51 protein-coding genes and 1 tRNA gene (1 of these 52 running past the window's edge) are annotated in these 57,671 nt (G+C 72.8%); 14 read left to right on the forward strand and 38 right to left on the reverse strand.

Translation table 11 applies throughout. From position 1 onward, the window contains the following. Positions 1–130 precede the first annotated feature (130 nt). Both HGK34_RS08245 and HGK34_RS08250 read right to left on the reverse strand, forming a co-directional pair. Positions 131–204, reverse strand: a tRNA-Pro gene (locus tag HGK34_RS08245). A gap of 212 nt (positions 205–416) precedes the next feature. Next, positions 417–779, reverse strand: coding sequence for a DoxX family protein (locus HGK34_RS08250; protein ID WP_201846107.1), 363 nt, complete (start codon positions 777–779; stop codon positions 417–419). A 65-nt stretch (positions 780–844) separates the two neighbouring features. Here HGK34_RS08250 and HGK34_RS08255 point away from each other — a divergent pair, with 65 nt between their 5' ends. Continuing rightward, the gene (locus tag HGK34_RS08255; RefSeq protein WP_201846108.1) at positions 845–1,075 is read left to right on the forward strand and encodes a hypothetical protein; all 231 of its coding nucleotides are present in this window, start codon (positions 845–847) and stop codon (positions 1,073–1,075) included. 80 nt (positions 1,076–1,155) lie between these two features. On the opposite strand, the gene HGK34_RS08260 is transcribed toward HGK34_RS08255, so the two are convergent. The 11 genes from HGK34_RS08260 to HGK34_RS08310 form a co-directional block, all read right to left on the reverse strand. Then, complete coding sequence (locus HGK34_RS08260) at positions 1,156–1,689, reverse strand: GNAT family N-acetyltransferase (RefSeq protein WP_307815861.1); 534 nt, start codon at positions 1,687–1,689, stop codon at positions 1,156–1,158. 158 nt (positions 1,690–1,847) lie between these two features. Further along, on the reverse strand, positions 1,848–2,009 hold the full coding sequence (locus HGK34_RS08265; protein ID WP_201846110.1) for a DUF8730 family Cys-rich protein: 162 nt from the start codon (positions 2,007–2,009) through the stop codon (positions 1,848–1,850). Between the two features lie 44 nt (positions 2,010–2,053). Next, positions 2,054–2,329, reverse strand: a complete 276-nt coding sequence (locus tag HGK34_RS22600; RefSeq protein ID WP_201846111.1) for a metal-sensitive transcriptional regulator — start codon at positions 2,327–2,329, stop codon at positions 2,054–2,056. 165 nt (positions 2,330–2,494) lie between these two features. After that, positions 2,495–2,869 (reverse strand): thioredoxin, encoded by a 375-nt coding sequence (gene trxA / locus HGK34_RS08275; RefSeq protein WP_201846112.1) that lies wholly within the window; start codon positions 2,867–2,869, stop codon positions 2,495–2,497. A 461-nt stretch (positions 2,870–3,330) separates the two neighbouring features. Continuing rightward, on the reverse strand, positions 3,331–4,755 hold the full coding sequence (locus HGK34_RS08280) for an RICIN domain-containing protein (protein WP_201846113.1): 1,425 nt from the start codon (positions 4,753–4,755) through the stop codon (positions 3,331–3,333). 224 nt (positions 4,756–4,979) lie between these two features. Beyond that, a complete protein-coding gene (locus tag HGK34_RS08285) occupies positions 4,980–5,501 on the reverse strand; it encodes a COG4315 family predicted lipoprotein (RefSeq protein ID WP_244666545.1) in 522 nt (173 codons plus the stop codon). Between the two features lie 68 nt (positions 5,502–5,569). Next, positions 5,570–6,310, reverse strand: a complete 741-nt coding sequence (locus HGK34_RS08290) for an anti-sigma factor family protein (RefSeq protein ID WP_201846114.1) — start codon at positions 6,308–6,310, stop codon at positions 5,570–5,572. After that, positions 6,307–6,822 carry a sigma-70 family RNA polymerase sigma factor gene (locus HGK34_RS08295; RefSeq protein ID WP_201846115.1) on the reverse strand — a complete coding sequence of 172 codons (516 nt, stop codon included), beginning with the start codon at positions 6,820–6,822 and terminating at the stop codon, positions 6,307–6,309. Before HGK34_RS08295 ends, HGK34_RS08290 begins: the two co-directional genes overlap by 4 nt. A 172-nt stretch (positions 6,823–6,994) precedes the next feature. Further along, positions 6,995–8,083, reverse strand: coding sequence for an NADH:flavin oxidoreductase/NADH oxidase (locus tag HGK34_RS08300; protein ID WP_201846116.1), 1,089 nt, complete (start codon positions 8,081–8,083; stop codon positions 6,995–6,997). Between the two features lie 69 nt (positions 8,084–8,152). Then, entirely contained in the window at positions 8,153–9,373 is a 1,221-nt protein-coding gene (locus HGK34_RS08305; protein WP_201846117.1) for an RNA polymerase sigma factor, read from the reverse strand. Next, positions 9,370–9,777, reverse strand: coding sequence for a YciI family protein (locus HGK34_RS08310; RefSeq protein WP_201846118.1), 408 nt, complete (start codon positions 9,775–9,777; stop codon positions 9,370–9,372). Before HGK34_RS08310 ends, HGK34_RS08305 begins: the two co-directional genes overlap by 4 nt. A gap of 185 nt (positions 9,778–9,962) precedes the next feature. Here HGK34_RS08310 and HGK34_RS08315 point away from each other — a divergent pair, with 185 nt between their 5' ends. Beyond that, a complete protein-coding gene (locus HGK34_RS08315) occupies positions 9,963–11,003 on the forward strand; it encodes an N-acetylglucosamine kinase (protein ID WP_201846119.1) in 1,041 nt (346 codons plus the stop codon). A 19-nt stretch (positions 11,004–11,022) separates the two neighbouring features. On the opposite strand, the gene HGK34_RS08320 is transcribed toward HGK34_RS08315, so the two are convergent. Further along, a complete protein-coding gene (locus HGK34_RS08320; protein ID WP_201846120.1) occupies positions 11,023–11,490 on the reverse strand; it encodes a hotdog fold domain-containing protein in 468 nt (155 codons plus the stop codon). Between the two features lie 135 nt (positions 11,491–11,625). Between HGK34_RS08320 and HGK34_RS08325 the strand changes: the two genes are divergently transcribed. Continuing rightward, a complete protein-coding gene (locus HGK34_RS08325) occupies positions 11,626–12,249 on the forward strand; it encodes a class I SAM-dependent methyltransferase (protein WP_201846121.1) in 624 nt (207 codons plus the stop codon). A 98-nt stretch (positions 12,250–12,347) separates the two neighbouring features. Here HGK34_RS08325 and HGK34_RS08330 read toward each other — a convergent pair whose 3' ends face one another. Beyond that, positions 12,348–13,802, reverse strand: coding sequence for an MFS transporter (locus tag HGK34_RS08330; RefSeq protein ID WP_201846122.1), 1,455 nt, complete (start codon positions 13,800–13,802; stop codon positions 12,348–12,350). 102 nt (positions 13,803–13,904) lie between these two features. On the opposite strand from HGK34_RS08330, the gene HGK34_RS08335 reads away from it, so the two are divergent. After that, on the forward strand, positions 13,905–14,801 hold the full coding sequence (locus HGK34_RS08335) for a helix-turn-helix transcriptional regulator (RefSeq protein ID WP_201846123.1): 897 nt from the start codon (positions 13,905–13,907) through the stop codon (positions 14,799–14,801). Between the two features lie 32 nt (positions 14,802–14,833). On the opposite strand, the gene recQ is transcribed toward HGK34_RS08335, so the two are convergent. Further along, positions 14,834–16,723 carry a DNA helicase RecQ gene (recQ, locus tag HGK34_RS08340; protein ID WP_201846124.1) on the reverse strand — a complete coding sequence of 630 codons (1,890 nt, stop codon included), beginning with the start codon at positions 16,721–16,723 and terminating at the stop codon, positions 14,834–14,836. Positions 16,724–16,970: 247 nt separating this feature from the next. On the opposite strand from recQ, the gene HGK34_RS08345 reads away from it, so the two are divergent. From HGK34_RS08345 to HGK34_RS08355, 3 genes are read left to right on the forward strand one after another with little or no spacing between them, the layout of a single operon-like run. Then, the gene (locus HGK34_RS08345; RefSeq protein WP_201846125.1) at positions 16,971–17,921 is read left to right on the forward strand and encodes a class I fructose-bisphosphate aldolase; all 951 of its coding nucleotides are present in this window, start codon (positions 16,971–16,973) and stop codon (positions 17,919–17,921) included. Then, the gene (locus HGK34_RS08350; protein ID WP_201846126.1) at positions 17,918–20,827 is read left to right on the forward strand and encodes a cation-translocating P-type ATPase; all 2,910 of its coding nucleotides are present in this window, start codon (positions 17,918–17,920) and stop codon (positions 20,825–20,827) included. The genes HGK34_RS08345 and HGK34_RS08350 overlap by 4 nt, the downstream gene beginning before the upstream one ends. A gap of 32 nt (positions 20,828–20,859) precedes the next feature. Then, positions 20,860–21,309, forward strand: a complete 450-nt coding sequence (locus tag HGK34_RS08355; protein ID WP_201846127.1) for a hypothetical protein — start codon at positions 20,860–20,862, stop codon at positions 21,307–21,309. A 62-nt stretch (positions 21,310–21,371) separates the two neighbouring features. On the opposite strand, the gene HGK34_RS23185 is transcribed toward HGK34_RS08355, so the two are convergent. From HGK34_RS23185 to HGK34_RS08370, 3 genes are all read right to left on the reverse strand, one after another. After that, positions 21,372–24,254 (reverse strand): cation-translocating P-type ATPase, encoded by a 2,883-nt coding sequence (locus HGK34_RS23185; protein ID WP_201846128.1) that lies wholly within the window; start codon positions 24,252–24,254, stop codon positions 21,372–21,374. A gap of 202 nt (positions 24,255–24,456) precedes the next feature. Further along, positions 24,457–26,670 carry a YhgE/Pip family protein gene (locus tag HGK34_RS08365; protein ID WP_201846129.1) on the reverse strand — a complete coding sequence of 738 codons (2,214 nt, stop codon included), beginning with the start codon at positions 26,668–26,670 and terminating at the stop codon, positions 24,457–24,459. Beyond that, on the reverse strand, positions 26,670–29,378 hold the full coding sequence (locus HGK34_RS08370) for an MMPL family transporter (protein WP_201846130.1): 2,709 nt from the start codon (positions 29,376–29,378) through the stop codon (positions 26,670–26,672). The genes HGK34_RS08365 and HGK34_RS08370 overlap by 1 nt, the downstream gene beginning before the upstream one ends. A gap of 176 nt (positions 29,379–29,554) precedes the next feature. On the opposite strand from HGK34_RS08370, the gene HGK34_RS08375 reads away from it, so the two are divergent. Further along, positions 29,555–30,103 (forward strand): GNAT family N-acetyltransferase, encoded by a 549-nt coding sequence (locus tag HGK34_RS08375; protein WP_307815862.1) that lies wholly within the window; start codon positions 29,555–29,557, stop codon positions 30,101–30,103. A 12-nt stretch (positions 30,104–30,115) separates the two neighbouring features. Here HGK34_RS08375 and der read toward each other — a convergent pair whose 3' ends face one another. The 9 genes from der to HGK34_RS08420 all read right to left on the reverse strand — a co-directional run bounded on the left by der (position 30,116) and on the right by HGK34_RS08420 (position 39,415). Continuing rightward, positions 30,116–31,648, reverse strand: a complete 1,533-nt coding sequence (gene der / locus HGK34_RS08380; RefSeq protein WP_201846131.1) for a ribosome biogenesis GTPase Der — start codon at positions 31,646–31,648, stop codon at positions 30,116–30,118. 24 nt (positions 31,649–31,672) lie between these two features. Then, complete coding sequence (cmk, locus tag HGK34_RS08385; protein WP_201846199.1) at positions 31,673–32,443, reverse strand: (d)CMP kinase; 771 nt, start codon at positions 32,441–32,443, stop codon at positions 31,673–31,675. A gap of 32 nt (positions 32,444–32,475) precedes the next feature. Beyond that, positions 32,476–33,372, reverse strand: coding sequence for a pseudouridine synthase (locus HGK34_RS08390; RefSeq protein ID WP_201846132.1), 897 nt, complete (start codon positions 33,370–33,372; stop codon positions 32,476–32,478). A gap of 161 nt (positions 33,373–33,533) precedes the next feature. Then, positions 33,534–34,184, reverse strand: coding sequence for an SMC-Scp complex subunit ScpB (gene scpB, locus HGK34_RS08395; protein WP_201846133.1), 651 nt, complete (start codon positions 34,182–34,184; stop codon positions 33,534–33,536). Next, positions 34,181–35,221 (reverse strand): segregation and condensation protein A, encoded by a 1,041-nt coding sequence (locus tag HGK34_RS08400; RefSeq protein WP_201846134.1) that lies wholly within the window; start codon positions 35,219–35,221, stop codon positions 34,181–34,183. Before HGK34_RS08400 ends, scpB begins: the two co-directional genes overlap by 4 nt. Then, positions 35,205–36,020, reverse strand: a complete 816-nt coding sequence (locus HGK34_RS08405) for a ParA family protein (protein WP_201846200.1) — start codon at positions 36,018–36,020, stop codon at positions 35,205–35,207. The genes HGK34_RS08400 and HGK34_RS08405 overlap by 17 nt, the downstream gene beginning before the upstream one ends. A gap of 430 nt (positions 36,021–36,450) precedes the next feature. Next, positions 36,451–37,383 (reverse strand): site-specific tyrosine recombinase XerD, encoded by a 933-nt coding sequence (xerD, locus tag HGK34_RS08410; RefSeq protein ID WP_201846201.1) that lies wholly within the window; start codon positions 37,381–37,383, stop codon positions 36,451–36,453. 82 nt (positions 37,384–37,465) lie between these two features. After that, on the reverse strand, positions 37,466–38,335 hold the full coding sequence (locus HGK34_RS08415) for an HpcH/HpaI aldolase/citrate lyase family protein (protein ID WP_201846135.1): 870 nt from the start codon (positions 38,333–38,335) through the stop codon (positions 37,466–37,468). 162 nt (positions 38,336–38,497) lie between these two features. Next, positions 38,498–39,415 carry a heme o synthase gene (locus HGK34_RS08420; RefSeq protein WP_207193316.1) on the reverse strand — a complete coding sequence of 306 codons (918 nt, stop codon included), beginning with the start codon at positions 39,413–39,415 and terminating at the stop codon, positions 38,498–38,500. Between the two features lie 371 nt (positions 39,416–39,786). Between HGK34_RS08420 and tkt the strand changes: the two genes are divergently transcribed. From tkt to pgl, 5 genes are all read left to right on the forward strand, one after another. Beyond that, on the forward strand, positions 39,787–41,895 hold the full coding sequence (gene tkt / locus HGK34_RS08425) for a transketolase (RefSeq protein WP_201846136.1): 2,109 nt from the start codon (positions 39,787–39,789) through the stop codon (positions 41,893–41,895). Positions 41,896–41,952: 57 nt separating this feature from the next. Then, positions 41,953–43,065 carry a transaldolase gene (gene tal, locus HGK34_RS08430; RefSeq protein WP_201846137.1) on the forward strand — a complete coding sequence of 371 codons (1,113 nt, stop codon included), beginning with the start codon at positions 41,953–41,955 and terminating at the stop codon, positions 43,063–43,065. A 126-nt stretch (positions 43,066–43,191) separates the two neighbouring features. Next, positions 43,192–44,748, forward strand: coding sequence for a glucose-6-phosphate dehydrogenase (zwf, locus tag HGK34_RS08435; RefSeq protein WP_201846138.1), 1,557 nt, complete (start codon positions 43,192–43,194; stop codon positions 44,746–44,748). Positions 44,749–44,835: 87 nt separating this feature from the next. Beyond that, positions 44,836–45,765, forward strand: coding sequence for a glucose-6-phosphate dehydrogenase assembly protein OpcA (locus tag HGK34_RS08440; RefSeq protein ID WP_201846139.1), 930 nt, complete (start codon positions 44,836–44,838; stop codon positions 45,763–45,765). Beyond that, complete coding sequence (gene pgl / locus HGK34_RS08445; RefSeq protein WP_201846140.1) at positions 45,762–46,625, forward strand: 6-phosphogluconolactonase; 864 nt, start codon at positions 45,762–45,764, stop codon at positions 46,623–46,625. Before HGK34_RS08440 ends, pgl begins: the two co-directional genes overlap by 4 nt. 73 nt (positions 46,626–46,698) lie before the next feature. Here pgl and HGK34_RS08450 read toward each other — a convergent pair whose 3' ends face one another. From HGK34_RS08450 to HGK34_RS08475, 6 genes are all read right to left on the reverse strand, one after another. Then, positions 46,699–47,058: an RNA polymerase-binding protein RbpA gene (locus HGK34_RS08450; protein WP_201846141.1), complete on the reverse strand. Its 360-nt coding sequence runs from the start codon at positions 47,056–47,058 to the stop codon at positions 46,699–46,701. 60 nt (positions 47,059–47,118) lie between these two features. Next, on the reverse strand, positions 47,119–47,361 hold the full coding sequence (gene secG, locus HGK34_RS08455; protein ID WP_201846142.1) for a preprotein translocase subunit SecG: 243 nt from the start codon (positions 47,359–47,361) through the stop codon (positions 47,119–47,121). Positions 47,362–47,556: 195 nt separating this feature from the next. After that, the gene (tpiA, locus tag HGK34_RS08460) at positions 47,557–48,351 is read right to left on the reverse strand and encodes a triose-phosphate isomerase (RefSeq protein WP_201846143.1); all 795 of its coding nucleotides are present in this window, start codon (positions 48,349–48,351) and stop codon (positions 47,557–47,559) included. 96 nt (positions 48,352–48,447) lie between these two features. Next, the gene (locus HGK34_RS08465) at positions 48,448–49,644 is read right to left on the reverse strand and encodes a phosphoglycerate kinase (protein WP_201846144.1); all 1,197 of its coding nucleotides are present in this window, start codon (positions 49,642–49,644) and stop codon (positions 48,448–48,450) included. A 155-nt stretch (positions 49,645–49,799) separates the two neighbouring features. Next, complete coding sequence (gene gap, locus HGK34_RS08470; protein ID WP_201846145.1) at positions 49,800–50,804, reverse strand: type I glyceraldehyde-3-phosphate dehydrogenase; 1,005 nt, start codon at positions 50,802–50,804, stop codon at positions 49,800–49,802. A gap of 369 nt (positions 50,805–51,173) precedes the next feature. Then, positions 51,174–52,673, reverse strand: a complete 1,500-nt coding sequence (locus tag HGK34_RS08475) for a cryptochrome/photolyase family protein (RefSeq protein ID WP_201846146.1) — start codon at positions 52,671–52,673, stop codon at positions 51,174–51,176. A 198-nt stretch (positions 52,674–52,871) separates the two neighbouring features. On the opposite strand from HGK34_RS08475, the gene HGK34_RS08480 reads away from it, so the two are divergent. Beyond that, positions 52,872–54,392, forward strand: a complete 1,521-nt coding sequence (locus HGK34_RS08480) for an SDR family oxidoreductase (RefSeq protein WP_201846147.1) — start codon at positions 52,872–52,874, stop codon at positions 54,390–54,392. 24 nt (positions 54,393–54,416) lie between these two features. Here the strand turns inward: HGK34_RS08480 and whiA are convergent, their stop codons facing one another. The 4 genes from whiA to uvrC form a co-directional block, all read right to left on the reverse strand. Continuing rightward, positions 54,417–55,397, reverse strand: coding sequence for a DNA-binding protein WhiA (gene whiA / locus HGK34_RS08485; RefSeq protein ID WP_201846148.1), 981 nt, complete (start codon positions 55,395–55,397; stop codon positions 54,417–54,419). A 107-nt stretch (positions 55,398–55,504) separates the two neighbouring features. After that, positions 55,505–56,485 carry a gluconeogenesis factor YvcK family protein gene (locus HGK34_RS08490; RefSeq protein WP_201846149.1) on the reverse strand — a complete coding sequence of 327 codons (981 nt, stop codon included), beginning with the start codon at positions 56,483–56,485 and terminating at the stop codon, positions 55,505–55,507. An 18-nt stretch (positions 56,486–56,503) separates the two neighbouring features. After that, positions 56,504–57,439 (reverse strand): RNase adapter RapZ, encoded by a 936-nt coding sequence (rapZ, locus tag HGK34_RS08495; RefSeq protein ID WP_201846150.1) that lies wholly within the window; start codon positions 57,437–57,439, stop codon positions 56,504–56,506. Between the two features lie 27 nt (positions 57,440–57,466). Continuing rightward, positions 57,467–57,671, reverse strand: the 3' portion of a protein-coding gene (gene uvrC / locus HGK34_RS08500; RefSeq protein WP_201846151.1) for an excinuclease ABC subunit UvrC. 1,784 nt of this gene lie beyond the right edge of the window; the window shows 205 of its 1,989 coding nt (coding positions 1,785–1,989); its start codon lies off the right edge, out of view; it ends in the stop codon at positions 57,467–57,469.

Genomic DNA, 57,671 nt, shown 5'->3' on the forward strand with positions numbered 1-57,671 from the left:
TCCTCCGAGAACTCACCATCGACCTCACCCGCGACTACCAGCCACGCGGCAACCCACCCCGCACATGACAAATGGCCTGAACCCACAAACGTGGGTTCAGGCCATTCCGATGTCCTGCGACATCACACCGTCGGGATGACAGGATTTGAACCTGCGACCCCTTGACCCCCAGTCAAGTGCGCTACCAAGCTGCGCCACATCCCGTTTGGCCCGTCGGGCCATGTCCGAGAGTACCTGTTCCGGTCTCTCGGGGACGACCGAAATACTACCCCACGTCACACGGTGTTCCGCACTCGGGCCAGTGGTGACGAGGGACACGCTGCCATGCGACGCGTGCACGATGCCCTTCACCGCGTCGTGCTGCGGCGAGGGCGGGGAGCGATCATGCCGGCTCGTGCCCTCGCCGCCCGTGGCGCTCAGACGAGCATGAACCCCAGTACGGCCGCCGAGCCTGCGAGGACCAGCAGCACGAGCGCGGGGATCGCCGGCTCCTTGCGGCGGATGTGCACCACGACGGCGCCGATCATGGTGAGAGCCAGGGCGATCGCGGCGACCGGGCCCAGGGCCGGCACGACGCCGATGAGCATCGGGACGATCAGTCCGATGCCACCCGCGATCTCGGCGACGCCGATCAGTCTGACGCCGGGTCCGGCGAAGTCCTCGACCCACCCCATCCCGGACGCTGCGAGCGCCTCCTTCGAGCGCGAGGCCTTCATCGTGCCTGCGGCGAGGAAGGCCAGCGCGGTGATTCCGGCGACGATCCAGTAGGCGATGGTCATGGTCTGCTCCTTGAGTGAGCGATTACTTTCCTGGGCAAGTGCCAGCATGGAGTGCTTCACTTGCCATGTCAAGTAAATCTGCCCGGCGCGGCCGCATGGACGACGGGCGCGCGGCCCGCGCCGTGCTCGCCACGGAAGGTCTGCGCAAGGTCGCGGCGGCAACCCCGGCGCACATCGCCCTCGCTCGTGAGCTCGTGCTCGATCAGCTCACGTCCGAACAGATCGATCAACTCACGGCGATCGCCACCACGACCTCCCGGGCATCAGGGCCGGAGGGGCATGCGCCTCACGCATGACGTGACCGCTCGACGGGACTCGGGGCGCACCAGGCCGCCAGGGTGAGGCAGCGCGGCCACAGGCCACCGCGGCACCGCGATCACACGACGGCGCCGTCCAGCTCCAGCCGGTAGGCGACGAGCAGGAGGTCGAGCTTGTCGTCGGGACTCCAGTCCCGTTCCGGCTCGCGCCGAAACCCCAGGCGCTCGTAAAGGCGGTGTGCGGCGCGCATCCGCGCCTGGCTGCTGAGCACGACGGCGGCCCTGCCGGCGATGCGGGCGCGGTCCAGGCAGGCGCGGGTCAGCGCCTCCCCCACGCCTCGCCGGCGGGCGTCCGGCGTGACGGCGAGCATGCGGATCTCCGCCTCGCCCTCGCCGGCGAGGTCTGACATCTCCCCCGGCCCGGAGACGAAGGTGACGCCTCCGAGGAGGCGATCGCCGGCCGCGCGGCGGTCGCGGTCCACGGCGACGAGCACGTCGGCCACGGCTGCCCGGCCGGCGACGTCGCGCAGCCTGGCCAGGTACGGGTCCTGGTCGCCGTAGTCGAGGAAGCCCTCGCGGAGGTAGGCCTGCGCGGTCAGCTCGCCGAGCGCCTCGTGCTCGCCGGGTGCCGCGGGTCGGATCGTGAAGTCCACGCCCGCAGTGTCACGCATGCGGCACGCGGCCGCCAGAACATTCCCGGTCTGCCGGCCCGCGCACAGCGAAGCCGGCGTCGTCCGTGGCCCGGAGCCCGTGCGGGCCGGGGGGCTGGACGGCGCCGGCCGTCGTTCGGCGAGCGACGCTCGCCGGGCGCTCAGTTGCCGAAGAGGCGGGCGAAGAACCCGGTGCGCGGCTCCTCCTCGTGACCCTTGCAGCGCTGCGCGGCGGGGACGCCTCGCATGACGTCGTCCACATGCTGGCCGCAACCGGCCCAGGTGGTCTTGCCGCAGGTCTTGCAGTTGACGGGTCGGCACATTTCAGGGATTCCTTGTCTGTCGGTGAGGAGGCAGGGGGCAGAGGTCAGGCGAGGGCGAGGAAGAGCTTCTCGAGTTCGTCGGTGGTCAGGCCGTCCCGGCTCTTCCCAGTCTCCGGCTCGGTGACGCACTCCTCCATCGCGGTGGCGACGATGACGAAGCCGGCGCGGTTGAGGGCGTGCGTGACCGCCGCGAGCTGGGTGACGACGTCTCGGCAGGACGCGTCGGACTCGACCGCGTCGATCACTGCGTCGAGCTGGCCGCGAGCGCGGCGCAGTCGGTTGACGACGCGGCGTCGGCTTGCTTCGTCGGAGGAGCTCACGAGTTGTTCCTTTCGGTGACGACCGCGGGGGTCGCCGGCGTTGCGGGTCGGTGCGTACCGTGACGTTCGGTCCGTTGCGAGCAGGCCGTCCGTGCGGCAGCTGCCGCGGCCGTCGATCGGTCGGGCGGCAGGCGGTGGTGCCGCCCGCCGCCACGGCCGGCCTGTTCAGGCCTTCGCGGGCTGGTCCTGCTTGGCCAGCTCGGCGCGGACCTCGTCCATGTCGAGTCCTTCGACGGCGCCGATGACCTGGCTCAGCTGAGCGGAGCCGAGGGCGCCGGGTTGCGCGAACACGACGACGCCGTCCCGGAACGCGGCGAGCGTCGGGATCGAGGTGATGCCGAACGCCGCGGACAGCTCGCGCTGCGCCTCGGTGTCGATCTTCCCGAACACGATCTTCGGATGTTCCTCCGAGGCCTTCTCGAAGACGGGGGCGAAGGCGCGGCACGGAGGGCACCAGTCCGCCCAGAAGTCGAGCAGAACGATCTCGTTGTCGGCGACCGTCCGCTCCAGGTTGTCCTTGGTGATTTCGCGGGTAGCCATGCCACGATGATATACCCATGGGGGTATCCGGGGTCAATGGCTCGTGCGTCACAGGAGCACCCGGGAAGGTGCCGCCCGACGCCGCGGCCCCGGTACGGCACCGGCGTTCCGTCCGGACCTGGGCGAACGGGCGCCGCCCGACGCCGCGGACGGCGGCCCGCGCGGCCTGGTGGCCGCCCGCCACCTGTCCGACGACGAAGGGCCGCTCGACCTGTTCGCCCTGCCCGGTGACCCTGCCGCCGCCGACACGCTGCTCGGCGCGGCCTCCGCATGGGCACGCTCGCAGGGCGGCGAGGTCGAGGCGTCGTTCGGCGCACCGCTCGCCGACCAGCCGCCCGCCCGAGCGGGACCCCGGTCGTACGGCCGACGGGCCCGGCCCCGCCGGAGCGCGGCGGCCGCCCGGCATCGGCGTGCGCGGCGCTCCGGCGGGCCGGGATCCCTGCCCGCGATGACGGGACCGGTCAGAGCGTCCAGTGCTGGTTGGCGCCACCCCAGCAGGAGTACTGGTCCAGCCGCGCGCTGTTCGCGGTCGACTGTCCGAGCACGTCGAGGCACTTGCCCGAGTGACGGGCCACGAGCTCCACGACCCCGCCTCCGGCGTCGCGCACCTCCCACTGCTGGTTGGTGCCGCCGTTGCAGGTCCACTGGATGGCCTGGGCGCCGTTGGCGGTCGAGGCACCGTCCACGTCGAGGCAGAGCCGAGAGCCCTGGTTCACGATCTGGTGGTAGCCGTTGCCCAGGTCGTTCAGCACCCACTGCTGGTTGGCGCCGCCGTGACAGGTGTACTGGATGATCTCGGCCCCGGCAGAGGTGGAGCCGCTGACGACGTCGGCGCACTTGCCCGAGCCCTCACCCACGATCGCGACCGTGCCGGGGCTGCCGCCGTCGGGGTCCACCGCGTCGCCCCACCCCCAGCGCAGGCGGTTCGCGCCCGACCCGTTGCGGACCGTGAGCGACAGGTTGGTCCCGCTACCGCTCAGGGAGAACATCGAGTACCCGTCATAGCCGATGCTTCCGGGCTTGCCGCCGATCGCCGGCCAGTACGTACCGCCCATGGAGTTGTCGCGCATGACGTCGGTGACCGCGCGGATGTGGCGCACGAAGTTGTCGGTGCTGTTCGGGTCGCCGTAGTCGCGGCCGTCGTGCATCGCGGCGCCGAACTCGGTGATGACGGCGCGGTCCGCGCAGGCGCCGAGGCGCGTGGTCGCGTGGTCGTACCACTGCTGGTAGGTCTTCTCGCCGTAGAAGAAGGCGTAGTGGTGGTAGGAGAACAGCGTGCCGTCGAAGCGGGAGTCGGTGCACAGGTCGCGCAGGTCCTGGCTGTAGCCGGTACCGCCGATCAGGACCCGGTTGTCCGGTGCGGAGGAGTGGTCACCCAGCCAGGTCGCAGCCACGTCCCGCCATTCGGCGGACGTGTAGCCGTGCGGCTCGTTCATCGGCTCGAAGTAGACGCTCGAGTTGCCGCCGTACTGGGAGATGACGGTGGACCACATGCCGTTCCAGGCGGCGTAGTCCGTGACGCGGCCGCCCGAGGCGGCGCCGTCCTCCCAGTACGCCAGGATCACCTTGAAGCCGCGTCCGGTGGCGGCGTCGATCGCGCCGCGGTAGCGGTTCCACCAGTCCGTGCCGACGGTGTGGGTGTTGACCGGCAGCCGCACGGTGTTGATGCCGAGCAGCGACTCCATGTCGTCGTAGATGGCGTTCGCCTTGGCCTGCACGGTGGCATAGCTGTCGGAGCCGTCGAGCCCGTCGATGACGAGCGGGCCGGTGCTGAAGTTGTCGCCCAGCACCGCCCAGTTCGCGCCCCGGAACTGGCTGGTGTCGGCGGCTGCCGGCGTCGCGGTGGCCAGCGCGACGGCCGGCAGGAGCGCGCATGCGGCGAGCATGCTGAGGATCCGGCGGAGCGGCCGCCGGGTGGACGGGCGCCGGGAGGGCGCGCGGAGGGTGCGGAGGATTCTCATGACGTCGACCGATCTCGTGCGGCTCTGCACGGTAGGGGCTCGAGCAATGCTGAACATCACGCCATATCGTGATGTTAACGTCAACATCGAGATCAAGGATGGCGAGTCCGGCGTCGTGAGTCAACCGTCAGCGCTGTCCGCGCTGCCTCCTACTCGCGGACCGGCTCGCCCTGCGGGGTCACGACCCACCACACGCCCTTCACGCCCTGGCCCATGGTGTCTCCCGGCTGCGTGTCGGACGCGAAGTAGTACAGGGGCCAGCCGTCGAGCGTCAGCTGCGGCTCACCGTCGGACCCGGTGATGGTGCCGATCTCACCGGTCACCCCGTCTGCCTGCACGTCGTCCCCGCCGTGGACCGGAGGCCACGCGGCAAGGCATTCACCGGCGCAGGTGGACTCTCCCGAACCCTGGGTGTCGCTGTCGAACTGGTAGACGGTCATGCCGTCGCCGTCGGTCACGATCGTCCCGAGGTCCGTGTCGGCGACGCCGAGGGACGCCGCGGCCATGCCGCCGTCGTCCATGCCGGCATCGCCGGAGTCCGACTCCTCGGCGGGCGCGCCGTAGCCGCCCGTGTCGCCACCCGTGTCCGAGCCTCCGGAGCATCCCGCCAGGACGAACATCAGGGCAAGTGCGGGCGCGGCCGCACGGGTCATCAGAGTCGTGGTGCGCATGGGTCTCTTCCTCTCGGTTTCCGGATGGATCCTGGTGTGTGCGGGGGATCCGGAAGTCCCGCCGCGTCTCATCCCGCGTCGCCCGCGCCGTCCTCCAGATCGGCGCTGAGCAAGGGGTCAGTTGCATCGTCCGCGGAATACACGCTGATCGCGGCGATGTCGTCTCGGGTCAGGGCGGTCGCCGCGTCCAGCCGCACGGTGCTGCCGGGCGCCGCGGTCCACGTCGAGACCTGGCTGGTGGCTCCGTCGCCGGACGTGACCACGAGCGCGTAGGCGCGCTTCGCCGGGGAACCCGCGCCGGGAACGTACGTGGCCGGGTCGGGGGCGTACGTGCACACCATGGTGAGCTGCGTGCCCCACTTCTTGTCCGTCAGCTCGACGTTCGCCGACAGCCGCGACTGCCCGGACGCCACCAGCCCGACCGTCTCCGCCGGGAGCACGGCGGGCGCCGAGCCACCGGGCGGCAGGTTGAGGACGACGACGGTCACGGCCGCGGCCGCCGCCGCGCTGATCGCGCCACCCCACAGGAGCGACCGCCCGCGCCGCCGAGCCCGGCGGCGCACGACCAGGTCCACCAGGTCGGTCGCCGGGCCGTCCGTGTCCACCGCACGAGGACCGAGCCCGTCCCCGCCCGCCGCCCGCAGGAGGCCCGGCACCGGCGCCAGCTCGGCGACCTGCGTGCGGCAGCGTGCGCATTCGTCCAGGTGCTCGGCGAACGCCCGCCGGTCGGCCGCCGTGAGCGCCCCCAGCACGTAGGCCGCGTCCCAGTCGGCGAACTCCTCGTGACGAGGTCCGGTCTCGTCGGTCATCGCACGACTCCCCTCTCCTGCAGCGCGAGGCGCAGTGCCCGCAGCCCGTAGTGCAGCCGCGACTTCACCGTTCCCTCCGGGACGTCGAGCAGCTCGGCCAGCTCGGCGGTGCTCCGCCCACCGAAGTACGCGTGTGCGATCACCGCCCGGTGGTCCTCCGTGAGGTCCCCGAGGGCCTCCGCCACGAGGATCGCGTCGAACAGCTCGTCCGTGCGGTCGCCCGCCCCGCCGCCGTCATGGTCGGGCAGCGACTCCACGACGGTCTCGTGCCGCCGCCGCGCGCTGCGGGCGTCGTCGATGACCAGGTTCCGCGCCACGGTGAGCATCCACGCCCGCGCGGCATCCGGGTCCTTGCGTGCCAGGCGGGGGCTGCGCCACGCGCGCAGCAGGGTCTCCTGCACGATGTCGTCCGCGCCCGTCGTGGTCCCCGTCAGCCGCACGACGTACCGCCACACCGCCGCGGCGTGGCGGTCGTGCAGATCACGCAGCACCGCCTGATCACCAGCCCGCACATGCCCTCCCTCCCGAGCGACGGATCCCGTACCCGGCGGCCCGCGAAGCGGCGCCCGGCACTCCTACCAGCCTGCCCTGGACACGAGAGGGACGCCGTTTCGGTTCAACGCATCGCCCAACACGATGCGAGACCGAGCATTCGCGGCGGACGGTCCGGCCGTCCCGGGGCCGTCAGCGCCACGGCGCGCGTTCGTACTGCGGCTGGACGCCCACCCCGCTCTCCGCGACCCGTCCGACCAGTTCCCGCAGCGCCCGCGCCGCGCGCAGCGGCCAGTGCGGGTCCCGCAGCGCCTCGCGGCCGATCATCACGGCATCGGCCGCCCCGTCCACGAGCACCTGCTCGGCCTGGGCCGGTTCCGTGATCAGCCCGACGGCGCTGACCGGAAGCCCGGACACCTCGCGCACCCGCCGCGCGTGCGCCACCTGGTAACCCGGTCCCACCGGGATCCGCGCGGGTGCCACGCCCCCGGTGGACACGTCGACGACGTCGGCGCCGTCCGTCCTGAGGTCCGCGGCGACGGCCGCCACGTCCTCCACCCCGAGCCCGTCCGGCCGCCAGTCCGTCGCCGACAGCCGCACCATCACCGGCAGCTCCTGGGGCCACACCTCCCGCACCGCCCGGACGGACTCCCGCACCAGGCGGGCCCGCCGTTCGGGCGAGCCGCCGTACTCGTCGGTGCGCCGGTTGGCCAGCGGCGACAGGAACTGGTGCAGCAGGTAGCCGTGCGCCGCGTGGATCTCGGCGACGTCGAACCCCGCGGCGAGCGCCCGCCGCGCCGCGTCGGCGAACCGCTCGGGGATGCCCGCCACCTGGTCGGCCGGCATCTCGGCGGGAACGGCCAGCCCGGGGAACGGGTCAGCCGTCGGGCCGGCGGTGACCCATCCGCCGTCGGGAACGGGCACGCTGCCGTCGAGCTCGTGGAACGGCGGGTAGGTCGACGCCTTGCGGCCGGCGTGCGCGAGCTGGATGCCGGCTCGTGCGCCGCGCGCGTGCACGAAGCGGGTGATCCGCCGCCAGGCGGCGGTCTGGTCGTCGTTCCAGATGCCGGTGTCCTGCGGGGAGATCCGGCCTTCGGGGACGACGGCGGTCGCCTCGGTCATGACGAGACCGAACCCGCCCGCGGCTCGTGCGCCGAGGTGGGCGAGGTGCCAGTCGCCGGGGAGGCCGTCCGTCGCCGAGTACTGACACATCGGTGCCAGCCAGGCCCGGTTCGGGACGGTGAGTTCGCGCAGCTCGACGGGCTGGAACAAGAGGCTCATGCGGCGCACAACCGGCGCCGGGGCGCCGGGATTCCTCGGCTGTGCGGACGGTCCGGGTGTGGGACGGGGTCAGGACCCCGCGGAGTTCTCGTTGAGCCGGGCTGCCTGCTTGAGCAGGTGGGTCCGCTCGGCGACGCTGTCCGCGGCCTGCGCGGCGGCCGCGTACCGGCGCGCGGCCTCGGCCCGCTCGCCGGCCAGTTCCCGCAGGTAGGCGGTCGCGGCGTCGTACCGCGGCAGCCCGGCGTCCAGCGTCTCGAGCGCCCGCAGCCCGGCATGCGCGCCGTCCACGTGCCCGACGGCGATCGCCCGGTTCAGTTCCGCGACCCGGTTCCCGGGCGCGAGCGCGAGCAGTTCGTCGTACCACTCCAGGATCTGCGGCCAGTCGGTCTCGGCGGCGGTGGCGGCGTCGTCGTGCAGGGCGGCGACCGCGGCCTGCGCCTGGTACTCCCCCAGCAGCTCACGGGCGAGTGCCTGCTGCAGGATCCCGACGCCCTCGGCGATCGTCGTCGTGTCCCACAGCGACCGGTCCTGCCGGTCCAGCGGGACGAGCCCACCGGCGGCGTCGAACCGTGCCGCCCGCCGCGCGTGGTGCAGCAGCATGAGGGCGAGCAGCCCTGCGGCCTCGGGATCGTCGGGGACGGCCGCGGTCAGCTGGCGGGTCAGGCGGATCGCCTCCTCTGCCAGGTCGACGCCGGGCGCACCGGTGAACCCCTCGTTGAACATCAGGTAGAGCACGCGCAGCACGGCCGTCACGTCGCCCGGCGTCCCGAACCGCTCACCCGCGACGGTGCGCTTCGCGCGGGAGATCCGTTGCGCCATCGTCGCCTCGGGCACCAGGAACGCCCGCGCGATCTGCGCCGTCGTCAGCCCGCCCACGGCCCGCAGCGTGAGCGCGATCGCCGACGCGGGCGTCAGTGCGGGGTGACAGCAGCGGCTGAGGATCAGGAGGGTGTCGTCGGCCTGTTCGGCCTGGCCCGGTGGGGGCCGCAGGCTGACCTTCACCTCGCGCAGGGCCCGGGCCGACGCCGATCGCCGGGCGTCCAGGAACTTGCGCCAGGCGACGGTGACGAGCCATGCCTTCAGGTCGGCGGGGAGGCCGGCCGGGGAGGCCCCGGGATCCTCGCCCTCGGGCGAGGGGTTCGCACCGGGCGAGTCGTCGCCGACGACCGCGCTCCCCCAGTGGCGGACCGCCTCGACGAGGGCGTCCTGGACGGCGTCCTCGGCCGCCGCGAAGTCTGCTCCGCGGCGGACGAGGACACCCAGGACCTGCCCGGGCAGTTCCCGGTTCACTCGACCACCGGCGGCTCGGCGAGGAAGGGGCGCACCTCGATCCACTCGTACAGAGGCTTGCCGTCCTTGCCCGGCGCCGACGACAGGTAGGCCGCCGCCTCATGGGCCCGCTGCTCGGAGTCGACGTCGATGACCATCCACCCCGCGATGAGGTCCTTCGTCTCGGCGAACGGACCGTCGGTGACCGGCGGGCGGCCCTCGCCGTCGTAGCGGACGAAGGTGCCCTCCGGGGAGAGCGCCTGGCCGTCCACGTACTCGCCACGCTCGCGCAGGTCGTCGGCGACCTTGTCCATGAACGCGATGTGGGCCGAGATCTCCTCGGGGGTCCACCGGTCCATGGGGGCGGAGAACTCGGGGTGCGCCTCGGGGCCACCGCGGTAGTGCTTCAGCATCAGATACTTCATGGGTCCATCCTCCGGTCTCGGGCGGCGCGTGTCGCCGCCGACACCCCTGGGACGGAGCCGGGTGCGGGTTCTCGACATCGGCGACGGACGGTAATTCCCTGCCGCCGCGACACCCGTTGCGGACAACTGTCGCCTTTTCGTCGTTTCGTGTCGCGGTGTCCGGTTCTCCGTGCCACGATCGTCAGATGCGCGCTGGGGAGACTCTGGGAAGCGCGTCCGGCACGAGCCAACACCGCGATCCGACGCCGCTGACCTGGGAGGTCGGTATCGACGTCGGCGGAACCGGCTCACGGTTGCGCGGTGCGCCGACGACACCGGACGCCGGATCCGTCGAGCCCGTCGACCTCACCGGGGATCCGGTGCGGTTCGTCTCCGGACGGTCCAACGCACCCACCGTCGTCGGCGACCTGTGCCGGCGGTTCGCCGAGAAGGCCGGGACGAACTCGACCGCCGCGGCGGTCGTGGGTATGCGAGGCCTGCGCTCCATGGTCGTCTCCCGCACGCTGAACCCGTACGCCGTGCACGACACCCTGTCCGGCGAGCTGGGCACGGCCCGCACCGCCGTCGCGAGCGACACGATCATCGCCCACCTGGGGGCCCTGCAGGGACGCAGCGGCGCGACGCTCGCCGTCGGCTCGGGCGCGGTGGCCATCGGCGACGACGACACGGGCCGCCTGCACATCGCCGACGGGCTCGGACCGCTGATCGGGGACAACGGCGGCGGGTCGTGGATCGGCGAGGAAGGGCTGCGGGCCGCCGCCCGCGCCAGCTACCACGACGCGCGCGGCTCGGAGCGTCTCCTGACCGCCGCGATCGAGCGGCTCGGACAGCCGGAGACCTGGGAGTCCAGGCTGCGCGACGCCCCCGACCGCGTGCGGGTCCTGGCGGACTTCGCACCCGTCGTGGTGCGCGCCGCCGCGGAGGACGACGTCGTCTGCCAGAAGATCCTGCGGGAGTCCGCCGAGCTCCTCACCGACTGCCTCGCGAGCGTCCTGAGCCGGCCCGGTGTCCGGCAGGTCGCCGCCACGACCGGCCGGCTCATGGCCGTGGGTTCACCGCTGCGGGCGGCCGTGCACGGCCTGATGCCGGTCAAGCGGGTCGGGGTCGAGCTCGTCGACGCGGCCGCGACCCCGCTCGACGGCGCCCTGCTGCTCGCGCGGCGCCTCGTGGAGGACCCGGAGTTCCCGTCCTACCGGCCGCTGCTGACGGTGCGCACCACCGGGTAGCCGAGGCGCGCGGCCGGCTTCAGCGCGCCGGCTTGTCCGTGACCCACAGCCGGATCGTGCCCTGCGCGACGACGGTGCCGTCGTCCCGGCGGGCGGTGACCGCGACGGGCACGTCCGGGTCGTCCTCCAGCCAGCGCTCCGGATCGGACTCGGCGGTGCAGGTGATGTCCGACGTCGACTTCGCCGTGTAGGCGATGTCCATGCCCTTGGGCAGCCACCGCTTGGAGTCCGGCACGGTGGCCTCCGCCATCGCGCCCATCGCGGCCTCGAGCCCGTTGCACACCGCGATCGCGTGCACGGTGCCGATGTGGTTGAGCACGGCCCGCCGCTTCCTGATCACGAGTTCGCCGAACCCGGGCCTCACCTCGGTGAACCGGGGCCTGATCGAGCGGAAGTAGGGGACGCGCCATCCGTACCCCAGGCCGAAGGCGCGCTTGCCCAGCGGCTTGCCGGCGAGCTTCTGCCACATCGCGTACGTCTCTGTCACGACGCGGACTCTACCGGGCCGGGCTCCGCCCGCCCGCGCGGCCGGCGGGACGGCGCCGCGCTCGACCGCCACGACGGCGCCGCGCTCGGCCGCCACGACCTGGACAGTCCGCGAGGGGCGTGCCAGCCTGCAGACATGGAATCCCGCGCCACGGCGAAGCAGCGCCGGCTCTGGGACCGGGCCGCCGGCGACTACGACCGCAGCATGGTCTGGTTCGAGCACAACCTCCTGAAGGACGGCCGCGACTGGATCGGCGCGCGCACCCGCGGGCGCGTGCTGCTGGTCGCCGTGGGCACCGGGCGCGACCTGCCGTTCCTGCACGAGGACGTGAGCGCCGTGACGGGCATCGACCTCAGCTCCTCCATGCTGGGCCAAGCGCGGCGCCGCGCGTCGGACCTCGGCCGCGACGCCGACCTTCGCGAGGGCGACGCCGAGCACCTCCCCTTCGACGACGCCACCTTCGACACCGTGACCTGCGTGCTTTCCCTGTGCAACATCCCGCGCCCGGAGGCCGCCCTGGCCGAGGCCCGGCGGGTGCTCAGGCCCGGCGGGCGGCTCCTGCTCCTGGACCACATCGGCAGCACCTGGCCCCCGATCCGGCTGGTGCAGTGGTTCGTGGAGGCGTTCACCGTGCCGAGCGCCGGCGAGCACTTCACCCGCAGGCAGCTGCGCCGGGTCCACGATCTGGGCTTCGAGGTCGTGGAGCGGGACCGCTACGGGTTCGGGATGGTGGAACGGGTGCACGCGGTCAAGCGGTGACGCGCACCGCCCACGGGTTCCGCGAGACACGCCCCGCACCGGGGCCCCACACCCGGCCCTCACACCCGGCCCTCACACCCGGCCCTCACACCGGAGCCTCACACCGGAGCGTCCTCGCGGGCGGTTCGCGTGGCGAGCAGGGCGAATGCGAGCGCCAGGACGGCCTGGACGATCACGGCGACGGCGAAGCCGCGCGCCAGCCCGGTCTCGGCTCCCCCCTGCGCCCCTGCCACGACCAGCTGGAAGAGCCCGCCGAGCAGGGCCACACCCAGCCCGAGGCCAAGCTGCTGGAGCGTGGCGAACAGCCCGCCGGCGACACCCGCGGCCCAGGTGGGCGTGCGTGACAGCACCGTCCGCAGCACCGGCCCGTACATGAGGGCCTGCGCCGCGCCGAGCGCCACCAGGAGCGGCTGCAAGGCCCCGGCGCTGCGGCCGTGCCCGCTGCCCACGACGAGAGCCAGCCCGACGAGGACCGCTGCCTGCACGAGTGCGGCGCCCGTCATCGTCCACCTCCCGGTGCGACGCTCGACGACGGGCAGAGCCAGCGCCACGGCGATGAACGCGGCGCCGAACCCGAGCAGCAGGAGGACGGCTCCCCACGCGTCCATGCCGAGCGCGCCCTGGGCGAGCGTCGAGAACTCGTACAGGAACGCACCGTATCCGGTGAAGAAGAGCAGCGTCATGGCCAGACCCCGGCGCACCGCCGGGGTCCGCAGCACGCTCGGCGGAACGACCGGCAGCTCTCCCCGCCGCTCGGACGCGTACTGGGTGCGGGCGAACACGGCCAGGACGACGCCCCCGGCCACGAGCACGGCGAACAGCGGGGCGGGCCGTGGGGCCGACCCGGCGAGTGTCAGCGGCACGACCACGAGCAGCAGCCCTGCCCCCAGCAGCACGGTCCCCCGCAGGTCCAGGGACAGCGCCGCGTGCGACCGCGAGTCCGGCACGACGCGCAGCGCGAGCAGCGCTGCCGCCCCGACCGCCCCGGTGAGCAGCTGGACCAGCCTCCAACCCAGGTGATCGCCCGCCGGGAGCGCGACCGCCCCGGCGAGCAGCTGGCCGCCGATGGTCGAGATACCGCTTGCCGCCGTGAACAGCGTGACGCCCAGCGCCCGGAGCCGGTCCGGCGCGGTGGCCTGAATGGTGGACAGCACCTGCGGGGTGAACAGTCCCGCGGCGACGCCGAGCCCCGCCCGTGTCGAGACGAGCACCGCCAGGTTCGGCGCGAGCGCGGCCACGACGGACAGCACCCCGAACGCCGTGACCCCGATGGCGAGCAAGCGGCGGCGGCCGTAGCGGTCACCCAGCCGGCCGGCGACGACGAGTGCCGCGGCGAACGCCGTCGTGTACGCCGAGAGGACGAGGCGGCCGCCGGACGCCGAGGCGCCGAGATCCGTGGCGATGGCGGGACCGAGGAGGTTGACGGATCCGAACGTCATGTTCACGGGCAGGTAGGCGACGAGCAGGACGCCGAGCCCCGGGCCCGTCAGTGCGGGCCGCATCACGGCCGGAGGTGTCGCGGGCGTCGCGCGGTACGCCGAGGTGGTGGTCATGACCACGACGGTGCGCCGGTCTCCATTCTGGTACCAGAAGCCTGCTGATCGTGGTACCAGCACCACCTGGTTGCCCGGTCGCGTCCGGGTGACACTGGTCTCGTGACCACGACGACACCCGACCGTGCGGCGCTCGGCGCCTTCCTGCGCGCGCGCCGTGCCCGAGTGACCCCCGCAGACGTCGGGCTTCCCGGCGGTGGCCGGCGCCGCACACCGGGTCTGCGGCGCGAGGAGGTGGCACAGCTCGCCGGCGTCGGCGTCACCTGGTACACGTGGCTCGAACAGGGCCGGGCCAGGAACGTCTCGGACCAGGTCCTGGAGTCCGTGGCACGTGTGCTGCGGCTGGAGGCGCCCGAACGCCGGCACCTCATGGTGCTCGCCGGCCGCGCGCCCGGTGCGACACCGGGGCCGCCCATGGACCTGCGTCCCGAGCACGTCGCCGTGCTGGAGAAGCTGTTGCCCTATCCCGCCGCGGTGCAGACCGACTGCTACGACCTGGTCGCCTCGAACCGCACCTACCGCTTCCTGTTCACCGACCTGGACGCCTACCCGACCGAGGACCGCAACTGCGCGTGGTTGATGTTCACCGACCCGCAGTGGCGCGGGAGCCTGCTCTGCGAGGACGACGTGCTGCGCGAGATCACCGCCCGGCTGCGCGCCCGCCAGCCCGAGTACCGCCAGGACCCGCGGTGGCGCGCGCTGCTGAACCGCCTGCGGGAGGCGTCGCCCGACTTCGACCGATACTGGGAGACCTACGAGCTCGAGGGCGACCAGCCGCGGCTGCGGCGGTACCGCTCGCCTCGCGCGGGGCGTCTCGAGGTGCAGTTCCAGAGCCTGTGGCTGGACCGGGGGCGCGGGGAGCGCATCATCGTCATGACCCCTGCCGACGACGCGACCGCACAGCGGCTGGAGCGACTGGACGCGCTGGTCGGCGCCGCACCACGCTGGACCTCACGCGACGACGCCGGGACGCCGGCGGCACGGCTCACCCTGGGCTGACCTCGCGTCGTCCCCTAACTCCCCTGGCTCCCCTAACTCCCCTGGCTCCCGATCGTCTCCAGGACGCCCGCACCGTACTTGGCCAGCTTGCTCTCGCCCACGCCGCTGATCGTCCCGAGCTCGTCCAGGCCGGCGGGGCGCGCCGCGGCGACGGCCCGCAGGGTCGCGTCGTGGAAGACGACGTAGGCCGGCACGCCCTGCTCCTTCGCGACGCCGGCGCGCCAGGCACGAAGCTGCTCGAACACCTCGGCGTCCTCGGCGGACAGCTCGATGTCGGGGGCGGCCTTCTTCTTCGCCGTCGCCGCCGCCCGGGCCCGCGTCCGCTCGGGATCACGGCGCAGCCGCACCTCACGGCGGCGGCCCAGCACGTCCGCACTGGCGTCGGTGAGCAGCAGGGTCCCATGACTGCCCTCGACGGCCAGCAGGCCCTGGGCCAGGAGTTGGCGCACGACCGTGCGCCACTCCCCCTCGCCGAGATCGTCCCCGACGCCGAACACGGTCAGGTCGTCGTGACCCCACTGGCGCACCTTCGGGGTGACCTTGCCGCGCAGGATGTCGACCACGTGCCCGACGCCGAACCGCTGGTTGCGCTCCCTGTCCAGCCGGTACACGGCCGAGAGGAACTTCTGCGCGGCGATCGTCCCGTCCCAGGACTCCGGCGGCGCCAGACACGTGTCACAGTTGCCGCAGGGTTCGCCCGCCTGCCCGAAGTAGTTCAGGAGCTGGGCGCGGCGGCACTCGACGGTCTCGCACAACGCGAGCATCGCGTCCAGATGCGTCCCCAGCCGCCGCCGGTGGACGGCGTCCCCCTCGGAGGCGGCGATCAGCTTGCGCTGCTGCACGACGTCGGACAGGCCGTAGGCCAGCCACGCCGTCGACGGCCGCCCGTCACGACCGGCCCGCCCGGTCTCCTGGTAGTACCCCTCGACCGACTTGGGCAGGTCGAGATGCGCGACGAAGCGGACGTCCGGCTTGTCGATGCCCATGCCGAACGCGATCGTGGCGACGACGACGAGACCGTCCTCGCGCAGGAACGCCGCCTGGTTCCGCGCGCGCACGTGCGCGGGCAGGCCGGCGTGGTACGGCAGGGCCCGGATCCCCTGTGCGGTGAGGAACTCGGCGGTCTCCTCCACCGACGCACGCGACAGGCAGTAGACGATCCCCGCATCACCCGCGTGCTCGGTGCGCAGCAGGTCCAGGAGCTGCCGCTTGGCGCCGTCCTTGGGCACGATGCGGTACTGGATGTTGGGCCGGTCGAAGCTCGCGACGAAGTGCTCGGCCTCGGTGAGCCCGAGACGTTCGGCGATCTCCTCGCGCGTGGCCTGGGTCGCCGTCGCCGTCAGCGCGATGCGCGGTACGTGGGGCCACCGTTCGCGCAGCCGGGAGAGCTCCAGGTAGTCGGGACGGAAGTCGTGGCCCCACTGGGACACGCAGTGCGCCTCGTCGATGGCGAACAGCGCGATCTCGCCCTGGCCCAGCAGCCGCGCGGTCGCGTCGAGGCGCAGCCGTTCCGGCGCGAGGTAGAGCAGGTCGAGCTCGCCCGCGACGAACGCCCGCTCGACCGCATGCCGCGCCTCGGCGTCCTGCGTGGAGTTGAGGAACCCCGCCCGCACGCCGAGCGCGTCGAGGGCGTCCACCTGATCCTGCATGAGCGCGATCAGGGGGGAGACCACAACCCCCGTCCCCCGCCGTACCAGGGACGGGATCTGGTAGCACAACGACTTCCCGCCGCCGGTCGGCATCAGCACGAGCGCGTCCCCGCCGGCGACCACGGTATCGACGACCGCTCGCTGCCCTGCCCGGAACTCCTCGTAGCCGAACACGCGGCGCAGCGTGTCCAGGGCGGGATCGACGGCGGTATCGGGCGAGGTAGCGGCGTCGGCAAGAGTCACGGCGGCCAGTCTAGGGACCAAGGGCGACATGGTCGTCCCGGGCCGCGCGATCTGTGGAGGACCGCGGCCGGACGCACCCCGTGATCCCTCCCCGGGGCCTGCCGGCGGGGCGCCGGCCCGTCCGCCGGGGACGAAGGTCCCGGACCACCCGGACGAATGCCCCTTTCCTGGTCCCGCCACGATCGGGGAGCGTGTCAGCAGTGGCCGAGATCCCGCCCGGCGACACCGCGTGAGCGGAGCGCGCCCGCCTGACCGGCCCCGGCGAAGGAGGCTGGTCATGAGCACGTCCCCACGGGTCGAGGAGATCCTGTCCTGGTACGACACCGACGACGTGGCCACCCGGTCGTGTCTGCGGCGCCTGCTGGAGCACGGACGGACGGCACACTCCGGAAAGCTCGTCGTCCTGCCGGTCGACCAGGGGTTCGAGCACGGCCCGGCGCGCAGCTTCGCGGTCAACCGCGCGGGCTACGACCCCCGGTACCACGCCCGGCTCGCGATCGACGCCGGCTGCAGCGCGCACGCGGCACCTCTCGGCGCGATCCAGCGGATCGCGAAGGACTTCGCGGAGGAACTGCCGCTCATCCTCAAGTGCAACTCGTCGGACTCGCTGTACACCGGCCCCGACCCCCTCCCTGCCCTCACCGCGAGCGTGGACGACGCCGTACGGCTGGGCTGCGTCGCGGTCGGGTTCACCATCTACCCCGGTTCGGCCGGACGGAACGTCATGTACGAGCAGCTGCGCCGGCTCGTGGCCCAGGCCCGCGACGCCGGCCTGCCCGTGGTCGTGTGGTCCTACCCGCGCGGCTCGGGGATCTCGAAGGAGGGGCAGACCGCCGTCGACGTGGTCGCCTACGCGGCGCACCTGGCCTGCCAGCTGGGTGCCCACATCGTGAAGGTCAAGCCGCCGACGGCACACCTGGAGATGCCGGCCGCGGCCGCGGCGCTCCGGGAGTCCGGGACACGGCTGGACACCCTCGCCGACCGCGTCCGGCACGTGGTCGAGTCCGCCTTCGACGGGCACCGGATCGTCATCTTCTCCGGCGGGCCGGCCAAGGACACGCTGGCGGTCCTGGAGGAGAACCGGCAGACGGCGCTCGGCGGCGGGTTCGGCACGATCATGGGCCGCAACGCCTTCCAGCGTCCCCGCACCGACGCGCTGCGCCTGCTCGCGGAGGTCATGGACATCCACCGCGAGTCGCGCGCCCACGCCGTGTCCGGGGCACGGTGACCGGCCCCGCCCGCGACGGCGGTCCCTCCGCGGGGAGCGCCGCCGGAGCCGTACGTCCGGACCCGTCGGTCCGTGCGGTCCCCGAGATCCTGCACGAGCTGGACGCCGATCCGGCGGGCGGCCTGAGCGACGCGGAGGCCGCCCGCCGGCTGGCCCGCGACGGGCCGAACGAGCTGCGGGCCAGGCCTCCGGTCCCGCTGTGGCGCCGGATCCTGGCCCAGCTCCGCGACCCGCTCGTGTCCCTGCTGCTCGTGGCGGTCGCCATCTCGCTGGTCGCGTGGCTGGTCGAGGGTGCCGCAGGGATTCCGGCCGACGCCGTGGTCATCGCCGCCGTCGTCGTGGTCAACGCCGTGCTCGGCCTGGTCCAGGAGAGCCGCGCGGAGAACGCCGTCGCGGCACTCGCGTCGATGACGCGGGCCACCTCCACCGTGGTGCGCGGCGGACGGCATCGGACGATCCCCTCCGCCGAGCTGGTGCGCGGCGACCTGCTGCTCCTGGCAGAGGGCGACGCCGTCGGCGCGGACGCCCGGCTGGTGGGTGCCACCGCACTGCGGGTGCTGGAGGCATCCCTGACCGGGGAGAGCGCCGCCGTGGCCAAGGACCCGGTCACGCTGGAGGGCGACGTTCCGCTCGGTGACCGTACCGACATGGTCTACAAGGGCACCGCCGTCGTCCAGGGCGTCGGGCGCGCCGTCGTGACGGCCACCGGCATGGACACCCAGATGGGCGCCATCGCCGAGCTGCTCGACGCGACCCAGGAGGAGGCGACACCGCTGCAGCGGGAGATCGCGTTCGTCGGGCGGTGGCTCGGTCTCACCGTGATCGGCATCGCGGTCGTCGTCATGGTCGTCACCGCCCTCGTCAACCAGGTCAGCACCCTCCCCGAGCTGGTCACCGTCCTGCTGCTGGGCGTCTCGCTGGCGGTGGCCGCCGTACCGGAAGGTCTGCCGGCCATCCTGTCGGTGGTGCTGGCGGTGGGTGTGCAGCACCTGGCCCGGCGGCACGCCGTGGTGAAGAAACTCCACTCCGTGGAGACCCTCGGCTCCGCGTCGGTCATCGCCTCGGACAAGACCGGGACCCTCACGCGGAACGAGATGACCGTCGAACGCGTCGTCACCGCCTCCGGCGAGGTGCGGCTGACCGGCGTCGGATACCGGCCCGACGGCGACGTGCTCACGTCCGGCGGGCCGCTGTCCGACGGCGACCTCGCGCAGGAGGTCCGCATGGTCCTGGGCGGCGGGTCCCTGGCGAACGACGCCCGGGTCGCCGAGGAGGACGGGCGTTGGACGGTGCACGGCGACCCCACCGAGGCCGCCTTCCTCGTGGCCGCGCGCAAGCTGGCCGGCACGGCCGAACGCGTCGCCACGTTCGAACGTCGCGGCGAGGCACCGTTCACCTCCGAGCGCAAGATGATGTCCGCCCTCGTCGACCCCGCCGGACCCGGCACCTGGGCGCTGGTCACCAAAGGCGCACCCGACGTCCTGCTCGACCGGTGCACCGCCGTGCAGGTCGGCAACGACGTCGTCCCGCTCGACGCCGCACGACGCGCGGCGGTGCTGGACGACGTCGAACGGCTCTCGGGGCAGGCCTACCGGACGCTCGGTGTCGCCTACCGGCGCGTGCCGGAAGGCACGGCCCCCGACGGGCTGGAGGCCCACGAGTCCGGACTGGTCCATCTCGGGGTGGTCGGCATCACCGACCCGCCGCGCCCCGAGGTGGCCGGCGCCGTCGAACAGGCCCACCGGGCCGGGGTCCGGGTCATGATGATCACGGGCGACCACCCCGCCACGGCGGTCCGCGTCGCCGGGGAGCTCGGGATCGTCGGGCCGGACGCCCCGGCCGTGGCCGGACCCGAACTGGACCGTCTCGACCCCGACCGGCTGCGCGAGACCACCCGCGACGTCTCCGTCTACGCGCGCGTCGCCCCGCAGCACAAGCTTCGGATCGTCGACGCGCTGCAGGCGGACGGGCACGTCGTGGCCGTCACCGGCGACGGTGTCAACGACGCTCCCGCCCTGAAGACGGCCGACATCGGCATCGCGATGGGGATCATGGGCACCGAGGTCACGAAGGAGTCGGCCAGGATGATCCTGGCCGACGACAACTTCGCCACGATCGTCGCCGCGGTGCGCCAGGGCAGGGTGATCGTCGAGGACATCAAGAAGTTCCTGCGCTACCTCCTCTCGTCCAACATGGGTGAGGTCTTCACCGTCTTCCTCGGTGTCGTCCTGGCGGGCGCCATCGGCCTCACGGGGGCCGCCGCCCAGGACGCCGTCGTCGTTCCCCTCCTCGCCACCCAGATCCTGTGGATCAACCTGGTCACCGACACGGCGCCCGCCCTCGCCCTGGGCGTGGACCCCGAGGTCGACGACGTCATGGGACGGCCGCCGCGGCCCGTGTCCGAACGGATCGTCGGGCGGCGGATGTGGACCGGCATGCTGTTCGTCGGCCTCACCATGGGCCTGGTCACCCTGCTGACCATGGACATGTTCCTGCCCGGCGGCCTCCTGCCGGGCCACGACTCGCTGGCGGTGGCACGCACCGCCGGCTTCACCGCCCTGGTGCTGGCCCAGCTCCTGTACGTGTTCAGCGCACGGTCCGAGACGGCCGGGGCGTGGCGCGGGCTGTTCGCCAACCGCTGGCTGTGGGGCGCCGTCGGCCTCGGCGTCGGGCTCCAGGCCGCGGTGGTGCATGTGCCGTTCCTGCAGACGGCGTTCGGTACCGCCCCGCTCGGTCCGGTCCACTGGGCGGTCGCGGTGGCCGCCGCGCTCGCGGTGGTCTGCGCCGAGGAGCTGCGCAAGCTGGTGCTGCGGCGCCGGGACCCCCGGCGCCCCGGCCGCCACGGGGCGGGGCCGGGCCGGCGGAATCGGCAGGAACGCCGTCTCCTGAGTGACCAACGGCCCTAGGCCGTCCGGCGCGGGGTTCCTAGCCTGCGGGTATGAGGTCCTCGCCTGCGCACCGGACGCCTTCCCGCCCCTCGGCGGCGGCGCGGCGTACGGGATACCTGGTCACGGTCCTGATCGAGGTGATCATGCTGGGGCTGATCCACCTGTGGCCCGGATGGGAGTCGGTCCCGTTCCTCACGGCGCAGACCGGTGAGGTACTCACGCCCGTGAACGCGTCGCTGGTGGCCGGCATCGTCGCGAACCTCCTGTACACGATCACGGACCCGCCGTGGCTCCGTGCCGCCGGCGACATCGTGGTCACCGCGGTGGGTCTCGTGGCGATCCTCGCCGTCTGGTCCGTCTTTCCCTTCGACTTCACCGGGCAGTCCTTCGACTGGGCGCTGGTGGTGCGGGTGCTGCTGGTCGTCGCCGTGGTGGGCAGCGCGATCTCGATCGTCGTGAGCCTGGTGCGGCTGATGTTCCCCGGCAGCGCCCGGCGGTGAGGCGCGCGCACCGGCGGTGAGGCGCGCGCACGCCGTGCGCGCCGTGGCCGGCGGCGACATGGCTACGAACGGCGCGCCCGTCGGCGGCAGAACGCCTTGTGCAGCTCGACCGCCACCAGCAGGGTGGTCGCCAGGCCGAGCAGCGTCGCCCAGTGCGCGAGGGACACCGGGTGGAGGCCGAGCACGGCCTGGGTGAACGGCACGTGCATGGCGACGATGTGCAGTGCCTGCGCCAGCAGAGTGCTGCCGACCAGCAGGAGGTTGCGGCGCGGGTCGTGCGTGAAGACCGACCTCAGCTCCGACCGGGAGTTGAACACGTGCACGTTCTCGAACAGCACCATGAGCAGGACCACGCTGTTCCGGGCGTCCTCCACGCTCCAGCCGGCCGCGAGCAGCCACTGGTAGAACGCGACGGTGACGCCCCCGATCACCGCCGCGGACAGGAGCACGCGTTCCACCATCAGGCGGTCGAACACCGGTTCTCCCGGCGGGCGGGGACGGCGGCGCATCTCGTCGCCCTCACCGGGCTCGAACGCCAGGGCCACGTCCTGGATGCCGTTGGTGACCAGGTTCAGCCACAGCAGCTGGACCGCGAGCAGGGGCAGCGGCAGTCCCATCGTCAGGGCGGCCAGTACCAGGACCAGCTCTCCGGCCCCGGTCGCGATGAGCAGCTGGATGACCTTGCGGACGTTGGCGTAGGCGATCCGCCCCTCCTCGACACCGGCCGCGATGGAGCCGAACTGGTCGTCGGTGACCACGATCTCGGCGGCCTCGCGTGCCACGTCCGTCCCCGAGCGACCCATCGCGACGCCGACGTGGGCGTGGTGCAGCGCCGGGGCGTCGTTGGCGCCGTCACCGGTCACGGCCACCACCTCGCCCCGGCGTGTCAGGGATTCCACGATGTCGAGCTTCTGGGCGGGTTCGACCCGCGCGAACACCGTCGCCCGGGCGGTCAGGGCGTCCACCGCGGCCGCGCTCTCCGCGCCGCCGCGCCCTGCCCCCTCCGGCCCTGCCTCCTGCGGCCCTGCCTCCTGCGGTCCTGCCCCCTCCGGCCCTGCCTCCTGCGGTCCTGCCCCCTGCGCACCGCCGTACGCGGCCCCCTCCACGGCGCCGCGCGCGGCACCGTTCGCCGCCGTGTGCAGCTCGTGCCCGGTGACGACCTCGTCCGGGCCGTCCGCCAGGCCGAGCTCCCGGGCAGCGGCCAGCGCGGTGGCCGCGTGGTCGCCGGTGATCATGACGACGGAGATCCCGGCGCGCCGGCAGGCGGCGATCGCGGCCGGTGAGTCCGGGCGCAGCGGATCACTCATGCCGACCAGCCCGAGCAACGTCATCCCGGTCAGCTCGTCGTGGTCCAGGTCCGGGTCGGCGCCCGGTCCGCCGTCGCGGCGGCCGACCCTGCGGACGGCCAGCGCGACCACCCGCTCCCCCGTCGAGGCGAGACGCTCCGCCATCCGGTCGACCTGCTCGGCGTCGATCGGCCGCTCGCCGTGGAGCGTGACCATCGTGGTGCACATCCTCCGCACCCGCTCCACCGCACCCTTGACGACGATCCGTGCTGTCCCGGGGTCCGCGGCGTGCAGCGTGGCCGCGTAGCGGTGCTCCGACTCGAACGGGATCGCGGCGAGCTGCTCCGCGCCGTCCAGGGCCACCGGCCGTGAGATGCCGAGCTTGCGCCCCAGGACCAGCATCGCGACGTCCACGGCGTCGCCGCGGTGCACCCAGCCGTCCTCGGTGGCCGCGAGCGTGGCCTCGTTGCACAGCACTCCCGCCCGGGCGAGCCGCTCCGCGGCCGCCATCCCGGCGTCGGCGTCCGCACCGTCCACCATGACGCTCCCCGTGGGGTCGGCACCGACGCCGGTCACCTCCCACGGCTCGCAGCCCGGCACGGCGACGTGGGTCACGGTCAGCTCGTTGACGGTCAGGGTGCCGGTCTTGTCCGAGGCGACCACCGTGCAGGACCCGAGCGACTCGACGGCGACCAGGCGCCGCACGATCACCTCACGCCGCGCCATCCGGCGCACCGCCACCGCGAGCGCCACGGTGAGCGCGACGGGCAGGCCCTCCGGGACGGCGGAGACCGCGAGCGCCACGCCGATGAGCACGACCTCGTGCCACGGTGTGCCGCGGACGGTCTCGACGGCACCCACCGCCAGGGCGACGAGGGCCACGCCGAGACCCACGACGAGGGCGAAGCGGCGCATGCGGGTCAGCAGGGGGGCTTCGACCGAGGACGGTTCCCGCAGCTCGCCCGCCAGGGCGCCGACCTGGGTGGTGGCCCCGGTCGCGGTGACGACACCGCGGCCGCGGCCGCGGCCGACGAGGGTTCCCGCGTACGCCATGGTCGGCCGGTCGCCGAGGGCCGCGGCTCGCGGGACCGTGGCGCGGGGGTTCTTGTCCACGGGGAGGGACTCCCCGGTCAGGGGGGACTCGTCGACCTGCAGGCCCTGGGAGTCGAGCAGCCGGACGTCGGCGGGTACCCGCATGCCGGAGGAGAGCAGCACGACGTCGCCGACGACCAGTTCGCGGGCGTCGATCTCCAGCAGGTTCCCGTCGCGGACGACGTCGCTCGCGGTCGTGACCATCCGTCGCAGTGCCTGGGCACTGCGTTCGGCGCGGTGTTCCTGGGTGCTGCCGATGGCGGCGTTGAGCAGCAGCACGGCGGCGATGAAAGCGGCGTCGGACCACTCGCCGAGCCACACGGACAGCCCGGCGGCCAGGGCGAGCACGTAGATCAAGGGGGAGGCGAACTGCCGCAGGAACACCATCCACAGGCCGTTCCCGGCGGCCGCCGGGATGTCGTTGGGGCCCCAGCGGCCTCGGCGTGCTGCGGCTTCCGCGGTGCTCAGGCCGTCGGGGTCGCCGTGCACGGCGGCCAGGACGGCAGCGGCGGGCATCGCGTGCGCGGTGTCGGCCTGGTACGGCTGCTGGGTCCCGGTGTCGGCCATCGCTTCCCATGGTGCGCGGCGGCCCGCGCGCGTGCCAGGGGCGGAGGCCTCGGGTCGTACGGGGCCTTCGTCCCCACGGGTGGCGTGGCCGGCCCCGGCGCCGGACCTGCCGGGTGTCGAGGGGGTTCGCGATGCCCGTGGCCGGGTCACCGGCGACGTGCAGGAGATCGGCTCGGGTCGGTGCCGCCCCTGCGGGTGCGCCCTACGTTCCCGCGGCGGCCAGGCGCAAGGCGCGCGGGGAGACGTACCGGCGGCGGTCCGTGACGGCGATCGTGGCCAGCAGCCCTACGACCAGCCAGGCCACGAGTTCCGCGATGCCGCGGCCGAGACCCGCCCCGTCGGTCGTCACGGCGCGCAGGGCGATGATCGCGCCATGGGTCGGCAGCAGGCCGGCGACCGCGTACAGCGCCCCGGGCAGGGTGGACACCACCCCTGTCGCCACGGTCAGGACGGCGACCCCGAGCGACAGCAGCCGGCCCGCCGGACCGAGGACCGCGGCCAGCGCCTGGTTGAGGGCGACGAACGTGGCCGCCGAAAGCAGCGCGACCAGCAGCAGGCCGGATGCCGCGGCCAGGTGCAGCCGCAGGACGGGGATCGCGACCGCGGCGATGACCACCGCAGCGGTCGCCGCCGCGATCGCGCCGGGCACCGCGGCCCTCAGCGTGAGGCGCCAGGTCGGTGCGCGCGAGGTCAGGATGCCGGCCGGCAGCGGACGCGTCACCAGGTAGGTCATCAACGCCAGCGCCCAGAGTCCCAGGGCCGCGAACAGGGCGACCGCCAGCTCACCGAAGGGTGCCGAGGTGGTGCTCGACGTCGTCGGTCTGGACGCCACGGCCGACAGGTGGTCCTGCTCGTCGTCGGTGTACGTGGGCACGTGCTCGGCGAGGTCGGACAGCCCGGAGGCGAGCTGCTGGGCGCCGTCGTCCGCCTGCTGGGCGCCGTCGGCGACCTGGTCCGCGCCCGGCACGAGCTCGTCCGTACCGGAGGCCAGCTCGCTCGCGCCTGCGGCGACCTGATGGGCGGCGGCGTCCGCCTGCTGCGTCCCGGTGTCGAGCCGGGCGCTGCCGGCGGCCAGCTGCTCCGCCGCGGCGTCGGCCTGCGCAGCGCCCGCCGCGACCGACCGCGCGCCCGCGTCGAGCTCGTCGACGGCGGTCACGACCGAGGCGAGGCCCGCCGCCAGCTCGCCGGACCGCTCGGCCAGCGACTCGCTGCCCCGGGCGACCTCCTGCGCGCCGGTGCGCAGTTCCTGGACCGCGTCCCGTGCGGTCACGACGTCGGCACGCACGCGACTCCTGCCCGCGTCGAGCTCCTGCGCGGCACCTTCGACCCGGTCCGCTGCGCGGTCCAGGGCCTCGCAGAAGTCCCGGTCCGCCACGGCGCCCGTGTCGCAGCGCTCGGCGAGCCGGCGCACCTCGGCGGCCACGTCCCGCGCCTGCGGGAGTCCGTCGATACCCGCGACGGCACGGTCCGCGACGGGGACCACCTCGTCCGCCAGGCGAGCGTTCGCGCCGGCGACGCGGCCTGCGCCGTCGGCCAGCTCACGGGCGGCCACGGGGAGCCGGCGGGCGCGCCGCGCGGCGTCGTCCACGGCCGTGGCGAGCGCCGTCGTGCCGTCGGCGACCTGCGCTGCCCCTGTGGCGAGCTCACCTGTCCCGGCGGCGAGCTCCGACGATCCCACGACGAGCGCCTCCGACCCGGCCGCGAGCCGGGTGGTCCCGGCGGCGAGCTGGGCGGCTCCGGTGGACAGCTCCCCGGCTCCTTCGGCGACCTGATCGACACCGCCGGACAGTTCCTCGGCGCCGGACGCGAGCTTCGCGGTGCCGGAGGCCAGCTGGGCGGCGCCGTCCGAGGCCTTCTCGAGCTGTTGGTGCAGTGTGGTGAAGCTGCCGTACACGTTGCCGAGGTAGGACTGGACGACGGTCTGGTTCAGGGCGTCCTGCGTGTCCGCGGCCACGCCGGCGGCCAGGAACGGGTCCGCCACCCCCGCGGCAGTGGTGGTGCGCACGTCCAGGCTGCCGCGGACGGCGTGCATCGGGTCGTCGGCGGTCGCGGCGGACGTCCCCTGGGCGGAGAAGTCCTCGGGGATGGTCACGACGGCGGCATAGGTGCCGTCGTCGAGCCCCTCCCGCGCGTCCGAGGCGTCCGTGAGGACCCAGTCATAGGCGGAGGTCTCGTCGTGGGTCAGGTCGCCGGCGAGCGTCCGCCCCAGCGGGACGGTCTTCCCGTTGACCGTGACGGGGTCGTCGTTGTTCACGACGGCGGCCTGCACGCTGTCGTGGTCGGTGCCTGGGGACCAGAACGCCCAGGTCAGCAGACCCATGACGAGCAGTGGCACCGCGACGAGGGCGGTCCAGGTGCGCCAGGTGAGGTGCCGGGCCGTGAGAGCCCGGGCGGAGGCGGCGAACGACATGGTCATCACGGGACCTCGGCGGTTCGGTGGGTCATGGCATGCAGGGTGGTGCCGTCCGGCGGCAGCAGGTCCGCCACCCGGCCGGGGTCCTGACAGGTCAGGACGAAGGTGGCAGGCAGGCCCGTGCCGGTGACGCGGAATGCGATCTGGTCGCGCAGCCGGGCACGGTCCGCGGAGCGGAGCACCAGGTCGGCGTCGTCGACCAGGATCAGTTCGACGTCGTGGGCCAGGGCCTCGGTGACGGCGCCCGCAGGATTCAGGTCGTCGCGGCCGTCGACGACGGCGACGTGCGCGCGCAGCGCGTGCACGTGCTGCGGCAGCACCTGCCCCAGCACCTTGAGGTCGCCACGGTGAGCCGTCACCCGTCCCGCGAGCGAGAGCAGCAGGGCCGTCTTGCCCACCGCGCCCGACCCGTGCAGCACGAGCACCCCTCCCCGGGGCACGTGCAGCTCCACGTCCCGGTAGACGGGGTCGCCGCGGTCGTCGTCCAGGTCCAGGGCGCGCGCGCTGATCACCTCGCCCGCGGCGGGGTCCGGCCAGTCCGCCAGGCGCAGCTCGTGCAGCAGCGAGTCGCCCTCGGCGTCGAACACGGGCAGGCGGCGGTCGAGCGCGGGCGGCAGGCCCCAGGCCCGGTCACCGAGCATCGCGAGGACCGCGGGCACCAGAGTCATGCGGACCAGGAAGGCGTCGATGAGGACGCCGACCGCCAGGGCGAACGCGATCGGCTTCAGGGTCGCGCTGCCGTGGGGCACGAAGGACCCGAAGACGCCGAACATGATGAGGGCGGCGGCGACGACCACGCGTGAGGCGGACACGAAGCCCTCCTCGATCGCCTCGTGCGCGCCGCCGTGGTGGGCGTAGTGCTCGCGGACCCGGGAGACCAGGAAGGTCTCGTAGTCCATCGAGAGGCCGAACAGCACGCCCATGAGGATGATCGGCAGGAAACTGACCACGCTGCCGGTGTGGGTGACGTCGAACAGCGCGGCACCGTGTCCGCTCTGGAACACGAGCGAGGTGAGCCCGAACGCCGCACCGACCGACAGCAGGTACCCGGCGGTCGCCTTGACCGGCACCCACACCGAGCGGAAGACCATCGCCAGCAGCACCAGGGAGAGCCCGACCACGAGCAGGCCGAACGGGAGCAGCGCCGCGCCCAGCCGGGCGGACACGTCGATGCCGACGGCGGTGAGGCCGGTCACCGCCGTCGCCGTGCCGTACTCGTCGAGCCAATGGGGTTCCTGGGCCCGCAGGCGTTCCACGAGCTCGTCGGTGCGGGGGTCGTCGGGCGCCGTGGTGGGGACCACCTGGATGATGCCCGTGTCGCCCTTCTGGTTGGGGGTGGCCAGAGGCACCGCGGCGACCCCCTGGATGCCGCGGATGTCGTCCGCGAGCTGGTCGACGAGCCCCGTGGGATCGGTGGACCGGATGATGTCCGCCGTCACCAGGAGCGGCCCGTTGTAGCCGGGGCCGAAGTGTTCGGCCACGACGTCGTAGGTGACGCGCGCCGGGGAGCCCGGAGCCTGGCTCCCGTTGTCCGGCAGGGCGAGCCGCAGGTCCGTGGCCGGCACTGCCAGGACGCCCAGCCCGGCGACGACGACCGCGATCGTGATCACCGGCCGGCGAGTGACGAACCGCACCCAGGGCCGGGCCACCGGCGGCATCCGGAGCCGGGGGCCGCGACGGCGCCGGGCCCGCGGAACCAGCCACTTCCCGGCGAATCCGAGGAGCGCCGGCACCAGCGTGACGGCCACGCACACCGCCACGGCGACGCCGAGCGCCGCCGCGACGCCCATGGTGGTCAGGAACGGGATGCGCGCGACCGCCAGGCCGAGCAGGGCGATGACCACCGTGAGGCCGGCGAACAGCACCGCGGAGCCGGCAGTCGCGGTGGCCCGGGCGATCGACTCCTCGACCGCCATGCCCTCGGCAAGCTGGTCACGGTGCCGGGACAGCAGGAACAGCGCGTAGTCGACGCCCACGGCCAGGCCGATCATCACGGCGAGGAGGGGCGCGGTGGAGGAGACCGGCACGAAGACCGTCGCCAGGTAGACCACAGCCACGGACACGCCCACGCCGAGCACCGCGGTGGCCGGTGGCATCAGAGCCGCGACGAGCGACCGGAGCGTCAGCAGCAGCACGACCAGGGCGATGAGGAGGCCCGTGGCCTCGGTGAGGCTGAGCCCCGGCACCTGCACGGCGAACGCGTCGCCGCCCGTGTACACGTGGGCGCCGTCGCCGACGGTGCGGGCGAGGTCGGCGGCGATGACACTGAGCTGGGACAGCGTGCCCGGGCTGACCTGGGCCGAGTCCACCCCGAGCTGGACCGCGATGTTCGCCGCCCGGCCGTCCGGAGAGACGGCGTCGTGGACATTCTTGCCGAACGGGTCGGAGGCCACCTCGACCTGATGCACCCGCTCGATCCGGTCGACGGCGTCCGACACGGCGCGGCGGGTGGCGCCGGTGTCGACCTTCTGCCCCTGCCCGACGAGCAGGACGAGCTGGGCCGACGTGCCGCTGACCTGGGGAAAAACATGGGCAAGATGGTCCATGGCGTTCTGTGACTCGGACCCGGGAATGGTGAAGGTGTCGTCGGTGCCCTGGTTCAGGAACGCGCTCGCGCCGCCGCACAGGAGAAGCACCAGGAGCCATCCGGCCACGATCCGGCCCCGACGCCGGACCACGGCACGGCCGAGCCTGTACAGGAACGATGACACCTGACACCTCCCGCGCACCGAGACTGCGCAAGTCCATGGTGGCAGCGGCGGGCGGTACCGACACGTCGAACGCGGGCAGGGCGCCCGCGGAACGGACGTGCGGAACCTGCCCGGTGCAGCGCGGCCGGCGGGAACCGCCCGGATCCCGGCACGCGAGGCTCCGTTACGGTGTGCCAGTGACCAGCACCAGCCCTGAGAACCGTGCCGCGCTTCCCGTGCGGACCGCCACCCTGGCCGACGTCGACCCCCTCGTCCGCCTGGTGACCTCCGCCTACCGTGGGGAGGCCAGCCGGACGGGATGGACCACCGAGGCGGACCTGCTCGACGGCGAGCGCATCGACCCCGCCGTGCTGCGGGCCGACATCACCCGCCCGCGCAGCACGGTGCTCGTCGTGGACGACGACGGCGGCCCGCTGGCGTGCGCGCACGTCGCGGTCGAGGACGGCGCCGGGTACTTCGGCATGTTCGCGGTGCGGCCCGACCGGCAGGGCGGCGGTGTCGGCCGGGCGCTGCTCGGGGAGGCCGAGCGCGTGGCCCGCGACGAGTGGGGCCAGACGCTGCTGCGGATGAGCGTCATCGACGCCCGGGCCGACCTGATCGCCTGGTACGTGCGCCGCGGCTACGTCCGCACGGGCCATCTCAAGCCGTTCCCCTACGGCGACACCCGCTTCGGCGTCCCGAAGCGGGACGACCTACGGTTCGAGGTCCTGGAGAAGCACCTCTGAAACGGCACCACGTCAGCGGCGGCGCTTCTCGCGCACCCGCACCGAGATGCTGATGGGGGTCCCCTCGAAGCCGAACGTCTCGCGCAGGCGACGCTCGATGAAGCGGCGGTACTGCGCCTCCACGAAGCCCGTGGCGAAGATGACGAACCGCGGGGGGCGGGTCGAGGCCTGCGTGGCGAACAGGATGCGCGGCTGCTTCCCGCCCCGCAGCGGGTGCGGGTGCGCGGCGACGAGCTCGCCGAGGAACGCGTTCAGCCGGCCGGTCGGGATGCGCATGTCCCAGCTCGACAGCGCCTGCTCCAGCGCCGGGACGAGCTTCTCGGTGTGCCAGCCGGTGCGGGCGGAGACGTTCACGCGTGGCGCCCATGCCACCTGGCCGAGGTCCTTCTCGATCTCCCGCTCCAGGAACGGCCGGCGGTCCTCGTCCATGAGGTCCCACTTGTTGAAGGCCAGGACGAGTGCGCGCCCGGAGTCCACCACCTGCGACAGGATGCGCTGGTCCTGCTCGGTCAGCGACTCGGACGCGTCCAGCAGGACGACGGTGACCTCCGCCTTGTCGATCGCGGCCGCGGTACGCAGGCCCGCGTAGAAGTCCGCGCCCTGGGTCAGGTGCTGGCGCCGGCGGATACCCGCCGTGTCGACGAACCAGTAGGGCACGCCCTTGATCTCGATCAGCTCGTCGACCGGGTCGCGCGTGGTCCCGGCCTCGTCGTGCACGACGACGCGGTCCTCGCGGGCGATCTTGTTCAGCAGCGAGGACTTGCCGACGTTCGGCCGTCCCACGAGTGCCACCCGGCGCGGGCCCACCGGCCGCGCCTCGCCGTGCTCGGACACCTCGGGCAGCGCGGCCATGGCGGCGTCGAGCAGGTCTCCCGTGCCGCGCCCGTGCAGCCCGGAGACCGGGTGCGGCTCCCCCAGGCCGAGGGACCACAGGTAGGCGGCGTCCGCCTCGCCCGCGGCGCCGTCCACCTTGTTGGCGACCAGCACCACCGGCTTGCCCGACCGCCGCAGCATCTCCACGACCCGCTCGTCCGTCGACGTGGCGCCCACCTGGGCGTCCACCACGAACAGGACCGCGTCGGCCAGGGTGACCGCGACCTCGGCCTGGGAGGCCACCTTCGACTCGATCCCGGCGACGTCGACCTCCCAGCCGCCGGTGTCCACGAGCGTGAACCGGCGCCCGGCCCAGTCGGCCTGGTACGGCACCCGGTCCCGGGTCACGCCCGGCTGGTCCTCCACGACCGCCTCGCGGCTGCCCAGGATGCGGTTGACCAGCGTCGACTTGCCGACGTTCGGCCGTCCCACCACCGCCAGCACCGGCAGGATCTCCTCCGGCTCGGACTCCTCGCCGGCCCACTCGGCGTCGAGGAGGGCCGCGTCCTCCTCGTCGAGCTCGAACTCGTCGAGGCCCGCCCGCAGCGCGCGCTCGCGCGCGACGTCGTCCTCGGTCTCCGTGATCTCCGGAGCGGCAGGGACGACGCCGGCGGCGGCGTCGGGCTCGCCGGCCTCGTTCGGGTGGTCGGCAAGGCGCAGGTCGTCGGTCATTGGCTCATTCTCTCAGGCGAACCGTCACGACGACGGCGCGGGTGCCGTCCTCGTCCCTGTGACCTTGGCGACCACCGCCAGAACGGCGTCCACGGTCTGCTCGAGGTCGAGGTCGGAGGAGTCCACCGTCACCACGCCGTCGGCCGCGACCTCGAACTGCGACACCGTCGAGTCGTCGCGGTCGCGGCGCAGCACCTGGTCCCGGGTCGCCTCGACCGCGGAGGCGTCGGCGGCCCCGTGCACGTCCAGCGCACGGCGCCGCAGCCGCGCCTCCTCGCTGGCGGTCAGCAGGATGCGGACATCGGCGTCGGGCGCCACCACCGTGGTGATGTCCCGGCCCTCCGCGAGGACTCCCCGTCCGCCGGAGAACCCGCCGGTCCGTTCCGCGTCGATCGCCTCGCGCTGGCGCCGCTTCAGCTCGGCCCGAACCTCGAGGTTCGTCGCCACCTTCGAGACGGTCGCGGAGACCGCCGTCGTGCGGATCTCCTCGGCGACGTCCTGCCCGTCGAGGACCACGCCCGGGCCTTCGGGGTCCACGCCCATCTCCAGCGGCATGGACGCGACGTCCGCTGCCACCGCCGCGACGTCGGACAGGTCGGTGCCGCGCCGGGTGCACCACACCGTCGCAGCCCGGTACATGGCACCGGTGTCGAGGTAGGCCAGGCCGAGCCGGGCGGCCACGGCCCTGGACACGCTCGACTTGCCGGACCCGGACGGGCCGTCCACGGCGATGACGACGGCGGGGGCGGCAAGGTCTTGGGGCACGCTCACGGTGGTGGTCTCCTTCTGTTCCATCTGGTCCTCGTGACGGTCCGCGTCGAGAGCGGTCACAGCTCCACGTCCGACATCAGCTGCCCGAGCTCGACCCGGCCCAGCACCCGGGTGCGGCCCGGTTTCAGGTCCCCGAGCCGGATGGGGCCGATCCGGGTGCGCACCAGCCGTGTCACCGGCCGTTCCACCGTGTCGAACATCCGCCGCACGATACGGTTGCGGCCCTCGTGCAGCACGACCTCCAGCAGGGTCGTGTCGGCGACCTCCTGCAGCACCTTGACCGAGTCCAGCCGCGCGGGGCCGTCGTCGAGCTCGATGCCGCGGGTGAGTTCCTTGACGATCCGCGGGTAGATCGGGCCGCCCTCGACCGTCACCACGTAGGTCTTGGGGATCTCGTACTTCGGGTGCGACAGCCGGTTGGCCAGCTCGCCGTCGTTGGTCAGCAGCAGCAGTCCCTCGCTGTCCGCGTCGAGGCGTCCGACGTGGAAGAGCCGTTCCTCACGGTCCTTGACCAGGTCGGCGACGGTGGGGCGCCCCTTGGGGTCGTGCATGGTGGACACCACGCCGTGCGGCTTGTGCAGCGCCAGGGTGATCTTGTCCTGGTCGAGCTGCACGCGCAGCCCGTCCACGTGGATGACGGCCGCGACCGGGTCGACCCGCAGACCGAGCTCGGTCACCAGCGTGCCGTCGACCTCCACGTGCCCGCGCTCGATCAGCTCCTCGCACGCCCGCCGCGAGCCGAAGCCCGCCTGCGCGAGCACCTTCTGCAGGCGGACGCCGTCGGCGACGTGCACGTCCCGCGCCGGCTCGCCGGCCGCTGCCCGGCGCCGGGCGGCGGCCCGGTCCTGACCGCTCGGTTGCCGGCGTCCCTGGGAGCGGCCCTGACCGGCCCGGTTGGCTGCGGCGCGGTTCTGACTGTTGCGGCGGCTCCCGCCGCGGCTGTGCTGGTTCATCGTTCCTTCGGTGTCCGTGCTGGGCGATCGGCCCTGGTGGCCGGTCCTGATGTGCGTTCTCTCGGTTGTTCGTTCTCTCGGTGCGGGACGGATGCCGGCGGCCGCATGCGCGTCCCCGGCCCGGCCTGCTCCACGCGGTCCGGCTCCCGCCGCCCCCGGTCTCAGTCCAGGCTCTCCAGTGCGTCCAGGTCCGGCAGGTGCGGAGCCAGCGGGGGCAGCTCGTCGAGCGAGTCGTAACCCATCCGCTCCAGGAAGTATCCCGTGGTTCCGAACAGGACCGCACCCGTGGCCGGGTCCTGCTCGATCTCCGCGATGAGCCCGCGCGTGAGCAGCGTACGCACCACGCCGTCCACGTTCACCCCGCGCACCGCGCTGACCTGGCCACGCGTGACGGGCTGCCGGTAGGCGATCACGGCGAGCGTCTCCAGAGCCGCCTGGCTGAGCCTGGCGGTCTGCCCGTCGAGCACGAACCGGCCCACGACGTCGCCGTGCGCGGTCGACGAGTATATCCGCCAGCCCTCGGCGCCACGGCGCAGCTCGAACCCGCGCGGGCGGCCGCCGAGCTCGCCGCGGTACTCGTCGGAGATCTCCTCCAGCAGGTCCCGCACCTCGCCGGCCGGCAGGCCGAGCGCCACGGCCAGCCGCTCCGTCGGGACGGGCGCGTCGGCCACCATGAGGACGGCCTCCAGTGCGGCACGGGCCCCACCGGGAAGCTCCTCGACGTCGACGAGGGGAAGTTCGTCCTGGGCGTCCTTCGCCTCCCCCGTGCTCGCGCCGGGCGGCGCCTGTCCGGTCTCCTGCGACTGCGTCACTCTGCCTCCTCCTCCCGCACCGCTGCCGCGTCCCCGGACGCGCCGGTCCCCGGCGCGTCGGGCGCGACCGGCGGCGGGTCGTCCTCGTCGAACTCACTGGGACCGGCGTCCGGGTCGAGGTACTTGGCGCCGTCACCCGGACCGCCCGCCCAGCGGACCGTCAGCTCACCGAGGGACGTGACCTGCTCGAAACCGACCAGCCGGTCCCGGAACAGCTCCAGCAACGCGAGGAACCTCGCCACCACCACCAGACGCTCCGCCCCCGCGGTCAACGCACGGAAGGTCAGCACGCGCTCGGCCCGCAGACGGCGCACGATCGTACCCGCCTCCTCGCGCACGCTCACCGCCGGCGCGTGCAGGTGCGTGAGAGACACCTCGGGCGGTGCCTTCGGCTGGAGGGCCTTGGCCGCCAGCGCGGCGAGCCGTGGACCGTCGACGGTCCACTTCAGCTCCGGCAGCAGGGCCGTCAGATGCGGCTCCAGCGGCGTCAGGCGCGGCACGCGACGCCCGGCCGTGGCCATCCGCTCGGCGAGCACCGCGGAGATCTCCTTGTAGGCGCGGTACTGCAGGAGCCGGGCGAACAGCAGGTCGCGCGCCTCCAGGAGTTCCAGGTCGTCGAGGTCCTCCTCGATGACGCCGGGCAGCAGCCGGGCCGCCTTGATGTCCAGCAGGGTCGCCGCGACGACCAGGAACTCCGAGGCCACGCCCAGGTCCCAGGACGGGTGCTCGTCCCCGCGGTCGGCGGCTTGGCGGGCTGCTTCCTCGGCGGCGCGGATGTGCGCGACGAACTCGTCGGTGACGGCCGCGAGCGCCACCTCGGTCACGTCCATCTCGTGCTTGGTGATCAGGCTCAGCAGGAGGTCGAACGGGCCGGTGAAGTTGTCGAGATGGACCTCGAAGCCACCGGCGGTGCGCTGTGGGCGCGGCCCGTCGTCCTGGGGGCCGGCCGCCTCGGGGGCGGCGTCGTCGCTGGAGGCCGGCGCGCCGTCGGACAGGATGTCGCCGGGTGCCTCCAGGACCTCAGGCGGCGTGGCCACGGGCCACGAGCTCCCGGGCGAGCTGACGGTAGGCGGACGCGCCGGGGTGTCCGGGCGCGTAGGCGGTGATCGGCTCGGCGGCCACGGTGGCGTCCGGGAACTTCACGGTGCGGCCGATGACGGAGTGCAGCAGCGTGTCGCCGAAGGCCTCGTGCACCCGGGCCACGACCTCCCGGGAGTGGAGGGTGCGCGAATCGTACATGGTGGGCAGAATACCGTCGATCTCCAGGGCGGGGTTCAGCCGGTCCCGCACCTTCTCGATCGTCTCGACCAGCAGTGCCACGCCGCGCAGCGCGAAGAACTCGCACTCCAGGGGGATCAGCACACCGTGCGCGGCCGTGAGCGCGTTGACGGTGAGGAGCCCGAGCGAGGGCTGGCAGTCGATGAGGATGACGTCGTAGTCGTCGACGATCGGGCGCAGCGCCCGCGACAGGACGGACTCCCGGGCGACCTCGCCGACGAGCTGGACCTCGGCGGCGGACAGGTCGATGTTCGCCGGCAGCACGTCGAGGCCCTCGATGCCCGACTCGATGAGGGTGTCCTCAACCCGCACCCCGCGTTCCATGAGCAGGTTGTAGACGGTGACGTCGAGCTCGTGCGGGTTGACACCGATGCCCACCGACGCGGCACCCTGCGGGTCGAAGTCGACCAGCAGCACCTTGCGGCCGTGCTCCGCCAGGCAGGCACCGAGGTTGATGGTGGTGGTGGTCTTGCCGACCCCGCCCTTCTGGTTGCACATCGCGATGATGCGGGCCGGGCCGTGGCTGGTGAGCGGCGGCGGCTCCGGAAGATCCGGCATCACCCGTCCCACCACGTCCCGGACGACGTCGTCGGACGCGGGTGGCTCACCGGACGCAGGCCCGGCGTCGACCAGCGTGTCCGTCATCTCACCCGCTCCCTCCGTTCGGCCTCGTGCCTCGCTCACGCCCGTCACGCTATACCAGGCTCATCCCCGGAACTCGCCGAAACCCCGGCGCGCCCGAGATTCCCCGCGCTTGGGCAAGGGACGCCGGCGGCGCGGTGTCCTCCGGGCGGGTAGCATGGGCGCAGGCTTCCGGCGTGAGAGCGTCGGCGGGATCCGAACGAGACAGCGGATCGACCGGCCCCGCGGGTCCACAACCGCGGGGCCGTTCATTTTTCCCGGGTGCTCGTTCCGACGGTCGCGTTCGGACGGTCAGGTTCGCGCGGGCCGCCGCAGTGTGCGGCCGCGGTGGGCGGCCGCACACGGCTCAGCGGGCCCGGGGATGGGCGGCCGCGTAGACCTCGCGCAGGGCGTCGGGAGTGACCATCGTGTAGATCTGCGTGGTGGTGACCGACGCGTGGCCCAGCAGTTCCTGCACCACCCGGACGTCCGCTCCCCCGGCCAGCAGGTGGGTCGCGAACGAGTGCCGCAGCGTGTGCGGCGAGACGCCCGCCAGCCCGGCGCGGCCGGCCGCGGCCTGCAGGGCCGCCCACGCCGTCTGGCGTGACATCCGCCCTCCGCGCGCGTTCAGGAACAGGGCGGGCGTGCCCTGCTGCCGGGCCGCGGACGCCAGGACGGGCCGGGCGCGAACGAGGTACGCCTGCACGGCGTCGCGCGCGAAGGACCCGACCGGCACGACACGCTCCTTGTCGCCCTTGCCGCGCAGGCGGACGACCGGCGCGTCGCCGACGTCGTCCACGTCCAGGCCGACGATCTCCGAGATCCGCCCGCCCGTGGCGTACAGCAGCTCCAGCAGCGCCCGGTCACGCAGCGGCACCGGGCCCTCGCCCGCGCCCGCGGCGTCGAGCAGGCGAGACACGTCGTCCACGCTCAGGGCGTGCGGCAGCCGGCGCATCCGGGTGGGCGCATGCACCTGGGTGGTGGGGTCCTCGGCGGCCAGACCCTCCGCGTGCACGAACCGGTGCCAGCCACGCACGGCGGCGAGAGCACGCGCCGTGGACGACGCCGACAGCGGGGCTCCGCCGTCGCCCCCCTGGCGGATCGCGTCGACGTAGGCCAGGACATCTGCCTCGGTGACCTGCGCCAGGCTCATCCGCCCCACCTCGCCGAGATGGGCGACGTAGCGCACGAGATCGCGGCCGTAGGCGTCGACGGTGTTGGCGGACAGCCCGCGCTCCACCCGCAGATGCGCGAGGTAGTCGCGAAGCGCCTCGCCGAGGACACCGTCGACCTCCGTCAGGCTGGACACGGTCCCATCATGCCTTCCACCGGCACACGGACCGCCACGGCACGCCGTGATATCGCGCCCGTCGCGAAGGCAGTCACGACGGGTTGATGTTGAACAGCTCCGCCCGGCTGCGGATCACCTGCGCCCGCGCCAGGCGGGGCTTGTCCGAGCCGTCGCGGATCACGCCGCCGGCGGCCTCGAACTCCGCGAGGAAGTCGACGGCCCAGGCGACGTCGGACGGCGACGGGCTGAAGCACTCGTTGATGACGGCGGGCTGCTCCAGGTCGAGGCACAGCTTGCCGGTCATGCCGAGAGCGACCGCGTCGGCCGACTGCTCGCGCAACAGGGCGTGCGCGGACCCGACCGTCGGGCCGTCGACCGGGCCCGGCAGGCCCCCGATCCGGCTCGCCAGCACGAGCCGCGTGCGCGGGTAGGCCATGGGGATGGGCTCGTTCGCCGCACCCGTGTCACGCCGGTAGTCACCGGAACCGAACGCGAGGCGGAACGTCCCCCGGGCCCGGGCGATGTTGACGGCCTCCTCGATCCCGAGGGCGGACTCCACCAGCGGGATGACCGGAACCTCACCACCCAGGCGCTGCGCGGTGTCGATGACGTCGTCCGCCGACTCCGTCTTGGCCAGCATGACACCGGCCAGCCCCTCCACGTCCCGCAGCCGGGCGACGTCGTCCGCCCAGGCCGACGAGGTGCGGTCGTTGATCCGCACCCAGGCGCTGCCGCCACCGCGCAGCCAGGCGATCACGCGGTCACGCGCCTCGTCCTTCAGGCTGTCGTCGATGGCGTCCTCGCAGTCGAGCAGGATCTGGTCGGCGCGGGAGAGCTGGGCGTCGTCGAACGCGTCTGTCCGCATCGCCGAGAGCAGGAGCCACGAGCGAGCGTAGTCAGGTGCCACACGCCTCTTCTCGCGGGCGGTGCGGCGGGCGGTGAGGTCTGTGGAATCGGTCACGGTCACAGGGTCGATGCTATGCCCGGCGAGGGCACGCACGCGGACGCCGGTGGGGACAAGACTTCGCGCGCGGCGTTGTCGGGTGACATCGTCCGGGACACCACACGGACCGACGCCGGCACCGCGGGCCCGCACATCCCGGGGCGCCGCGTGCACGACGCGTCAGAACGGCAGGAAGACGTCCACCGCGACGGCCAGGAAGAGCACCGACAGATAGGTGATCGACGCGTGGAACACCTTCATCGCGCCCAGCCGCTTGCCCGTGGCACCCCGCTTGGCGCGGCGCAGCATGAGGATCGTGGACGCGAGGAACCAGGCACCGAGCCCGGCCGCCACCGCCGTGTACACCCAGCTCATTCCCGCCAGCGGCACCAGCACCACGGAGCAGGCGATCATCGCGAGCGTGTAGCCGACCATCTCCGCGGCGACACGACGGTCGTCCGAGACGACCGGGAGCATCGGCACGTCGGCCGCGGCATAGTCCCGCTTGAACTTGATCGACAGCGGCCAGTAGTGCGGCGGCGTCCAGAAGAAGATGACGCCGAACAGCGCGAGCGCCGACCAGCTCAGCCCGCCCGTGACCGCCGCCCAGCCGATGAACACCGGCATGCAGCCCGCGATCCCGCCCCACACGATGTTCTGCGGCGTACGCCGCTTCAGGATCATCGTGTAGCCCACCACGTAGATCGCGATCGCGGCCGCCGTCAGCCACGCCGACGCGAGATTGACCACCAGGGCGAACCAGGCCAGCGCGAGCGCGCACAGGACCCACGAGAACACCAGGCCCGCCCGCGCCGAGATCTCACCCGTCGCCAGCGGCCGACGCTTTGTCCGGTTCATCACCTTGTCGATGTCCCGGTCCAGATACATGTTGAACGCGTTCGCACTCCCCGCCGCGAGCGCCCCGCCGATCAGGGTGGCGACCATCAGCCACACCGAGGGCCAGCCGCCCTCCGCCAGGATCATCGTGGGAATCGTCGTGACCAGCAGCAGCTCGATCACACGCGGCTTGGTCAGCGCGACGTACGCACCCACCCGGCGCAGGAACCGGCCCCCCGGGCGGCGGTCGTAGTTGGCCAGGCCCTCACGAGCGTCCTCGACCTGCGGGACACGGCCCGGCGACACGGTCCCGGCCGTGGCGGCGGACGCTCGGTCGACGGATGACGGCGAGGCATCGCCTGCGAACCTGCTCACGGGATGGACGTTCCGTTCGGACGGGGCGGACAGGGCGTGCTCATGGTACGCCGCACGCGACGTGGGCCGCTGCCCGTCACCACAGGCGTTCGTGTGACGTTCGCCGCGCAAGGGGTACACGGAGCGGACAGCTCGACGCGAGCGCCTGGGTGCGGTTATAGGGTGAGTGCGGTATCCACGGCGGCCGTTCAACGACCCGTCGCCGCACGTACGACCCGCGCGGCCTGTCTGCGCCGGCGGTGAGAAGAGGATTCGAGATGACGTTCGACCCCACCCTGTCCCCGCTCGACTGGTCCGAGCTCGACCAGCGCGCGGTGACGTCGATCAAGGCGCTCGCGGCCGATGCCGTGGAGAAGGTCGGCAACGGGCACCCCGGCACCGCGATCTCCCTGGCTCCCGCCGCCTACCTCCTGTTCCAGAAGACGATGCGTCACGACCCGGCCGACCCGGCCTGGGTGGGCCGCGACCGGTTCGTGCTGAGCGCGGGCCACTCCTCCCTGACGCTGTACCTGCAGCTCTTCCTCGCGGGCTACGGCCTGGAGATGGAGGACCTCGCGGCGCTGCGCACCTGGGGCTCGAAGACGCCGGGCCACCCGGAGTACCGCCACACGGAGGGCGTGGAGATCACCACCGGCCCGCTGGGCCAGGGCCTGGCCTCGGCCGTGGGCATGGCGTTCGCCGCCCGCCGCGAGCGGGGCCTGCTGGACCCGGAGGCCGCCGCGGGGACGTCGCCGTTCGACCACCACGTGTACGTCATCGCGTCCGACGGTGACCTGCAGGAGGGCGTCACCAGTGAGGCGTCGTCGCTCGCGGGACACCAGCAGCTCGGCAACCTCGTCGTGATCTGGGACGACAACAAGATCTCGATCGAGGACGACACGGACATCGCGTTCACCGAGGATGTCCTGGCGCGCTACGCGGCCTACGGCTGGCACACCCAGAAGGTGGACTGGACCTCCGGCGGCACCGGCTACGCCGAGGACGTCGAGGGCCTGGCCGGCGCGATCGAGGCCGCCAAGGCGGAGACCGGCAAGCCGTCGATCATCGCGCTGCGCACCATCATCGGCTGGCCGTCGCCCGGCAAGCAGAACACGGGCGGCATCCACGGCTCCAAGCTCGGCGGCGAGGAGCTGACCGCGCTGAAGCAGGAGCTCGGCCTCGACCCCGAGGTGTCCTTCCACATCGACGACGACGTCCTGGCCCACACCCGTGCCGTGGCCGAGCACCAGGCGGGTGCGCGCAAGGAGTGGGAGAAGGCCTACACCTCCTGGCGGTCGGCCAACCCCGCCGGCGCCGCGCTGCTGGACCGGCTCACCAAGCATGAGCTTCCCGAGGGCTGGGCCGACGCCCTGCCCGAGTTCCCCGCGGACACGGAGAAGGGCCTGGCCACCCGTGCGGCGTCGGGCAAGGTCCTCACGGCTCTGAAGGACGTCCTGCCCGAGCTGTGGGGCGGTTCGGCCGACCTCGCGGGCTCGAACAACACGACGATGGACGGCGAGCCGTCCTTCGTGCCCGCCGAGCACGCCACGAAGAAGTTCCCCGGCGACCAGTACGGCCGCACGCTGCACTTCGGCATCCGCGAGCACGGCATGGGCGCGATCCTCAACGGCATCGTGCTGCACGGCCTGACCCGCCCGTACGGCGGCACGTTCCTCCAGTTCGCGGACTACATGCGGGCATCGGTCCGCCTCGCGGCCCTGATGGAGATCCCGACGACGTTCGTGTGGACGCACGACTCGATCGGCCTGGGCGAGGACGGCCCCACGCACCAGCCCGTCGAGCACCTCGCGGCGCTGCGCGCCATCCCGCATCTCGACGTCGTGCGTCCGGCCGACGCGAACGAGACCGCCTGGGCCTGGCGCGGCATCCTGGAGAACACCCAGAACCCGGCCGGCATCGTGCTCACCCGCCAGGGCGTACCGACCTACCCGCGCGGCACCGACGGCTTCGCCGGCGCCGAGGGCACGCTGCGGGGCGGTTACACCCTGCTGGACACGGACGGCACGCCCGACGTGGTCCTGGTCGGCACCGGCTCGGAGGTGCAGCTCGCGGTGCAGGCGCGTGAGCTGCTCGCCGCGGACGGCGTGCAGGCCCGGGTCGTGTCGATGCCGTCGGTCGAGTGGTTCGCCCGGCAGGACGAGGCATACCGCGAGCAGGTGCTCCCGGCCGCCGTGAAGGCGCGCGTGTCGGTCGAGGCCGGCATCGCGCAGGGCTGGCGGGAGATCGTGGGCGACGCGGGCCGCTCCGTCTCGCTCGAGCACTACGGCGCCTCCGCGGACTACAAGACGCTCTTCACCGAGTACGGCATCACGGCCGAGGCCGTGGCCCAGGCAGCGAAGGACTCGATCGCCGCCGCATCCGCCTGAGGTACCTCGCCTCCAGGGATCTGGATCCGAGCGCACGACGAGAGAGGAGCAGGCACATTGAGTGAGCAGGCGAACCCCACACAGCGGCTGTCGGAGGCCGGTGTGTCCATCTGGCTGGACGACCTGTCCCGCGAGCGGTTGTCCACCGGCAACCTCGCGGAGCTGATCGAGACGAGGAACGTGGTCGGCGTCACCACGAACCCCACGATCTTCGCCGGCGCCCTGTCCGGGGGCGACGCGTACGCCGGCGCCCTCGCCGAGCTGGCCGGGACGGACGTCGAGGCCGCCGTCGAGCAGATCACCACCGACGACGTACGTGCCGCGGCCGACGTGCTGCGCGGCGTGTACGACCGCTCGGGCACGGTCGACGGCCGGGTGTCCATCGAGGTGGACCCGCGCCTGGCGCGGGACACCGAGGCGACCATCGCGGTCGCGAAGCGGCTGTGGACCACGGTCGACCGGCCGAACGTCATGATCAAGATCCCCGCCACCGTCGAGGGCCTGCCCGCGATCACGGCGGCCCTGGCGGAGGGCATCAGCGTCAACGTCACGCTGATCTTCTCCATCGAGCGGTACCGGGCCGTCATGGACGCGTTCCTGGCGGGCCTGGAGGCGGCGCGGGAGAACGGGCACGACCTCGCACCGATCGGCTCGGTGGCGTCGTTCTTCGTCTCCCGTGTGGACTCGGAGGTCGACAAGCGTCTCGACGCCGTCGGCTCCGACGACGCCCTGGCCCTGCGCGGCCAGGCCGCCATCGCGAACGCCCGCCTGGCCTTCGCGGCCTACGAGGAGGTCTTCGCGAGCGAGCGCTGGTCGGCGCTGGCCGCCGCCGGCGCCCACCCGCAGCGTCCGCTGTGGGCGTCCACCGGCGTGAAGAACCCGGAGTACCGCGACACCATGTACGTGGACGAGCTCGTGGTCGACGGCGTGGTCAACACCATGCCGCAGAAGACGCTCGACGCCTTCGCCGACCACGGCATCGTGCTGGCCGACACGGTCACCGGGACCTCCGGGACCGCGGCGGCGACCGTCGCGGCGATCGAGGCCCACGGCATCTCCATGGACGAGGTCACCCAGCTCCTGGAGGACGAGGGCGTGGTCAAGTTCGAGAAGAGCTGGGACGAGCTGCTGGCCACCACCCAGGCCGGCCTCGACGCGGCGGGCAGCTGACGAAGGACGCGGCGAGGTCCCCCACCCGCCACGCCACCGGTGCCCGCCGCGCGGGCTGCGGGCGCCGGGCGACAGCGGCCGTGGGGCCGACGTCGCGATACACACGCACAATCTCGGAGGACGTCGTTGCGACCAGCAAGGATCAGTGCCGAACACAACCCTCTACGTGACCCCCTCGACCTCCGTCTGCCTCGCATCGCGGGGCCGTGCGGTCTGGTCATCTTCGGGGTGACCGGCGACCTGTCGCGCAAGAAGCTCATGCCCGCGGTCTACGACCTGGCCAACCGTGGTCTGCTGCCGCCCGGCTTCGCGCTGACGGGCTTCGCCCGCCGCGAGTGGTCGGACCAGGATTTCGCCCAGATCGTGCACGACGCGGTCAAGGAGCACGCCCGCACGCCCTTCCGTGAGGCCACCTGGCGCCAGCTCGCCGAGGGCATCCGGTTCGTGGAGGGCTCGTTCGACGACGACGACGCGTTCGCGCGGCTGCGCGAGACCGTCGAGACCCTGGACGCCGAGCGCGGCACGGGCGGGAACCACGCGTTCTACCTCTCCGTGCCGCCGAGCGCGTTCCCCCTGGTGTGCCGCCAGCTGTCCAAGCACGGGCTGTCGACCCCTGACACGGACCTGTCCGACGGCGAGGCCTGGCGGCGCGTCGTCATCGAGAAGCCGTTCGGCCACGACCTGGAGAGCGCACGCGAGCTGGACAACGTCGTCTCGGAGGTCTTCCCGCCGGACTCCGTGTTCCGCATCGACCACTACCTGGGCAAGGAGACGGTCCAGAACATCCTGGCGCTGCGGTTCGCCAACCAGATGTTCGAGCCGATCTGGAACGCCAACTACGTGGACCACGTGCAGATCACGATGGCCGAGGACATCGGCATCGGCGGACGCGCGGGCTACTACGACGGGATCGGCGCCGCCCGCGACGTCATCCAGAACCACCTGCTGCAGCTCCTCGCGCTCGTCGCGATGGAGGAGCCCGTCACCTTCGACGCCGCCGAGCTGCGGGCCGAGAAGATCAAGGTCCTCTCCTCCCTGCGGCTGCCGAAGTCCCTGGGCCGCCACACGGCCCGCGGCCAGTACGCCGCGGCGTGGCAGGGCGGTGAGGAGGTCAACGGCTTCCTCCAGGAGGACGGCATCGCACCGGACTCCACCACCGAGACGTACGCCGCGATCAAGGTGGACGTGGACAACCGCCGCTGGGCGGGCGTCCCGTTCTACCTGCGCAGCGGCAAGCGGCTGGGCCGCCGCGTCACGGAGGTGGCGGTCGTCTTCAAGAAGGCACCGCACCTGCCGTTCGAGTCGTCGCTCACGTCGGAGCTGGGAAACAACGCCCTGGTGATCCGCGTGCAGCCGGACGAGGGCGTGACGATGCGGTTCGGCGCCAAGGTGCCGGGCACGGCCATGCAGGTGCGCGACGTCACGATGGACTTCGGGTACGGGCACTCGTTCACCGAGTCCTCCCCGGAGGCGTACGAGCGCCTCATCCTCGACGTCCTGCTCGGGGACCCGCCGCTGTTCCCCACGCACCAGGAGGTCGAGCTGTCCTGGAAGGTGCTGGACCCGATCACGGCCTACTGGGCCAAGCAGGGCCAGCCGGAGCAGTACGCGTCCGGGACCTGGGGGCCGCCGTCGGCGGACCAGATGCTGGCCCGCGACGGCCGTGTCTGGAGGCGACCATGACGTGGCCCCAGGACCCCCGCAGCAGCCAGGTGCGGGCGGCCGTGACGTCGCCGGAGCGCGAAGGAACCACCTCGAAGGGCGGGGACCATGATCATTGACATGCCCGACACCACCGCCAACGACGTCAACCGGCGGCTGGTGCGGTTGCGCGACGAGGGCGGCGCCGTCGCCCTGGGACGAGTGCTCACCCTCGTGGTGCTCGCCGACGAGCGGGACGTCGAGGAAGCGGTGGCCACCACGAACGACGCGAGCCGGGAGCACCCCTGCCGCGTGATCGTGGTGGCGCCCACCCAGGACGGCACGGGCGCCCGCCTCGACGCCCAGATCCGCGTGGGCGGCGACGCCGGCGCCTCGGAGGTCGTGGTGCTGCGGGTCTCCGGCCCCGTGCTCGACCGCTGCGACACCCTCGTGATGCCCCTGCTGCTGCCGGACGCGCCGATCGTCGTCTGGTGGCCGCGCGAGGCACCCGGTGATCCCGCGGCCGACCCGGTCGGCGCCATGGCGCACCGCCGGATCACCGACACGACTGCCGTGCAGGACCCGATCGGCATGCTCCGCTCGCTCCCCACCGTGTCCAAGCCCGGCGACACCGACCTGGCATGGGCCCGCGTGACGCTGTGGCGGGCACTCATCGCGGCCGCCGTCGAGCAGCCCCCGTTCGAGCCCGTGCACTCCGTGCGCGTCGAGGGCGAGGTGCGGCACACCTCGCTGCACCTGCTTGCGGCCTGGCTCGGCGAGCGCCTGGGCGCGACCACCACGATCGTGCCGGTCGACGGCGCGGAGGCGATCACCAAGGTGGTGCTGCAGCGCAAGGACGGCGACATCGTGCTCGACCGGCCCGACGGCCGTGTCGTCACGATCACCCAGCCCGGCAAACCGGAGCGGCGCATCTCGCTGCCGATCCGCAAGCTCAACGAGGCCCTCATCGAAGAGCTGCGCCGGCTCGACCCCGACGAGGTCTACGAGGGCGTCCTGGCCAAGGGCCTGCCGCTGGTCCAGGTGGAGGGTGCGGCATGAGCGAGGACGCGCCGGCGGCACCCGTCACGAGCCGGGCGGGCGCTTCCGCGGGTGAGGACGCACGGCCGGGTGCCCGGCTCGTCGTCGTGCATCCCGACCCTGCCGTCCTGGCGGAAGCGGCCGCCGCACGGCTCCTGACCCGCATCCTGGACGTGCAGTCCGTGCGCTCCCCCGTGCATGTCGTCCTCACGGGCGGCACCGTCGGGATCCGCACCCTGGCACGCGTCGCGGAGTCGTCCCTGCTCGCCGCGGTGGACTGGAGCGGCGTCCATCTGTGGTGGGGCGACGAGCGCTTCCTGCCCGACGGCGACCCGGACCGGAACGAGACCCAGGCACGTGACGCGCTGGTCGACGCCCTGGTCGCCGAGCACGGGCTTCCCGAAGGGAATGTGCACCCGATGCCCGGGCCGTCCGCGGTGGGATCTCCCGAGGAGGGAGCCGCGGCGTACGCGGCGGAGCTGGCGCGGTTCGCGGCCGGGGGTACGGGCGATCCGGGCGTCGCGGCGGACGCCGGCACCCCCGCGGTGCCCGCGTTCGACGTCCTCCTGCTGGGCATGGGACCTGACGGGCACGTCGCCTCGCTGTTCCCCGGGCACGAGGGCCTCACCGCCTCCGGCGCCACGGTGGGCGTGCACGGGTCGCCGAAGCCGCCACCGGAACGTGTCTCGCTGACGTTCGACGCGATCCGTGCGGCGCGCGAGGTCTGGATCGTCGCGGCCGGTGCCGAGAAGGCGGCTCAGGCCGCCGCGGCGCTCGGCACGACGGACGGCACCCCGGGCGCGGTGGCCGACGTTCCCGCTGCGGGAGCGGTCGGCCGGTCGCGAACCCTGTGGCTGCTGGACACCGCCGCGGCCAGCTGAGACCGAGGGCGCGCGAAAGGCCGCGCGGGTGGGTGTGGATACCCGCCCGCGCGGCCTTTCGCCGTGCGAGTCCTCAGTTCACGATGCTGCCGCGACGCGTGTGGAGCGCCTCCAGCGCCTCGGCGAGGAGCGCTGCGCCGTCCTCTTCCGACCGGCGCTCCTTCACGTAGGCCAGGTGGGTCTTGTACGGCTCGTTCCGCACCGGCGACGGCGGGTTCGCGGGATCCATCCCGGCCGGGTACCCGCACTGCGGGCAGTCCCAGTGCACCGGGGCCTCCACGTCCTCTCCGACGGAGAAGCTCGGTGCCGTCTCGTGCCCGTTCGCACACCAGTAGGAGACCCGCACACGGGGCGCAGCCTCGCCTCGCTCGGTCTCGCCCATGGGGCCGGCGCCTACCCGGCTACCCCTGATCGCATGCCCGCCAGATGCCACGTTCCTCGTCCCCTCCGTGAGGTTGGGTGGCCGACCGCCCGTGCGTCGGAACCGCTCGGGTCAGCTGACCTTCTGAACCAGGCCGAGCAGCACGATGACCACCGTCCACACGATCGCGAAGGCGATCGTGATGCGGTTCAGGTTGCGCTCGGCGACGCCGGAGGATCCGGCGCCCATGGAGATACCGCCGCCGAACATGTCGGAGAGACCGCCACCCTTGCCCTTGTGGAGCAGTACGAGCATGGTCAGGAAGGCACTGGTGATCACCAGCAGAACCTGCAGGATGATTTGGAGCACGTCCACGAACTTCACGTCCTCATCGGTCGGTGTGCCGGAGATCACTCCGGCGGCGGATCGGGATCAAGGGTAAGCGAGGGTTCCCCCGGAGAACGAACCCCCAGGTCACAAGCATGAACTGGGGGTCGTTCACCGGGTCCGAGTGTCTCACACGACACCGCGGCCCGGTGCATCCGGGCCGGGGAGTGCGGGCACCTGCCCTCAGACCGTCACGTGCGACTGGTACCGCACGATCTTGCCGAACTCCTCGGGGTCGAGGCTGGCGCCGCCCACGAGCGCGCCGTCGACGTCGGGCTGCGACATGATCTGCGCGACGTTGCCGGACTTCACCGAGCCCCCGTACAGGACGCGCACGGCACCGGCCAGGTCGGCGTCGTACAGCTCGGCGAGGCGTGCACGGATGGCGCCGCAGACCTCCTGGGCGTCCTGCGGCGTGGCGACCTCGCCCGTGCCGATCGCCCAGACCGGCTCGTAGGCGATGACGACCTTCGCGGCCTGCTCGGCCGACAGGCCGTCCAGCGCCGCGTCGACCTGCGCCAGCGTGTAGGAGACCTGGTCGCCCGCCTTGCGCACGTCCAGCCCCTCCCCCACGCACAGGATCGGCGCGAGGCCGTTCTTCAGCGCGGCGGCCACCTTGGCGGCCACCAGCTCGTCGGACTCGGCGTGGTGCTGGCGGCGCTCGGAGTGACCGACGGCCACGTAGGTGCAGCCGAGCTTGGCCAGCATCGGGCCGGAGATCTCACCGGTGAAGGCGCCGGACTCGTGCTGCGACAGGTCCTGGCCGCCGTAGCGGATGTCGAGCTTGTCGGCGTCCACGAGGGTCTGCACGGAGCGCAGGTCGGTGAACGGCGGGAGCACCGCCACCTCGACCGCCGCGTAGTCGTGACGCGCGTCCTTCAGCGTCCACGCCAGCTTCTGGACCGTGCTGATCGCCTGCTGGTGGTCCAGGTTCATCTTCCAGTTGCCCGCCATGAGCGGCGTGCGGTTCTCTGCCATGGTTCCTCTTCACGTTCTGTCGATCGGACCGCGGGGTGCGGGCCCCGTCACGGGCCCGGCAGCCGACACCGGCGGCCGAGCCCGTCGAGACCCAGGTCAGGAAAGGACCGTCAGGCCCGGGAGCTCCTTGCCCTCGAGCAGTTCCAGGCTCGCGCCACCGCCCGTGGAGATGTGGCTGAAGCCCGCCTCGTCGAAGCCGAGCACGCGCACCGCTGCGGCCGAGTCGCCGCCGCCCACGATGGAGAACGCGCCCTTCGCGGTCGCGTCCACGATGCCCTGCGCGACGGCGGTGGTGCCGGCCGCGTAGTCGGCACGCTCGAACACGCCCATGGGGCCGTTCCAGGCGATGGTGCGGGTGTCGGCGAGCTTCGCGGCGAAGAGCTCGCCGGAGGCCGGGCCGATGTCCAGGCCGATCTTGTCCGCGGGGATGGCGTCAGCCGCCACCACGCCGGCCGGGGCCGGGGCGTCGAAGGCGTCCGCGACGACGATGTCGGTCGGCAGCACGATCTCCACGCCGTTCTCCTCGGCGGTGGCCAGGTACCCCTTGACGGTGTCGATCTGGTCCTTCTCCAGGAGCGAGGTCCCGACCTCCAGGCCCTTGGCCGCGAGGAAGGTGAACACCATGCCGCCGCCGATGAGCAGCCGGTCCGCCTTGGTGAGCAGGTTGGCGATCACGCCGAGCTTGTCGCTCACCTTCGAGCCGCCGAGCACGACGGCGTAGGGACGCTCCGGGTCGCCCGTCGCGCGGGACAGGGACTCGACCTCCTTGAGCACCAGCTCACCGGCCGCGGCCGGGAGGAGCTGCGCGACGTCGTACACGGACGCCTGCTTGCGGTGCACGACGCCGAAGCCGTCGGAGACGAACGCGTCCGCCAGTGCGGCGAGCTCACCGGCGAGCTGGGCACGCTCGGCGTCGTCCTTGGACGTCTCGCGCGCGTCGAAGCGCACGTTCTCCAGCAGGGCCACCTGACCGTCGGCGAGGTCGCCGACGACCTTCTGCGCGGACGGGCCGGTGACGTCCTCGGCGAGCGCGACCGGCGCCCCGAGGAGCTCACCGAGCCGTGCGGCGACGGGAGCGAGGGAGAACTCCGGCTTGGGCTCGCCCTTGGGGCGGCCGAGGTGGGCGGTCACGACGACGCGGGCACCGGCGTCGGCCAGGCGCCGCAGTGTGGGCAGCGCGGCGCGGATGCGGCCGTCGTCCGTGATGGTGGTGCCGTCGAGGGGGACGTTGAAGTCGGAGCGGACGAGCACGCGCTTGCCGCGCACCTCGCCCAGGGAGTCGATGGTCTTCATGGTGCTCAGAGCCCTTCTGACAGTGCGGGTTTCTCGCCGGACAGAACGCGACCCCGGGGGCCGCCACGGCCGGTGAACGGGCCTGCCGGGACCTCTTCGGTCCCGGCCGACCCGTTCACCGGCACGCGTCGCGGCCGCCCGGGGTCAGGAGCTCGTCAGAGCTTCTCGCCGACGAAGGTCGTCAGCGCGACGAGGCTGTTGCTGTAGCCCCACTCGTTGTCGTACCAGGAGACGACCTTGACCTGGTCGCCGATCACCTTGGTGAGCTTCGCGTCGAAGATGCTCTGGTGCGGGTCGGTGACGATGTCGCTCGAGACGATCTCGTCGTCGACGTACTCCAGGACACCCTTGAGCGTGCCCTCGGCCGCGGCCTTCACGGCGGCGTTGACCTCGTCCACCGTGACCTCCTTGGAGGCGGTGAAGGTGAGGTCCGTGGCCGAGCCGGTGATGATCGGCACGCGCACGGCGTAGCCGTCCAGCTTGCCCTTGAGCTCCGGCAGCACGAGCGACACGGCCTTGGCGGCACCGGTCGAGGTCGGCACCAGGTTCTGCGCGGCGGCGCGGGCACGGCGCAGGTCCTTGTGCGGGCCGTCCTGCAGGTTCTGGTCACCCGTGTAGGCGTGGATCGTGGTCATGAGGCCACGCTCGATACCGATCGAGTCGTTCAGGGCCTTCGCCAGCGGGGCGAGGCAGTTCGTGGTGCACGACGCGTTCGAGATGATGTGGTGCGACGCCGGGTCGTACTGCTCGTTGTTGACGCCCATGACGAACGTGGCGTCCTCGTTCTTGGCCGGGGCCGAGATGATGACCTTCTTGGCACCGCCGTCGATGTGCGCCTTGGCCTTCGTGGCGTCCGTGAAGAAGCCCGTGGACTCGATCACGATGTCCGCGCCCAGCTCCGCCCAGGGCAGGTTCGCCGGGTCGCGCTCGGCGAGCGCACGGATCTTCTTGCCGTCCACGATGATGTTCTCGTCGTCGAAGTCGACCGACTGCGGGAACCGGCCCAGCACGGTGTCGTACTTGAGCAGATGGGCGAGCGTCTTGTTGTCGGTCAGGTCGTTGACCCCGACGACCTCGATGTCCGCCCCCGACGCGACGAGCGCGCGGTAGAAGTTACGTCCGATGCGGCCGAAGCCGTTGATGCCGACGCGGATGGTCACGATGCCCTCCTCAGGCGCGCCGGCGTTCCCGACGCACACGGTTCGAATTCCTTGCGGGCTCCACCGCGCCCTGCCTGGGTGGGGCCTGACGGGCGGTGCCGTTGTCCAGTGGTCGGCGCGATGCCGCTGCTCGGCGGCGCCCTCCAACGAGGGCAGGTGGTGACCCGGCCCGAAACGTGGAGGTCACACCGTCGTCACCTGACGCGACCGAGCCTATACCCGAAGCGGGAACACGCGTGACCCGAGCCGGACTACCTGAGACGCGCTGTTTTGTCGGATCTCACAGATCGGGCCGTCACGAGGGCCTCGAAGACTGTGGAAAGCGCTCGCCGCCGTGCGGTCGGCGGTCCCCTCGCGCTCGCGGCAGGCTCATCCCGGTCGCCGGCCCGGTGCGGCCCGGCCGCTCCGGGCCGCCTTGACGGCCTCGTAGCGTTCCAGAGCCACGGCACGTTCGTGCTGGTGGTCCACGACAGGTGCAGGATAACCGCCGGGCGGGCCCTCCGGCAGTCTCCAGGGCTGATGCACGGCCCTGCCCGGCACGCCGGCAAGCTCCGGGACATAGGTGCGGACGTAGTTCCCCTCGGGGTCGAACCGCTCGCCCTGCAGGACCGGATTGAACACCCGGAAGTACGGTGCGGCGTCGGTCCCGCTGCCGGCCACCCACTGCCAGCCGTGCTGGTTGGACGCGAGATCGCCGTCGACCAGCCGGCGCATGAAGTGCCGCGCTCCCCACCACCACGGCAGGTGCAGATCCTTGACCAGGAAGGACGCCGTGATCATGCGCACCCGGTTGTGCATCCAGCCCTCGGCCAGGAGCTGGCGCATGCCGGCGTCGACGACAGGGAAGCCGGTGCGCCCCTCCCTCCAGGCGGCGAACAGGACTTCGGCGTCACGCCCGCCGTCGGTGGCCATGCCGTCGAACGCGGGGTCGTAGTTGCGGCGGGCGGAGTCCGGCCGCTGGTCCAGGACATCGGCGTAGAACTCGCGCCAGGCGAGCTCGCCGCGGAAGGACCGCGCACCCTCGGAGCCGTCGCCGGCGAGGTCGGCAAGCAGGGTGCGCGGATGCACGCAGCCGTACTTCAGGTAGACGGACATCCGCGAGGTGCCAGGCCTGTCCGGCCGGTCGCGGCCGTCGGCGTAGCCGCTCAGCCCGTGATCCAGGAAGTCCCGCCACCGGTCCCGGGCAGCGGCCTCGCCGGGCTCGGGGAGGTCCGCGACGACGTCCGGCCCGGCCGGCACCGGGGCCGGCCGGGCCCGCACCGTGGCGGGGTCGATCCAGTCCAGGAACCCCGCGTCCGTGCGGGCCGGAGCACGCCAGCCGTGGTCGGCCCACGCCCGGCGGAAGGGCGTGAAGACGCGGTAGCGGCCGCCGTCCCCCGACCGCACCCGCCCCGGCGCCACGGCGTAGGGGGAACCCGTGCGCACCAGGGTGGCCCCCCGGGCCGCGAGGGCCTGCTCCACCTCGCGGTCCCGGGAGGATCCGTAGGGCCCGAAGTCCGCGGCGACGTGGACCTCGCCGGCCCCGGCCGCGTCGGCCACGAGCGGGACGGCCTGGGCCGGGTCGCCCTCCACGACCAGGAGCCGCCCGCCCAGGCTCTCGTCCAGGGCACGCAGGCAGCCGAACAGGAACCACTTGCGCGCGTCGCCGGACGGCCGCAGGAGCCGCGGGTCGAGGACGAACAGGGCAAGCGCGCGAGCTCCCTGGCCCGCCGCCAGGAACGTCGGCTGGTCGGCCACCCTCAGGTCGCGGCGGAACCAGATCACCACCGGTGCCGCGCTCGTCGGACCGCCGGGCCCGGGGCTGCGGAGCGCGCGCACCGGAACCGGACGGATGCGGCCGCCCGGGCCGGGGACGGGGATCTCGGTCATGGCAATCACTCAACTCCCACCCGTGTCCGCCTCGGCGGCGAAGCCCCCTCCCGCCACCGTGCCGACGCCGGATCCGGCCTGCGGGGTCCGCCGGACTCACGGAAAGCCGTTTCGGGGGGCGACCACGCGGCATGATTGTCTAGCCTGTCTAGTAGGTTCCTGAGCTTACCGAATGGGACGGAAGGCGGTGCGGTCGCCATGACCCTTGTCCTCGTGACCGGAGCGACCGGGTACATCGGCGGGCGGCTGGTACCCGAGCTCCTGGCCGCCGGGTACGACGTGCGGGTGCTGGCCCGGCACGCAGAGAGGATCGCCTCACGCGACTGGTCCCGCGACGTGGAGGTGATCTGCGGGGACGCGACGTCGCGCGCGGACCTGCGCCGTGCGCTGGACGGCGTGGACGTCGCCTACTACCTGATCCACGCCCTGGGCGGCGGCCCGGGGTTCGAGGAGCGGGACCGCAGCACGGCGCGCGGGTTCGCCGTCGTCGCCCGGGAGCTGGAGGTGGGTCGCGTCGTCTACCTCGGCGGGCTGTACCCGCGCGGTGAACGCCTGTCCCCGCACCTGGAGTCGCGCCGGGAGGTGGAGGAGATCCTGCTCGACGGCGGCGCACCGACGGTGGTGCTGCGCGCCGCCGTCATCCTCGGTTCCGGGAGCGCGTCCTTCGAGATGATGCGCTACCTCACCGAGCGCCTGCCCGCGATGGTGGCACCCCGGTGGATCGAGAACCGCATCCAGCCCATCGCGGTGCGCGACGTGCTCCACTACCTCGTGGGCGCGGCGAGCGTCCCCGCCACGGTCAGCCGGGGCTTCGACATCGGCGGGCCGGACGTGCTCACCTACCGCGAGATGATGCAGGGCTACGCCGCCGCCGCGGGACTGCACCACCGCCTGATCCGCGCCGTCCCGGTACTGACACCCCGGCTGGCCAGCCTGTGGGTCGGCCTGGTCACGCCCGTACCCCCGGCGATCGCACGGCCGCTGGTGGGTTCCCTGGTGCACGAGGTGGTCGCCCAGGAGGACGACATCAAGCAGTACGTGCCCGACCCTCCCGGCGGGCTCACGGACTTCGCCACGGCGGTCTCGCTGGCCCTGAAACGGATCCGGGAACTGGACGTGCGCACCAGCTGGGTCTCCGCGTCCACTCCCGGCGCCCCGTCCGACCCGTTGCCCGACGACCCGGACTGGGCCGGCGGCAGCCTGCTCGTCGACGACAGGTCGAGCACGGTGGACACCACCCGCGAGGCGCTCTGGGCCGTCGTCGAGGGAATCGGCGGGGCGAACGGCTGGTACTCCTGGCGGCTGGGCTGGGTGGCCAGGGGTGTCATGGACCGCCTCTTCGGCGGGCCCGGGCTGCGCCGCGGCCGGCGTCATCCGCACCACCTCGCCCCGGGCGACGCGCTCGACTGGTGGCGGGTGGAGAAGATCGTGCCGGGCCGCCTGCTGCGGCTGCGCGCCGAGCTGCGCCTGCCGGGCCTGGCCTGGCTGGAACTGTCCGTGGAGGGCGAGCCCGGGGAGCGTCCGACCTTCCGGCAGCGTGCGATCTTCTCCCCGCGCGGCCTTCCCGGGCAGCTCTACTGGTGGGCCATCAGCCCGTTCCACGCCGTGGTCTTCGGCGGGATGCAGCGCAACATCGCCCGCGCCGCCGAACAGGACGGACAGGCGGCCGGGGGCGACACCCGTGCTTCCGGCCGGGAAGGACCGGGAGCACCGCGCTGAGCGGCCCGGGAGCGCCGTGGCCCGTCAGATGTCCAGGAGGTCCGGGCTGAGCCCGGCTTCGGTGTCCGGGAGCCCCAGCTCCATGGCGCGTTTGTCCGCGGTGGACAGCAGGCGGCGGATGCGGCCCGCCACGGCGTCCTTGGACAGCTGCGGGTCGGCCAGTCGGCCCAGCTCCTCCAACGAGGCCTGCTTGTGCGCGAGGCGCAGCTCCCCGGCCTGCCTCAGGTGATCCGGCACCTCGTCACCGAGGATCTCGAAGGCCCGCTGCACCCGGGCACCGGCAGCGACCGCGGCCCGGGCAGAACGACGCAGGTTGGCGTCGTCGAAGTTGGCCAGGCGGTTCGCCGTGCCACGCACCTCGCGCCGCGCCCGCCGCTCCTCCCACACGGTCAGCGTCTCGGGAGCACCGATCCTGCGCAGCATCGTGGCGATGGCGTCACCGTCCCGGATCACCACCCGGTCGATCCCGCGAACCTCGCGCGACTTGGCAGGCACCCCCAGGCGGCGCGCCGCGCCGACCAGCGCGAGCGCCGCCTCCGGCCCCGGGCTGGTGACCTCCAGCGACATGGACCGGCCAGGCTCCGTCAGCGACCCGTGCGCCAGGAACGCCCCACGCCACACGGACTCGGCCTCCGCGACGCCCGAGGACACCACTTCCGGCGCGAGTCCTCGAACCGGCCGGCCCCGTCCGTCGAGCAGGCCCGTCTGCCGGGCCAGCGACTCGCCGTCGCGCACCACCCGGACCACGAACCGCGACGACTTGCGGATACCACCCGCCTGGACCACGATCAGCTCGCTGGTGTGCCCGTACAGCTCCTGGATCGCCTGGCGCAGCCTCGTGGCGGCGGACTCGTTGTCCAGCTCGGCCTCGATCACGACCCGGCCCGAGATGATGTGCAGCCCACCGGAGAACCGCAGCGTCGCGGACACCTCGGCCTTGCGGCACGATGTCTTCGCCACCCGCACCCGTGCGAGCTCCTCCTTGACCTGTCCCGTGAGCGCCATGGCCGCCATCCTGCCACGGACCCGGGCTCTTGCCATCGGGAGAATCGCGGAGGGCCGCGTGAAATGTCCCGGCGTGTTGCGACGGCCACACTCTAGGCGTCCGTGAGCTAGACGTCTCCGAAAACGTCTTCGAACACGTCCCGATAGGCAGCCGCCAACCGCAGCGCGTCGTGGCGAGCCGTCCCGTCGCCGCGACGCACCTGACGCATCAGCAGCTTGGCGCCCATGCATCCGGCGGCAGCCTGCAGCTCGGACACGTCCTCGACCACCGACGGATCGGCCACCACCGCGTCGATCCTCAGACCGGGCGCGTGCCTGTGCAGGGCCTCCAGGTGGTCGACCGCCGTCAGCCCCGCCGTCTCCCCCCGTTCCGCGGACAGGTTCAGGGTCACGCACCTGCGAGCCGAGGTGTCGTGCAGCGCCTGCGCCAGGTCCGGCACCAGGAGATGGACCAGCACCGATGAGTACCAGGACCCCGGCCCCAGCACCACCCAGTCGGCCTCCATCACCGCCTCGACCGCTTCCTTGCTCGCCGGCGGGTCAGGCGGCAGCAGCCGGAGCTGCTCGATGCGTCCGTCGGTCACCGCGACACGGCTCTGGCCCACCACGGTCTCCACCTCCGGACGCCCCGGCCCGGTCTCGTGCGACGCCCGGCGCACGTCGGCCTCCACGACCAGAGGCACCGACGCCATCGGCAGCACCCGCCCGCGCGCGCCCAGGAGCTTGCCCACCCAGTCCAGGCCGGCAACGGGGTCACCCAGCAGCTCCCACAGGGCCACGATGAGCAGGTTGCCCACGGCATGGTTGTCGAGGTCTCCCTCGGACCGGAACCGGTGCTGCAGCATCGCGCTCCACGTCCGCCCCCACTCGGAGTCGTCGCACAGCGCGGCGAGCGCCATGCGAAGGTCTCCCGGTGGGAGCACGGCCAGCTCGTCACGCAGCCGGCCGGACGATCCGCCGTCGTCGGCCACCGTGACGACCGCGGTCAGCCGGTCGGACATGAGACGCAGGGCGGACAGCGAGGCCGACAGCCCGTGCCCTCCGCCGAGCGCCACGACCGCCGGGTTCTTGCTCCACTCTGGCCTCATCGGCACCTTCCTGCGCTCCTACTCACGTCCGAGATCGCGTGCCGTGACCCGTACGCGATGCCCGGCCGCGTGCAGGCGTTCCGCGATGGCATCAGCCATCGCGACCGAGCGGTGCTTGCCGCCCGTGCAGCCCACGGCGATCGTGGCGTAGCGCTTCTCCTCGTGGAGGTAGCCCGCGAGCACCGGTTCGAGTGCCGACGCGTACCGGTCCACGAACTCGAGCGCCCCGGGCCGGGCGAGCACGTACTCCCGCACCGGAGCATCGTGGCCGGTCAGGTGTCGCAGCTCGGTGATCCAGTAGGGGTTGGCCAGGAACCGTACGTCCACGACGTGGTCCGCGTCCAGGGGGATCCCGTACTTGAAGCCGAACGAGAGCAAAGTGATGCGAAGCGTCTCCTGGGAGGGGTCCGCGATGGCCCGCCGGATCTCGCGCGACAGGTCGTGCACCGACAGGTCGGAGGTGTCGATGGAGATGTCGGCGCGCTCCTTGATCGTGGCCAGGAGGGAGCGCTCGGCGCTGATGCCGTCGAGGATCCGGCCGTCGCCCTGCAGCGGGTGCGGGCGGCGCACCTGCTCGAAGCGCCGCACCAGCGCCTCGTCCGACGCGTCGAGGAACAGGATGCGGTAGGCGACGTCGCGCTCGCTCATGTGCGCGAGGACCTTGTCCAGCTCGCTGAAGAACTCGCGGCCGCGCACGTCGACGACGGCCGCGACGCAGTCGATCGTCGACCCCTTGCTCATCAGGTCCACCAGGGGAACGAGCATCATCGGCGGAAGGTTGTCCACCACGTACCAGTCCAGGTCCTCCAGCACGGCCGCGGCACGTGACCGGCCGGCGCCGGACATGCCCGTGATGATCAGGACCTCGGGCTGGGGATCGTCGGGAACGGAGGACGCTGCCGCGTCGATCGCCGCGATGCCCGACGGCGCGGTCGTCGGGGACGGTTCGTTCATGCCTCCAGCATGCCAGTCCCGGGGCCGCTACCGCCGTTCCGCCTCGCCGGAGGCCACCGCGTCCTCCCGTTCGCCCGACGGGGCGAGGGCGCGGACGACGGCGGTCGCCGTGGCCTCTCCCATGCCCCGGACGGTCGCGATCTCCTCGACGCTCGCGGCGCGCAGCTTCTTGACCGAGCCGAAGTGGGACAGGAGAGCCTTCTTGCGGGCGGGGCCGAGCCCCGGGACGTCG

Source organism: Myceligenerans indicum (assembly GCF_016742955.1).
GTDB classification, from domain to species: domain Bacteria; phylum Actinomycetota; class Actinomycetes; order Actinomycetales; family Cellulomonadaceae; genus Myceligenerans; species Myceligenerans indicum.

Excerpts from the sequence above, each read along its gene's own strand:
- HGK34_RS08250 (WP_201846107.1), bottom strand. The coding sequence starts at position 779 with ATGACCATCGCCTACTGGATCGTCGCCGGAATCACCGCGCTGGCCTTC.
- HGK34_RS08255 (WP_201846108.1), top strand. The coding sequence starts at position 845 with ATGTCAAGTAAATCTGCCCGGCGCGGCCGCATGGACGACGGGCGCGCG.
- HGK34_RS08265 (WP_201846110.1), bottom strand. The coding sequence starts at position 2,009 with ATGTGCCGACCCGTCAACTGCAAGACCTGCGGCAAGACCACCTGGGCC.
- trxA (WP_201846112.1), bottom strand. The coding sequence starts at position 2,869 with ATGGCTACCCGCGAAATCACCAAGGACAACCTGGAGCGGACGGTCGCC.
- HGK34_RS08280 (WP_201846113.1), bottom strand. The coding sequence starts at position 4,755 with ATGCTCGCCGCATGCGCGCTCCTGCCGGCCGTCGCGCTGGCCACCGCG.
- HGK34_RS08285 (WP_244666545.1), bottom strand. The coding sequence starts at position 5,501 with ATGCGCACCACGACTCTGATGACCCGTGCGGCCGCGCCCGCACTTGCC.
- HGK34_RS08290 (WP_201846114.1), bottom strand. The coding sequence starts at position 6,310 with ATGACCGACGAGACCGGACCTCGTCACGAGGAGTTCGCCGACTGGGAC.
- HGK34_RS08300 (WP_201846116.1), bottom strand. The coding sequence starts at position 8,083 with ATGAGCCTCTTGTTCCAGCCCGTCGAGCTGCGCGAACTCACCGTCCCG.
- HGK34_RS08310 (WP_201846118.1), bottom strand. The coding sequence starts at position 9,777 with ATGAAGTATCTGATGCTGAAGCACTACCGCGGTGGCCCCGAGGCGCAC.
- HGK34_RS08315 (WP_201846119.1), top strand. The coding sequence starts at position 9,963 with ATGCGCGCTGGGGAGACTCTGGGAAGCGCGTCCGGCACGAGCCAACAC.
- HGK34_RS08325 (WP_201846121.1), top strand. The coding sequence starts at position 11,626 with ATGGAATCCCGCGCCACGGCGAAGCAGCGCCGGCTCTGGGACCGGGCC.
- HGK34_RS08330 (WP_201846122.1), bottom strand. The coding sequence starts at position 13,802 with ATGACCACCACCTCGGCGTACCGCGCGACGCCCGCGACACCTCCGGCC.
- recQ (WP_201846124.1), bottom strand. The coding sequence starts at position 16,723 with ATGTCGCCCTTGGTCCCTAGACTGGCCGCCGTGACTCTTGCCGACGCC.
- HGK34_RS08345 (WP_201846125.1), top strand. The coding sequence starts at position 16,971 with ATGAGCACGTCCCCACGGGTCGAGGAGATCCTGTCCTGGTACGACACC.
- HGK34_RS08355 (WP_201846127.1), top strand. The coding sequence starts at position 20,860 with ATGAGGTCCTCGCCTGCGCACCGGACGCCTTCCCGCCCCTCGGCGGCG.
- HGK34_RS23185 (WP_201846128.1), bottom strand. The coding sequence starts at position 24,254 with ATGGCCGACACCGGGACCCAGCAGCCGTACCAGGCCGACACCGCGCAC.
- HGK34_RS08365 (WP_201846129.1), bottom strand. The coding sequence starts at position 26,670 with ATGACCATGTCGTTCGCCGCCTCCGCCCGGGCTCTCACGGCCCGGCAC.
- der (WP_201846131.1), bottom strand. The coding sequence starts at position 31,648 with ATGACCGACGACCTGCGCCTTGCCGACCACCCGAACGAGGCCGGCGAG.
- cmk (WP_201846199.1), bottom strand. The coding sequence starts at position 32,443 with ATGGAACAGAAGGAGACCACCACCGTGAGCGTGCCCCAAGACCTTGCC.
- HGK34_RS08390 (WP_201846132.1), bottom strand. The coding sequence starts at position 33,372 with ATGAACCAGCACAGCCGCGGCGGGAGCCGCCGCAACAGTCAGAACCGC.
- HGK34_RS08405 (WP_201846200.1), bottom strand. The coding sequence starts at position 36,020 with ATGCCGGATCTTCCGGAGCCGCCGCCGCTCACCAGCCACGGCCCGGCC.
- tkt (WP_201846136.1), top strand. The coding sequence starts at position 39,787 with ATGACGTTCGACCCCACCCTGTCCCCGCTCGACTGGTCCGAGCTCGAC.
- HGK34_RS08440 (WP_201846139.1), top strand. The coding sequence starts at position 44,836 with ATGATCATTGACATGCCCGACACCACCGCCAACGACGTCAACCGGCGG.
- pgl (WP_201846140.1), top strand. The coding sequence starts at position 45,762 with ATGAGCGAGGACGCGCCGGCGGCACCCGTCACGAGCCGGGCGGGCGCT.
- tpiA (WP_201846143.1), bottom strand. The coding sequence starts at position 48,351 with ATGGCAGAGAACCGCACGCCGCTCATGGCGGGCAACTGGAAGATGAAC.
- HGK34_RS08465 (WP_201846144.1), bottom strand. The coding sequence starts at position 49,644 with ATGAAGACCATCGACTCCCTGGGCGAGGTGCGCGGCAAGCGCGTGCTC.
- HGK34_RS08475 (WP_201846146.1), bottom strand. The coding sequence starts at position 52,673 with ATGACCGAGATCCCCGTCCCCGGCCCGGGCGGCCGCATCCGTCCGGTT.
- HGK34_RS08480 (WP_201846147.1), top strand. The coding sequence starts at position 52,872 with ATGACCCTTGTCCTCGTGACCGGAGCGACCGGGTACATCGGCGGGCGG.
- whiA (WP_201846148.1), bottom strand. The coding sequence starts at position 55,397 with ATGGCGCTCACGGGACAGGTCAAGGAGGAGCTCGCACGGGTGCGGGTG.
- HGK34_RS08490 (WP_201846149.1), bottom strand. The coding sequence starts at position 56,485 with ATGAGGCCAGAGTGGAGCAAGAACCCGGCGGTCGTGGCGCTCGGCGGA.
- rapZ (WP_201846150.1), bottom strand. The coding sequence starts at position 57,439 with ATGAACGAACCGTCCCCGACGACCGCGCCGTCGGGCATCGCGGCGATC.